Below are 57443 nucleotides of genomic sequence, written 5' to 3'. Positions count from 1 at the left end.
ATGCGGCCAGGCTTACTGCCATTAGCGCGGCGAACGCGACGGTGGCGGTTTGCTTCATTTTTCTGTTGACCATTCATTAAAGCCCCCTCTGTCGTGATAAGCTAATTATCATCAGGGGGAGCGTTTCGGGCAAGGTGGGAACTGCAGAAATGAGGTTTGTTTTTTCTAGGTAAGCGGTTTCTCTAACATCTGCTCATCGTCTTTCACATAGCCGCAATCTTCGTAGGTCCGAATAGCCGCAGCGTTCCTTCTGCCCGTCAATACCTTGACCCGTTTCACTCCGCGCATTCTAAGCTCGTCTTCCAGACAAGTGATGATGCCCCTAGCGACTCCCTTTCTCCTGGCGGTATCTTGCACATAGAGTTCTGTAATTTCTCCATAGGGCTCCTCATAGCAAAAGGAATACAGGCTTTGGGCGCAGCCAAAACCCACGATGGTACCGTTCAATTCAGCTACGGCAATACATTCGTTACAGTTAGTATGTAGATATTCAATAATTTGGGCCGGGGGTCTGCGGACGCCGCCGTTGAACTCTTGGTTGAGTCCCGACAGTGCCTCAGCATCTGCTATGGACGCCAGCCTTACCCTTATAAGTGAATTCATTTGGAGTCACCTCGTTTATTTATATATAGTCATTTATGTTTGCTCGACAAGAAGCTGTCCCAGAAGCCATGAATTGACTGCTTGGGACAGCTCTTAAATAGAAGTAAGATTTACGTAAGCACTTGGGTGGACGCTCCGCAAACGAAACGTTGTTTAAGCGGAATCCAAGATCAATCTTCTACACCGGCAGAAAGATTATTCCCTGCGAAGTCCGGCTTCGCGTACCTTTTATTCAGAATGACCGTCTGCACGATAATGAATATCCCGCCAACCACCCAATAAAGCGGCAAGGCTGCGGGCACCTGAAACGAGAACAGGCCCATCATGACCGGCGACAACCATCCCATCCAAGCCATTTGATTACCTGGGCTTTGCTGATTCTGTACAGCTGCGGATTGCGATACGCGGAACTGCACGTAATAGACCGCTGCGGCAATAAACGGCAGAATCATATCTGCCGTCCCCAGGTTGAACCACAGGAAGTCGTGTGCGGCAATCTCAGGGGTACGTCGGATGGCGTAATAAAATGCCAGGGTAATCGGCCACTGGAGCAGCATCGGCAAGCACCCCATACTGAACGGATTGAACTGATGCTTCTGGTAGAGCTGCATCATTTCGGCCTGCTGCTGCTTAGCGGCATCCGCACTGACATCGTTCTTGTACCTCTCCTTCAGCTCCGTTAACTCCGGCTGGAGGATGGCCATCTTGGCTTTCATGGCCATTTGCTTCTTCGTCTGGTTCATCATCAGCGGCAGGATCGCAAGCCTGATGATGAACGTCATCAGCACAATCGATAAGCCGTAGTTTCCTTGGAATGCATCCCCGAAGAATTGGATTAAGTACGAGAACGGATAAATAAAGAAGTGGTTGAATATCCCCGGTGAATCTGCAAGAATCGGGCTGGCTTGGGATGCTGCTGAGCAGCCGCTAAGCACTATGGCCGGGATAAGTCCCATCGCTAGGACGAGAATAGGCTTGGCCCATTGTGGATACAGGTTCATATTGTTCATTATTGTCCTCCCTAATTGAATGTATGGATCTCAATATGGGGAAGGACGATTGTCTTCGTCATCAGGTGCTTCTCTTCGCCTGGCGGTTCGTGCGATCCAGCGCTGAATACTGCTCGGCTGCATCAGTCTGACCGCTACAGACCAAGTTAAACCGGGTGCAGCCAGTTCATAACCCCAGTGGATCTCCTGCATGGAAATATAGGTGATGGGAATCGACACTACCGAATAGATAAGCGCGATGGAGAATGCCAATTGAATCAAGTCATAGAAATGCTCCAGTCCGGTTCACCTCCGCCTGTATGCGTCATAATGGAATAATATGAAAAATGGTTAATCGTCTATACGTCAGTGTAACGGTGTGGTTCCACGATTCAGCGTAATATCTCTAATTCTTGAAGAACTTCCTTTACGTCACAGCTGGAATTCAAGATATGGATCATCTCTTCCGTAATGGGGAGATTCTCGTAGATTTTTGCAACAACCTCTAAGGATAGGGATAATTCAAAATAATCTGTTGCAAATTCCACAAAATCCTCTGGTGTATGGAATATACAGCCCAATAAAAAATCAGAACCATCGCTTGTACCTTCTGGAATCTCAATGTTTCCTTTGTGCCAGCTGGTGTCACTGTTTTTACGCCAAATACAAAAAGTCACATCTTCTTTTTCAATTGCATCATCTTCAAGTAACGATAATAATTCCTTTGGGATGTCATCATAAATCCCTTGCCATACTTTATGTTCATCTTGTGCATATGGGCTTAATTCAGATTCGTGATCGAAGCCTTTTATTATGGAGCCTTCATTGGAAAACAAAATAAATAAATGATCCCCTGCTCCATTATCTATTTTCGCCATAGTCACACCCTCATTCCAATCTTGTACAAAGCTATGGTAACGAAGCCATTCCTCCTGACAAAGAATAATATTCAGTGAAGCTTGGATTTTCATTAGCTTTTGTAACATTCTTGGTTCCGGTAAACGCTCTAACGCTTTTGCTTCCATAGAATCCTCACCCACCCTATAATATTTTTCTAATTTTACCGTATTGATTTGTATAATTTCCGTGGGTGAACAAAAAGCAGCTGATCACGATAGGATCGACTGCTTCTTGTTGTATAAGCGAGATACATCTCCGCATATTGGCTATCGCTATATCAATTATGCCAGTGGCTGCTTCCACTGTTTGATCACACTGATCAGTCCAGGGACATCAAGGCCGTCGAGCGAAAAGGCTTTGCGCAGCAGGTCATGCGGGATGAACTCATCATATTTGCCGAGATAAGGGGCCTCATCCGGCTTCAGGAGCGTGAGTGCATCAGTAGCCGCAGCGGTCTCGGCGATGATCTCATCCTCCAGCTTCTCTGCATCCACTTTACCGGCGACTACCATATAATACGGTTCCATCGGCACGACTGAACGCAAGCCAAGCGGCTCCTTCAGATTGTTCTTGAGCAGGCGCTCCAGCGTACGGAACTGGCGGCTGCCAGCCCACGGAAGGATGAACATGGAGTCTCCCCCGGCTGGCAGAACCGAACGTGTCAGCAGTCCGCTCTCCTTGGCGAGCCTGCGCGCCCGTTCCAGTCTGGCGGCTGCGCTGGGTGCAAGGTAAGGGTACAAGGCGGTAGACCCCAACAGCTCGCGGATCTTCGTCATAATCCGGGTATGGACATCTCCGCCTGCGCCGAGCCATAGGGTGTCCACTTTCCCTCGCGAGCCTTTGACATAGACAGCCTTATGGCGGTTGTCCACCTCTTCGACCTTCCACAGCTTGCCTGCCAGTGTGAAGCAGTAGCCCGGAGGCGGCACGGTGGTAATGGACCCGATCTCCTCTGTCCCATTATAGACGACATGCTCTTCATCGTCTTTGAATACCGCATAGAACCGGAAGTTGTTGACGATCTTCTCCCCCGCCATTCCGATCAGCAGGCTGCCCTCATCCATCTTCTCAATATGGCCCATGCCCAGCATGTACTCCATGAAATCATCATAATCAGCGGGATCGATGCTGCGGAAGGACGGCAGGCTCAGTACAGCCTCCTTCAGCTCCTCCGGCTCTGCTTCGCCCATGCTCTTCAGAATGCTCATCGTCTGATGATACAGGAGGCCGACCGGCAGCTGGCGAACGCTCAGCGGCTCCACCCATTTCTCGCGCACGTACAGCTCGATCACGGCAATGGCCCGCAGCAGCGTCCACGGCATGCGCGCCGGGAGCTGCGCCTCCTCGTCCTCCTCCTCGGGCGTGACGAAGATCATCTCGGAGGCGGCGTCCCCGCGCCTGCCCGAGCGGCCCAGCCGCTGCACGAAGCTCGCGCAGCTATAAGGCGCGCCAAGCTGCAGCACCCGCTCCAGCTCGCCCAGGTCAATCCCCAGCTCCAGCGTCAGCGTCGCTGCAGCTACAGCCGGCCCCGCGCCGTCACGGAGCGTGGCCTCGGTCTCCTCGCGCAGCATAGCGGAGATGCTTCCATGATGCACATGGAAGACATCCCGCTCGCCGCGCTTAGCGGCAATGCGCCGCATCTCCAGGATGGCCTCTTCGGCATCGCTGCGGCTGTTCGTGAAGATCAACGCTTTCTTGATATGCGTGTGATCGTAGATGAACCCGTAATACGCCTGTCGCGCCCGCTCCAGGTGTTCGGCCTCCTCCTCATTCCGCGCATCCGGGAACGAGAAATGCTCCACGCTCAGCCGCAGCTTGCGCCCGCCCTGCGGTGCGCTGACCTCTACGCTCTCGCGCGTGCCCGCCGCCAGCCACTCCGTGACGGAGGCGTAGTCGCTCAGCGTCGCAGAGAGGCCGACCCTCCGCGGATGACAGCCCGCCATCCGGGAGATCCGCGCCAGCTGGCTCAGCACCTGAATGCCGCGGTCCGCGCCCATGAAGGCATGAACTTCATCGATGACGATGAAGCGCAGATCATGGAACAGGGCCGGAATCGCATTCGGGCGGTTCATCAGCAGGCCCTCCAGCGATTCAGGGGTAATCTGCAGCACCCCCGAAGGGTTCTGCATCAGCTTGGTCTTGTCTGCCTGCGGCACATCGCCATGCCAGTGCCAGACCGGAATATTTCCTTCACGCAGCAGATCATTCAGCCGCGTGAACTGGTCGTTGATCAGCGCCTTCAGCGGCGCGATATACAGGATGCCTACAGATGCAGACGGACGCTCGTACAGCTCCGTAAGCGCCGGGAAGAAGGCCGCTTCAGTCTTGCCTGAGGCCGTCCCTGAAGCGATCAGCAGATGATGCGGCGTGTCAAACAGCACCCGGCAGGCATCGACCTGCGCCTCGCGCAGCGTATCCCAGCGGTTCTTGTAAATGAATTCCTTGATGAACGGGGCCAGCCGGTAGAACGGGTTATCACTCATAGGTCGAACTCCGCCAGGAAGCCGTCCAGCTCATTCTGCTCCGTCTCGGCGGGCCGCGAAGTCCGCTCTCCGACCAGCGTCTCGAATGAAAGCTCGGTATGCTGGTGTAAGGTATGCAGCAGATCCATGAAGTCCCGCACCACCTCACGTGCAGTGAGCAGTTCATCAGCTCCCAGCCGGTTGACTGCTTCTTCCATGAAATGCACCAGTTGCTCCTGCGTTAGTCTTGCTTCATAGCCGTAGTGCAGCGCGTGGATATCCCGCAGCTTCTGGAGCAGGATCAGAATCTCTTCGTGGGAGAGCATCTCCAGCGCGATAATCGGTCCTGTGTAATTATTCAGCCCGCTGCCTGCATACCGTCCGGCTACCAGCCGGGAACGCAGCGCCTCATAGCTGAATAGTCCACGCCTGTGGTCCTCCACGAACTGCGGCGTCCCGCCAACGAAGATGCCAAGCCGCTCTGCCTTCCCCTGCATCGTATCATTGAACATGGTCAGCAGCTTCTCGTAATTGCTCTGCCGCGAGATGCTGTTGGTAATCTTGTAGAGGTTCACCCCTTCATCGATGAACAGCAGCAAGCCTTTATAGCCGATGGCTCCGGTGAATTCCGCCCACAGCTTCATATAGTCATACCAGTTGTCATCATCGATAATGACACCAACGCCTAGCGCCTTCCGCGCTTCCGTACGGGTCGGGAACTCTCCCCGCAGCCAGCGCAGGGAATCCTGCTTCAGCCCGTCATCGGCCAGCTTGTGCCCGTTCCAGTAGGAAGCGAGCACCTTGGCGAAGTCGAAGCCATGCACCAGCCCGCGCATCTCGGAGGCTACCGAATAGATGCGCTGCTCAACCTCATCGCCCAGCTCCGGCGCATCGGGGCCGTAGCCCTTCTCCTGCATCACGGCCTGCTGCAGCGTCATGATCCACTTCTGCAGCATAATCTCCAGCGCCCCTCCATCCGGGCGGGTCCGGGTCGAGAGATGGCTCATCAGCTCGCGGTAGGTGGCGAGCCCTTGGCCCTTCGTGCCGACCAGCCGCCGCTCCGGTGACAGGTCAGCATCAGCAACCACGAAGTCGCGGTCCATCGCGTAGTTGCGGATGATCTGGAGCAGGAAGCTTTTGCCGCTGCCGAACTTGCCTGTAATCAGCTTGAAGGCGGCTCCGCCATCAGCGATGTTCTCCATATCGCGGAGAATCGCCTCCACCTCAGGACGGCGGCCGACAGCGATATGTTCAAGCCCGATCCGCGGCACAACTCCCGCTGTCAGCGAATTGACGAGCGCGGTGGTCATCCGCTTCGGTATTTTGAGTGGGTTCATTTTACGAAGTTCACCTCTTTATATAGTCCAGCATGGATAGACATTCTTCGGTCAGCTCTTCCCCGTCAATGATGAGGTCCCCCAGACTGTCCATGGCCAGCTCATTAATCTCATCGTAGAGCAACTCTGCCATCGTTCCTGCTCCCGCAGCCAGCCGCTGCACCTTCGCAGAACCGTCCTCCTCTGCCAGAGCCAGCACGGCCTCCCGTTGCAGCGGAGTCAGCTCTGAAGCGAACAATATCCAGCGGTCCGCTTCGCTCTCAGAGGCTGGCGGCAGGGAAGCGGTTAGCTTCTGTACGGCAGACGGGGAATCACCCGAAAGCTCTTCCCGCGTGCCTCCTAACTGCTCACCCCTGGTCATACGGCCCGCCTGCTCTTCAGCTTTTGCAGAGCTATCGGAGACACTTTCCGCATTTGCTGATACAGTTGATGCAACTCTTGCATCCGCATTTGCAACTCTTGCATGTGCTTCCGCATTACTTTTCACATCTGCTGATTCAGCTCTTCCATGTACTTCTGCATCACTTTTCACATCTGCTGATCCGGTACTTTCATATGCACCTGCATCACTCTTTACATCTGCTGATCCGGCTCTTCCAGACACATCCGCATCACTTCCGATACCAGCCAATCCGGCTCCTCCAAGTGCTCCTTCAGACTCAATTATCCATTCTGCGTCATCTTCCTGACCCGGTTCCCCGGTGTCTTCCACCGTAAGCAAGGAACGCACCACCTCGGAGTCGCTTGCCAGCTGCTCCAGCTTCCGCTGGTCAATGACCACCGCCGGCCCCTTCTCTTCCTGCTCCGCCTTGCGGAATTCACGCTCCAGAAACCGGGTGACGAGATCATCCATATCGGCATCGACCCGGACATCCTTCAGTCTTCCCCGGTAGCCCATCAGCGCCCGCAGCTTGTTCTCGGTCAGCCGGAACAGGCGGGTAATCAGGCTGCGCAGCGGTGGGGACTTGCTGACCCGTATAACAGGCACAAGAACAGAATAGCCATACAGGGAGATATCGTATACCGCACTGCGGAACAAATAACGTTCACGGACAACAGGCGGGGCGGGCGGGAACATCGTGATCAGATTAGAGCCGTGCTTCCGCGCGACATAAGCATCAATTAGAGCTACAACCTGGGGAATATAACGATCCGCAGCGATTTTACCCTCGCCGGTGTAGAATTTCGACTTGCTGATATCATAGTCCGACATCACACTCAGCACCTCGATGCTAAGCTGCTCCGGGGCAGTAGACAGGCAACGGACCAGCTCAAGCTCAGCCAGATCCCCGGCCAGCCCTCGCGAACGGGCCACGATATCCGAGAGTGAGATATCCAGCTTATGGACAAAAGAGAAATCCGCAATCCACCCGCCAAGGTACTGATCCAGACGTTTGTAACTATCGCGGTAAGCCTCCCACAGCAGATTGAGCTGACGGTAGCCTTCCTGAGGCTCATCCCAGCCCACGCCGTTAATCAGCTCATAGATATGCAGGAAGATATAAGAGAGATCGGTCTTCGGGTATCTCCCTTGCCGGACTTCATCCCGCCAGAAAAAATACCATCTGCTCTGCGCGCCGGTCATATGCCCGTAGGTGGGCCAATAGCTTTTGAACGGGACGAACAGCGCCGCAGGCTCCTTATGCTCTACAAGCTCACGTGCACGCTGAACGAACTCACTCTCAGTAGTGGTTACCGGCTCCACACTCTCTTCCATATCCCAGAGCTGGAGCTGGACTGTATCGTAACCGGAACCGGACGTCTTCTTCTTAACCGGCTCTGACTTTGGCTTCCGGCTGCCTTCATCTACAGTACCGCGCGGCGGAATCGCCACATTCTGCTCCGTACTCTCCCAGACCAGCTCCGAGAAATGCAGGCCCTGCCTGTCTTTAGCCATGCTTCATCGCCCCACCCGTATGTCTTCGTAATTCCCACATTATATCATATACCCTATGCAGCAGATGCAGCCGTTCCAGTCATGTGCAGGTACGCTTAATGAAGCTACTCTTACTGCAACTCTGCTTCTTTCTCGATACTACTCACTTCTACTTACTTCTACTTACTTCTACTTACTTCTACTTACTTCTACTTACTCTTACTTACTCTTACTTACTCTTACTTACTCTTACTTACAGCCTCTCCCTACTACTTTACAGCAACCCACATCTACTTACTGTTATTCCCTACCACTTCCTGCTACTATTACTCCACGGCTTCTCTGCCGGACTGAGATTCCGCTATTCTGAACAGATCAGGCAAATATGACGGTCAAGCGGACTCAGAATCCCTTAATTAAACATTATCGTCTCATTTCAGGGCCGAATAATCCAAATAAGCGCTTCCCAGTCCGCTCGGGCCTCATAAAGTAGCTTTTTGAAGAAATAACGGCTTCTCAGTCCGCATCACCGCTAAAATATCCGAAGTGCCCGTCCGCATCTATGTAGTCGCACAGTCGCACAGTTGCACAGCAAAAATCCGCCTGCCCTCAGGTTTCCCGCCATAAATCAATAAAAAGACCTTGAGAGACTAACTCCTCAAGATCTTGGATGAGAGCGCCTGTCACCACACCGCAACTTGATGTAACCTGCCGGGCAATGAGAACGTTCGTTTGTGTCTCTATAAGAATATACTATACTCACCCTGCGGGCTGCAATAGCGGAGCATGGCTACAGGGGTTTACTATATAGATTGAACTAAAAACTTCAAGTTAAAGGAAAAGTGGCGGAGGGGAATTTTGGAACTGGAGGAGCGGTAGCGACCGCCTTTGTCTGCGGATTTCAACCGTTAACAACGCGATAAATAAAGAAATCTGCAGAAGGGCAGCGGCCGGAAGTCCAAAACTTCTCTGGAGTCACGGCTATTCCCAAAACATAAAAACCAGTAGTTCAATTTATATAGTACTTGCACCTGCCCTTGCACCCTCAACCCTTCAAATAATCACTCGGGCTGCGCCCGGTAATCATCTTGAACACCTGACTGAAATAGGCGGGGTTGTTGAAGCCGACCATCTCACTGATCTCATACACCATATGCTGGCCGGATTGCAGGAATTCAATGGCCCGGTCCACCCGGTACTGGTTCAGGTAGCTGACGAAATTCTCACCGCTGACCCGTTTGAACAGCTGGCTTAGATATTTCGGATGCACATGCAGCTCCTGCGCAAGGCCCATGAAGCTGATCTCCTGGGTATAGTGGGCTTCCACATAGCTTTTGACGCTCTCCACCAGCCGGTTCTTCTTGACGTTCATCTCGGTAAAAGCTGCGGTCAGGAAGGCCGGGATCATCTGGCCCATCCACTCCGTCAGGCTTCTCCAGGTATAGTAGCCCGTCACCGCCTGCAGGAATTCGGACATGCTCATAGGGGGAGTGCGGCCCGGGCAGCAGGCATTCCAGTAATACATCAGCGTAGTGAACAGCCCGACACACACCGTCTGAATATCCTGAATGTTATTCTGGCCCTCCTGCCGGAGCCTGCTGAAGATGATCTCCCAGGTCTCCCATACTTTTGAGGAATCCCTGCACAGCAGCACCTCATTCCACTCTTGGAGCAGCCTCGAATAGTCTTCCAGCGTCCACGGGTTGGTGCTTCCGCACGGCTCATAGGCATAGATGGGACTGGTCTCCTGAAACTCCGCAGAAGCAAGCGCCTCACGGCTCTCCAAGTACGAATCGATCAGTTCATGGATAGCAGGCTTGACCGAACCGATGCCGGCATAGGCCTGAAGCTGAATGTAATTCCGGATCTTATCCATCGTCTCCTGAACCACCTCCTTCAGGACGGGGATCGGTTCTCCCGCCTCACAGTCCAGCAGCAGTACCACTAGCAGATCGTCAGAGTAGTCCAGCACATGCCCCTGCACAGAGGGATGAGCGGCAAGCTTGTGCTGCAGCGTCTCCCGGCAGATATTACCTGCTCCGAAGCGCAGCAGCTGCCATTCGCGTTCCTTCAGCTTATGCAGCGGCGAAGGCCGGTTAAGCTGGATGCTGGCCGCCGCCAGCCGCTGCGGACGGGTAATCTGCAGATATCCGAGCCGTTCCTCAGAGCATTCCTCCGCACTGTAGCGGGTGGTTAGCAGCTCCATAAGCAGGCGTTCCCGCAGAAAAGGAAGCGTGCGGCCGATTTCCTGCTGATAACGCTCCTCCAGCCGCTTCTTCTGCTCTCCGGCATCCAGATCCAGCAGCACAGCGCGGAGCACAGCCTCGATCTCGTCTACCCGGGCCGGCTTCAGCAGGAAATGACTGACGCCCCAGCGCATTGCCTGCCGGGCATTCTCGAATTCCTCGTAGCCGCTCAGTATAATAACCGGCAGCTCCGGTGCCAGCTCCCTTAGCGCCTCTGTAAGCTCAAGCCCGCCCATGCCCGGCATATAGACATCGGTCATCACCAGATCGGGGGAGAGCCTGCGGAACAGCTCCAATGCTTCATGGCCGTTGACTGCTGTTCCAGCCAGGGTAAGGCCCAGCTTCTCCCAGCCCACATGTCTCGTAAGGGCTTTCAGAATATGCGGGTCGTCATCCACCAGCAGAATGGAGCGGCTCATAGCTGATCGCGCAGCAGCCGCTCCAGCTGCTCCTCCGTCTCAATGACTGGCAGCGTAATCATAGCCGCAACCCCTCTCTCCGGCCGGTTGGCCAAGTATAGTCCATACGGTTCCCCGCAATACAGCTGAATCCGGCTCATCACATTGCGGGTGCCGATGCCGCTCACCTGCTCCATCGACCAGCCTTCCGCCAAGCCCCGACCGTTATCCAGCAGCATGATTTGCAAGTAAGGCTGGCTTCCCGGTGTCTTCATCTCCCGCACCTCCAGGTGAATCTGCAAAGGGCCGGAGCCAGGCTCCCGGCTGCCATGAATAATTGAATTCTCAATCAGCGGCTGGAGAATAACCTTCGGAATGAAATAACTCCGGACCGCCGGGTCCGCAATCGACTCCGTATACTCGATGGCAATCGGTAGCCGTTCCTGCTGGATGCTCACATAACACCGCGCATGCTCCAGCTCGTCGCGCAGACGAATGAGCATTTTGCCGCCGCTCAGGCCGATGCGCAGCATTTTGCCCAGCTGGGTGATCATGTAGCTGATATCCTGGGCGTCGTAATCCATCGCCTTCCAGTGAATCATATCCAGTGTGTTGTACAGGAAATGCGGCTTGATCTGGGCCTCCAGCAGTCCGGCCTGAGCCTCCCGCTTCGCGGCGCTTGCTTCCCGCTCGCTCTGCACCAGCTCCTGCAGCCGGTTCACCATGTGGTTGAAGCCATAAGACATCTGCGTATATTCCTCCGTCAGCGACTCACTCATACTGGCCCGGAAATCTCCGCGCTCCAGCTTCCGCATCTCCTGAATCAGCCTGCGCACCGGACGGATCATATTGCGGATGAAGAAATACGCCAGCAGCGCCGACAGGAGCAGACAGAGCAGGCCGATCCCGATCACCTGCCTGTCCGCCTTACGAACCTCCTGCAGCAGCTCACGCGTCGGGATGACCTGGACCAGCCGCCAGGAGATCGTGCTCGGCCTTGAGAACAGGACGAGATAGGACTGCCCGTCCTTTTTCAGCAGCTCATAGCCTTCATTGCCCTCATACGTATGCTGGTAGAGCCAGTCTGCCTCCAGTACAGCCTTACCGGCAGAGCCGCTCTCCTTGTTCACCAGCAGCAGGAGATTGCCGCTCGTATCCACCAGATGGATCTGGCCGTCCAGCACAGCAGGAATATCCTTGAACTGCTTCAGGATATCGTCTGCGGACAGCCGGATATAAAGGTAGCCGATCGTTTTGCCTTCATTACCGAACAGATGCTGAATATGGCCGATCAGATAAGGCTCGTCTTCGCCGCCGCTGCCCTCCAGGGGAACCCAGAGCGAATCCGCCTGCTTCAGCTGGGGATACCAGCTCTCGTTCCTTATCGAAGAGACCGGAAAGACAAGATCCGTCGAGCTTTGCGGCACCCCGCTGAACAAATCACTGTAAATCTCAATCGAGCTTACCCCTTCGTTCAGCACCAGCGAATGCTGGAGAATCTCCGTAATCTCCCGCCTTCTGGAGATCATCTGATACTTGGAGGCAGGCGTGTTCTCCAGCCCCTCAATCACGCTCTTGTTCGCTGCAATGGAGTAGGCTGTGCCCGACACATTGGTCATGAAGTCGAAGCCGCGCTTCGTGCTCTCATTCAGCAGCGCAAGCCTGGTCGTGCTGATCTCCCTGAAGGTTACGTCCGAGAAGGTCCGGTACGCGAGCAGGACAATGAACCCGAGAAAAATCAGATTGAACGTAATAATACTGGCTGCCATCAGCGTGGAGAGCTTGCTCCGCCTGATCCGCAGCAGCCAGGTGCCGAGCATTCTTTTTTGCATCTGCCCCATCCCTATGCTTTTCCCACGATTCTATCCTTTCAGGCCGGATGTCGCAATTCCTTCCACGAAATACTTTTGCAGCGTAATGAAGAGAATGAAGCACGGCACCAGCGACAATACCGACATGGCGAACATCGGGCCCCAATCTGACTGTGAGCTGGAGTCCAGGAACAGGCGCAGTCCGAGCGGCACTGTGTAATTCCCGATATCACTAAGGAAGATGAGCTGGCTGAAGAAATCATCCCAGGTCCACATAAAGGTGAAAATCATCGTCGTGATCAGCGCAGGCAGCGCCAGCGGAATAATGATCCGGCTGAAGATTTGAACCGGCCCGCAGCCGTCAATCGTTGCCGCTTCGTCCAGCTCCTTCGGCAAGCCGCGGATGAACTGTACCGTCAGGAAGATGAAGAAGCCGTCCGTTGCCATCCACTTGGGCAGAACCAGCGGCGCGAAGGTGTTCACCCATCCCAGGCTGTTAAAGAGGATATAACGCGGGATAAGAGTCACATGCAGCGGCAGCATAATCGTCATCAGCATCAGTGCGAAGCCCAGTGCCTTGAACCGGAAATTCAGCCGCGCGAACGCATAAGCCGCCATGGAGCAGGTGATCACATTGCCGAGCACTGCCCCCAGAGAGACCAGCGCCGAGTTCTGCAGGAACCGGGCGAAGGAGCTGCCCTGGAATCCGAACCAGCCGCTGACATAATTATGGAAGTTCCACTGCCGGGGCCAGAACCAGATTTCCGAGAAAATCATATTCGCCGGCTTGAATGAGCTGCCCACCAGCCACAGCACCGGGTACAGCATAACAAAGGCGATCAGACAGATGATGAAGTGCTTGAGCCAAATGGCACTTTTCGATGCGCTGCCTGTATCCATAGCTTATTTCCCCCCATCTTCATAATGCACCCATAGCTTGCTGCTGCCGAATAGCAGGAGTGTGAATATCCCAATCAGCAGCACAAGGACCCAGGCCATCGCCGAGGCATAGCCCATCTGGAAGAAGGAGAAGCCCTTCTTGTACAGGTAGAGGGAATACATCAGGGTAGAATTCACCGGTCCCCCGCTGCCGTTACTGATAATGAAGGCTTGGGTGAACGACTGGAAGGCGGTGATCGTCTGCATAATGACGTTGAAAAAGATAACCGGAGACAGCACCGGCAGCGTAATATGCAGGAATTGCCCCACCTTGCCTGCACCGTCCACCGAAGAAGCGTCATAATATTCCGGCGGCACCTGCTTCAGGCCGGACAGGAAGATGATCATCGACGAGCCGAATTGCCATACCGACAGCAGGATCAGCGAATACAGCGAGTATTTGGGATTCGATACCCAGTCAGGCGCCTGTATCCCCACCATGGCCAATAGCTGATTCAGCAGCCCGTCGCCGCCCAGCATCTTGCGCCACAGCATGGCAATGGCAACACTTCCTCCGAGCAGTGTGGGGATGTAATAGACCGTCCGGTAGATGCCGAGGCCCCGTATTCCTTTGTTAAGGAGCAGAGCCACCGCCAGGGCGAACATCAGCTTCAGCGGCACCGACACGAATACGAAGATAAACGTCACCTTAAGCGACTGGATAAAGAGCGGATCTGCGGTGAGCATAGTCCTGAAATTATCCAATCCGATCCATCTGGAGCTCTCCAGAATACTGTAATCTGTAAAAGAAAAATAGAGTGAGGCCGCCATCGGCCCCAAGGTCAGGCACACCAGCCCCAGCAGCCAGGGCGACAGGAACAGGAGGGCAATCCCGTTCTGGTTGTAGCGCAGCTTTGTTTTACGCCGCTTCATGCCTGCTGGTCTATCTACTGTCATCAGATCTGCACTCAATGGCTCTCTCACTCCTCTGTATTTATTTGGCCTTGTCCAGTATGGCGTTAGAACCGGAGATGAACTGCTCGCTTACCTGCGGAATCCCGGCCTGACCGAAGGAGATCTGCTCGCTGGCGCTCTTGAAGTTCTTATCAATCTCCGAGAAGCCCTGCGGGTAAGGCGGGTCAATATCACTGGAATGCTTGGAGACCACATCGATAAAATCAAAGATTAACTGCTCCTCGGCGGTAAGCGACGGCTTCAACTGCTCCCGGACTGCCGAATTGACCGGTACTCCCCGTTCAGCCCCCAGAATAGCAGTGCCTTCCGGGTCATTGACCATGAAGTCGATGAGCTTCGCTACCTCCTTGGGATACTTGGTCTTGGCATTCCCGGAGATGAACTGGCCGGGCTTCAGATATTCGCCGATCTTCTGCTCCCCTTCCATATGCGGAATCACCTGCATCTTCAGCTTCTGGCTCTGATCCTTCAGCACATTCTGATAGGTAATCAGCTGGTTGGACCAGGCGAAATCAAGGGCGGACTGGCCAACGGACAACGGCCGGGTCTCCAGAGCATTCGTCATCGCGGCAGTCACCTCTGCCGTTGTAGCACCGCCGCTGTCCCGCAGCCCCTGCCAGTAATTGAACCATTCATCGATGACCTCCTTGGAGAACCCGAGCTTGTTCCCGGCGAACAGACCGCTCCCGTTCTGGCGGACGAATACCTCGAAGATGTTCGTGGTGCCCGAAATATCCGGCGTCCCATAGTAGCCGTCGCCCTTCTTCTTAGCAATCGCATTCGCCATCTCCGCAAAATCCTTCCACGTCCATGACTCCTGCGGCTCCGCAATTCCCAGCTCCTGAAGCACAGAAGCATTATAGATCACGCCGGGAGCGTTCACTCCAAGGGTAACGGCATAGAGTTTGCTATCGATGCTTCCGGCCGAGAGCATACTGCTGTCATGCCCCTCCGTCCGCAGCGTTCCATCCTGGGTATAGGGCGTCAGATCCAGCAGGGTGCCGCGCTTGGCGTAATCGGACAGGAACGCATAGTCCATCTGAATGATATCCGGAGCATTCGAGCCTGCCACCTGAGTAGACAGCTTATCGAAATAGCCGTCCCAGCCGGAATATTCCGGCTTAATCGTGATGCCCGGATTCTTCTCCTCGAAGCGCTTGATCATCTTGGTGGTCAGATCGTGGCGTGTCTGTGAGCCCCACCAGGTCATACGCAGCTCGATTGCAGGTGCCGAACCCTCTGTCTTGGATGAAGCCTTGGCTCCGTCCGGTGCATTCGCACCGCCGGATGAGCATGCAGCCGTAGTCATCAGCAATATAGAGCTTAGAAGCAGTCCAAGTCCTTTAGTCCCCTTGATTGTCATCTGTTGCCTCCTCAAATTTGTGAAGTAAGCGGTTACATAAATGATTATACGGAACGCTCTGCATAGGGTAAATCCAGAAAAGTAAGGGGTTATATCAAATAAGTAAGACAAAAGCCAGCCGGAATCTTCCGGCTGGCCTGTTAGTCCTGGTTAGTTCTGTTAAGTATGAATCTGTTCCGTAAGCAGTTTACTCAAGCTCCAGTCCCTTCGTTTCCTTCCCCAGGAACAGCACCGCCAGGGCTCCGATTACAATCGTAACGAAGAAGATCATGAAGATGGAGCCGATCCCGACCGTCTTGCCGACCATCAGCCCGACCAGCGTTGGGGCAATAATGCCGCCAATCCGCCCAAAGGAGGTGGCGAGTCCGGCACCAGTGGAACGGATCTTAGTCGGATACAGCTCAGGCGTGTACGCGTACATCCCGCCCCAGGCTCCCAGGTTGAAGAACGACAGACAGATCCCGGCAGCCATCAGCATACCCTCGGTTGTTGAATTCCCGAACCAGGCCGCGCTGACGGCTGTCAGCAAGAGATAGATGACCAGTACGAATTTGCGGCCGTATTTCTCGATGAAATAGGCGGCGGTGAAGTACCCCGGCAACTGGGCGAGTGTCATGATCAGCACATACTCGAAGCTTTTGACCAGACTGAAGCCCTTCAGCACCATTACCGTCGGCAGCCACAGGAACATTCCATAATAAGAGAAGACCACGGTGAACCACAGAATCCACAGCATGATGGTCGAGCGGCGGTACTCTGCCGACCAGACTGCCGCTACACGCTTCTTCAAGGGCACTGGAGGAGCTTTCTTGATCTCCGCGAACTTCGGTGAGTCATCGATTGCCCTGCGCAGATAGAGCGCATATAGCGCCGGTACCGCCCCAATGGCGAAGGCGACCCGCCAGCCGTAATCCGGAATGACGAAGTACGCAATCAGCGCCGACAGAATCCAGCCGAGCGCCCAGAAGCTCTCGAGCAGCACCACAGCCCGGCCTCTCTCCTTGACCGGCATGCTCTCGGATACCAGTGTAGAAGCCACCGGCAGCTCTCCGCCCAGCCCGAAGCCGGCAATGAAGCGCAGTACGCACAGTACTGCATAGCCTGCGGCGAAGGCCGACAGTCCGCTTGCAATTGAGAAGATCAGCAGCGTCCAGAGCAGCACCGATTTGCGGCCGAAGCGGTCCGCCATAATCCCGGCTGCAGCTGCACCGACGGCCATTCCCACTGAGTTAATGCTGGTTAAATAGCCGATTTTCTCCGGTCCCAGCGACCATTCCTTGGCAAGTGCAGCCACGACGAACGAGATCATCCCTACATCCATCGCGTCGAACATCCAGCTTAGACCTGCACTGAAGAGCAGCTTCCGCTGCTTCGGATTCTGCAGCAGCGACATTTGATTCCACATGACTTAAGGCCCCTCTCCCCTGATTCCCGCTAATCCAATCATTCCTGACTAGTATCACTTACACATTCTAGAAGCGGATGGTTCAAAAATCAAGGAATAACACCGCATTGAAATATTGCCGGGCCATCGCCTGAAAATAACAGGTTTGCACCGAGATCGCAGCGATCAGCAGCATATTCTGCACCGCATCCCGCTGCCCTCTGCTCAAGTGGCTGAGCCGCTTCATCATTTTGTCCATGGCCGATTTGATTCCGCTGTCCGATTTCCACTGATATTCCTTGGGATTCCCGGTCAAAGCCTGTCCCTCAGCCGGCACCGGGGAACGGCTCTTAATCTCCTCGAACAGCTCCGCATACCCGTGATACAGCTGTGCCGGTTCCACCAGATCATCGTCATCACGTTCAGGCGCCAGGAACAGCATACGGAAGAGCTGCCTTATGCTCTCGAAATCAAGCGCCGCCTTCAGATCATCTATTATAAATAGAAGGGCCGCCTGATTAATGGAGTACTTCTTCCCTTCACGCGGGGACCCGAGATATTCCTTGAAATCGCGCTTTACCCAATTCTGCATAGCAGAGACGGATAATGTGGAATACTCAATCAGACCGCCAAGCGAAGCAATTTCACCCAGGGACAGCCCTTTGACGCCGGTACCTTTAATCAGTTTTTGCAGAATCGGGGGGATATCCGTAGACAGAAAAGCGGGCAGACTTGTCCCCTCCCGCACCTCGTCGCGGTGGAACTTCGTCCAGGCTTCCTGCAGAATATGGAGCGGCTTCCGCTCCGAGTTTGGCCCTAGAGACAGTAATAGTCCGGACATCTCTATCCGGCTAAGTGTAAAAGCTTCCATAGCTGGCAACCCTCCACCATTTGATATTCTACTGAAAAGTTCGTACAATAGGTTCATAAGAACTCATAATATGAGTATAACCTATTTTAGGGACGAAAGGGATGGTAAAGATTATATGGGTATAGGACTTAGTTTGACGCTCGTGGCAATTTTGATTATTTTAACCGCATTTTTTGTAGCGACGGAGTTTGCAGTAGTGAGATTACGGGGAAGCCAGGTCAGCCAAATGGTGCTGGACGGCAAGAAGAACGCACTGGCAGTACAGCGGGTAGCCGCTAACCTGGACGGATATTTGTCCGCCTGCCAGCTCGGTATCACGATTACTGCACTCGGGATCGGGGCATTGGCAGAGCCTGCTTTTGAGCAGCTGCTCATTCCATTGTTTGATCTGGCTGGTGTGAGCCACAACGTTAGTAAGCCCATTGCTTTTGCTTTGGCCTTCATTATCGCCACCTTCCTCCACGTCGTGGTCGGAGAGCTTGCACCGAAGACCGCCGCTATTAATATTCCGGAGAAAATTGGTCAGATTACCGCACCGCTGATTATTTGGTTCTACAGAATATTGTACCCTTTGATTTGGATTATGAACGGTTCCGCCAACCTGCTCGTCCGTATGTTCGGCATGAAGCCTGCCAGTGAACACGGCGACGCGCACAGCGAAGACGAGATCCGCCTGATCCTGTCCGAGAGCTATGAGAGCGGCAAAATCAACAAAGCGGAATACGGTTATGTTAACCGGATTTTCACCTTTGATGAGATGCTCGCCAAGGAAATTATGGTTCCCCGGACAGATATGGTATGCCTGTTCACCGATCATTCGCTGCAGGAGAACATTGATATTATCCGCAAGGAGCAGTACACCCGCTTCCCTGTAGCTGACGGCAGCAAAGACAATATCATTGGTATGATCAATACCAAGCAGCTCTACCTGCAATACGACAACAATCCTGATTTCGATTTCAAAAGCCTGATCCTGCCGCTGGTAACTGTATCGGAAGTTACGCCAGTGAAGACCCTGCTGACCCGTATGCAGAAGGAGCGCGTCCATATCGCCCTGCTGCTGGATGAATACGGCGGCACCTCCGGCCTGATTACGATTGAGGACATTCTGGAGGAGATCGTCGGTGAGATCCGCGATGAGTTCGACGAGGATGAGCGCCGCAATGTGGAGAAGCTGAGCGACACTCATTATCTGTTCGACGGCAATGTCTCTCTGCTGGAGGTCAAGGATCTTACCGGACTTGATTTCCATGATGAGGAAGTCACCACAATCGGCGGATGGCTGTACAGTCACCTGGAAGAGCCTGTGGTCGGCAAAAGCCATCAATACGAGCATGTCACCCTGACCGTCCGTGAGATGAACCGCCACCGTATCCGCAAGGTGGAGATCCTGATCGATCTTCCGGTCTCTGAAGATTCGGATGCTCACAACGAGTAAATCGTATAGATAAGCTGAAATAAATAAGGCGCTCCCCTTGAGTTACTGGGGAGCGCCTTACTTATTGTACATGATGGGGCGTGAAATGGGACTTAGTTGGATTTATTCCACTTGCTGGTGAACGAATCCAGGCCACTAAACCAGCAGTTGGATAAACAACACTTAAATCTGCTCATTTCACCCGCAGTGGTTAAATCAACTATATTTGATGTTGTTTTTCCACTTATTTAAGTTTATTGACCCATATTAGCAAAACCAAGATACACTTTTCCACTTATATATTGCTGGTAGCGTTTTTCGTCCCAATCCGTTCGACATGTCTGCTTTTCATCCTATAATTAATGTCATTAACAAATATAATTAACCCGATTAACTAAGTGACAGAGCGGCAGATCATCAGCACATTTCCGTCCGGGTCCTTGAAGTTAAACCAATGGTCATTCTCAATATCCGTAAGGATCTCCGCTCCGCTGGCTTTGACATAATCATAGGCGGCGTCTATATCCTCTGTAAGCAGATGGAAGGTCGGTACCTTCAGTACGGCTTCGGCTGTGAATATAATGCTGTCCAGCACGATCCCCGGTCCCTGCATCGGCACATCGTACAGATGCCCGAATAATACCTCGCCGTCCAGCGGCAGCCCCAGCAGGCTGCAATACCAGTTCTTGGACCTTTCGATATCACTAACCGGAATGAAGACAGCGCCAACCTGATTGCGTATCGGACTTGTCACAGCAGTATAGCCTCCTCATATAAGTGCAAGTTGTTGAATCCTATAGCCTATAATGATTTCGATAAAATATGTCAATATCCTGCCTGCTTAGTGAAGGGAATAGAAGTTATGCTATAATCTTGTCAGATCCTATCCCTATTGTCAGGAGAATGAACTTGGCTAACCTTTTCTTTGGGCATCTGAAGCTGACACCGCCCAAAATCCTATCCCTCGGCTTCGTGGTGCTGATCGCTGCCGGAACCCTGCTGTTATCGCTGCCCGCTGCTTCTACGGGCGGAAGAATCTCTTTCATTGATGCGCTGTTCATGGCAACCTCGGCGACCTGCGTAACCGGTCTTGCCGTTATCGACACGGGAACACAGCTTTCGACCTTCGGACAGATCGTGCTCCTTGTACTGTTCCAGTTCGGCGGTCTCGGCTTCGTGACGATGGCGACACTAATCACCCTGGTGCTGAACAAACGAATCTCATTGAAGGAACGCCTCTTGCTGCAGGAATCCATGAACCAGAACTCCATGCAGGGGATCGTAAAGCTAATCCGCCGGGTTCTAATCTATTCCCTGGTGATTCAGCTGACCGGGGCCATTCTGCTGGCTGCCCGATTTGTAGTGGATATGCCGGTAGGCAAAGCAGCTTATTATGGACTATTCCATAGCATCTCCATCTTCAACAACGCAGGCTTCGATTTGTTCGGCGATATTCACGGGCCGTTCAGCGGATTAACCCGGTATGTAGAAGATCCTGTTGTGAATATTACCTCTATGCTGCTGATCTTTCTGGGCGGAATTGGCTTCATCGTCTTATCCGATGTGATCGATTATCCCAAGCGTAAGCGGCTGATGCTGCATTCGAAGGTTGTGCTGGCGACCTCAGCCGTGCTGATTCTGGTCGGAGCTATAATCTTCTTCTGGCTGGAGCTGAACGCTACACTGAAGCCGCTGCATGCCGGAGGCAAGATTATGGCCTCCTTCCTGCAAGCTATTACGCCCCGTTCCGGCGGTGTGACAACCATCGAGATTCCGCTGCTGCGTGAATCTACCCAGTTCCTGATGATTCTGCTGATGTTCATCGGGGCGGCTCCCGGCTCTACCGGCGGCGGAATCAAGATTACCACCTTTGCCATTCTGGCCAGCACCGCCTACGCCAAACTGCGCGGCAAAGAGGATATTGTAATGTTCCGCCACCGGATCTCGAAGAAGAATGTATACAGGGCTATTACCATGACCTTACTCTCCCTGATGCTGGTGGTTATCTCCACGATGCTGCTGTCCGTAACAGAGCGCGCAGATTTCCTGAGCGTATTGTTCGAGGCGGTGTCTGCTTTCGGCACCTCAGGCATCACCATGGGACTGACCACAGAGCTGACCACGATAGGCAAGGTGCTGGTGATCATTCTTATGTTCGTAGGCCGGACCGGACCGCTTACCCTGGCCTATGCGCTCAAGCCGAAGAACAGCAAGGAGCTGTACCGTTACCCGGAAGGCAATATCACCATCGGCTAAAGGCCGGCGACTATTCATTAAAAATGCGACCCTGCCCGTCCAAGGCAATCTGCCGGGACGAGGGGTCGCATTGTTATATCCGCAAGTAAGCCTAAGCTTCCTCTTCCGGGATCTCTTGGGTATCCAGCGCTGCATCCAGCAGCTGATTGTACAGATCATCGTCATTCTCCAGCAGCGCATCCACTTCCAGGAACTGCTCCTCACTCCCCGGCTCACCGGCGAAGCTCAGGCTGTAATCCCATTCGGTTCCACGGGAACTGTAGAAAGTAATCTCATAAGGGGAACGGTGATTCTCTAATGTAAAGACCGTTCTCCCCACAAAACTTCTATCCTCTACGCGTTTCATTTCTGCTTTGGTGATTTCCAGGTTCATCCTCTTTCCTTCCTTTCATCTGATCATGCCCACAATATCCAGTATAACATTGATATGTCAGCATTTCTCTTTCCTTTTGCGCTGTAATTGACTTTTTTCATCCGGCGGTTAATAATTTAGTACAATGCTTATACAGAGCTAAAAATTATGGTAATGGAGGAAATGTCAATGACTGAAACAGAGCTTCAGGAGAAGCTAAGTAAATACGCTGATTTAGCAGTACAAATCGGTGTGAATGTTCAGCCGGGACAAATCCTGGTCGTGAACGCCCCGATCACTGCGGCCGAGTTCGTCCGCCTGATTACGGCCAAGGCCTATGCCCTCGGCGCAAGCCAGGTTAAGGTGAACTGGAGTGACGAGTTCATCACCCGCCAGCAGTTCGAGCATGCGTCGCCCGAAGTATTTACCAAGGCCCCAACCTGGTTTGCCGGTGAAATGACCGAGTTTGCCGAGAACGGTGCCGCCTTCCTGTCGGTCATTGCTGAGAACCCGGATGCCCTCAAAGGCATTGATCCTGAGCGGATTGCGAACTTCCAGAAGACTCGTGGGGCAGCGCTTACGAAATACCGCGAATTGCAGATGTCCGACAAGGTTAGCTGGAGTATTGTAGCGATCCCGTCCCAGCCGTGGGCAGACAAGGTGTTCCCTGACGTTCCTGCTGACCAGCGTGTAGACAAGCTGTGGGAAGCTATCTTCCATACCGTCCGTCTGGACCGTGAGGACCCTGTTGCCGCCTGGCAGGAGCATCTCGACACACTGGAGTCGAAGGCTAATGTTCTTAACGCGAAAAAGTACGCCAGCCTGCATTACATAGCCCCTGGAACTGACCTTAGCATCGAGCTGCCTGAAGGCCATTTATGGGCACAAGGGGACAGCATCAATGCCAAAGGTCATTCTTTTGTCGCCAACATGCCGACCGAGGAAGTGTTCACCGCTCCCAAGAAAACCGGTGTTAACGGTACGGTCCGCAGCACGAAGCCGCTCAGCTACGGCGGAAATGTGATTGACGGCTTCTCGATTACTTTTGAACAGGGCCGGATTACCAGTGTGAGCGCTGAGCAGGGCCAGGAAGCCCTCGAATATCTGATCAGTCTGGATGAAGGCGCCAAATATCTGGGGGAAGTCGCGCTGGTGCCGCATAAGTCGCCGATCTCGGAATCAGGAATTCTCTACTTCAATACCTTGTTCGACGAGAATGCCTCCAACCATCTGGCTATTGGTACCGCCTATGCCTTCTGTCTGGAAGGCGGCAAAGAAATGAACCAGGATGAACTGACCGCCCGCGGCCTCAACAACAGTGTGACCCACGTTGACTTCATGATCGGTTCAGCCGAGATGGATATCTACGGAATTACCGCTGACGGTACGCGCGAACCGGTCTTCCAGAAGGGCAACTGGGCCTTCTAAAACCCTTATATGCCATTGCATTTCATCAGATAACGAATGGAGCTGAAGCTATTGCTGGATTTCAACCAAAAGCTGGAGAATTACGCACTGCTCGCTGTAAAGATCGGCGTTAATATTCAACCCGGCCAGACCCTTGTCGTAAACGCGGATATCGTATCGGCTGAGCTGGTCCGCCTGATTGTACGCCAGGCCTATGAAGCAGGTGCGAAGCTCGTCAAGGTTAATTATTCCGATGAATTCGTCACCCGTACCCGTTATGATCTCGCGCCGTCCGAGAGCTTCCTTGAGCCGCCGAAGTGGCAGGCTGATGAGCTGGAGGATCTGGCACGGGGCGGAGCAGCGTTCCTGACAATCATCTCAGCGAATCCGGACTTGCTAAGCGGTGTAGATGCAAGCCGCATTGCGGACCATCAGAAGACCGCCGGTCAAGCTATGGCTCCTTACCGTGAGATGCTGATGGCTAATCAGGTCAGCTGGACCGGCCTCGCCTTCCCATCCGCTTCCTGGGCTGCGAAGGTATTCCCTGACGCCGCGCCTGAGCAGCAGATTGACCTGCTCTGGGACGCCATCTTCAAGGCTGTGCGTGCAGACCAGGAGAATCCGGTGCAGGCCTGGAGTGTCCATCTGGCCGGCCTGAAACAGCGCTGTGAACTGCTGAACGCCAAGAAATACCGCAAGCTACACTACACGGCTCCGGGCACTGATCTGACAATCGAATTGCCTGAAGGCCATATCTGGTGTCAGGCCGGTGCGGTGAACAGCCGCGGCATGTCCTTCCTGGCGAACATTCCGACCGAGGAAGTGTTCACCGCTCCGTTGAAGAATGGAGCGAACGGCACGGTCCGCAGCACGAAGCCGCTCAGCTATGGCGGCAACATCATCGACCGCTTCAGCCTGACTCTTGAGAATGGTAAAGTTACAGACTTCACCGCTGAAGTGGGCCAGGAAGCCTTGGCTTCTCTACTGGCTATGGATGAAGGTGCCGCCTACTTCGGTGAAGTGGCGCTTGTCCCTTTCCACTCCCCCATCTCGGAAAGCGGCATTCTCTACTACACCACCCTGTATGACGAGAATGCTTCCTGCCATCTGGCACTTGGCGCTTCCTACGCCTTTACCTTGCAGGACGGCATTAACATGACCAAGGAACAACTGGTGGACTTGGGCATGAACCAAAGCCTCACCCATGTCGACTTCATGATGGGCTCCCCGGAGATGAACATCGACGGAATTGCCGATGACGGCTCCACCGACCCGATCTTCCGTAATGGAGACTGGGCATAAGCTTATTCTTTGTACTATGAATGAGACCCTGCTATTTCCTCTTGGGGAATATGGCGGGGTCTTTGTGTTTTCTAGCGGGACTTTTTCCCTGTGAGTGCTATGCGGTGAGAGTGCTATGAGATTTAATGAGTGAGTGGCTGATTGCACTTTCTGCAATAGAATTCACGGAAACTACGGTTAAAACACCTTCTGCTGTATTTTGTACAACAGATTTCCGGATTTCAGCTCCAACCCCGATGGCGTAAAGTAAGTTGTGTACCACAATTTGGAGCCTAGCCAGGCACCAAAAAAGTAGGGTATCCTCGGGTTTACCACAACACCAAGAAGGAGCCCTACTCGATGACTATTGTACCCGAACATATGCTAAATAATCTATTTGAAAAACTTGTTAAAGACTTCATGAAAGAGAATATGGAATCGCTCCTGCGTGCCGAAATCCAAGGGTTTATGTCGAGTGAAGAAGCCGGTGCCAGCAATAGCCGTAACGGATACTATACACGGGATCTGCATACGAGATACGGCCATATCGAGGATCTTCAGGTTCCCCGGGACCGCCAGGGTCTCTTTCAAACTCAGATGTTTGAACCCTACCAACGGCGGGAGGGCTGGCTGGAAGAAGCGGTGATCCAGATGTATAAATCCGGCATGGGAACCCGGGACGTGGCCCGATTTATTGAAAGCATGTTCGGCAGCCATTACTCGCCCACCACCATCAGTAACATCACCGCTACGGTGCTGGAGGATATCCACCAGTGGCAGAAACGTCCGCTGAGCAAACGCTACTCTGTGATCTACCTGGATGGGCTTACGTGAAGCTTAAACGGGGCACGGTCCGGGGCGAAGTCGTCTATTTTGCCATGGGAATCGACGAAGAAGGTCAGCGTCAAATCCTGGGGTTCTACGTAGGGGGTCAAGAGAGCTCGAATGGCTGGCGGGAGGTGCTCAAAGATCTGTACGCACGCGGGGCCCAGGAAGTGCTGCTCGGTGTATTTGACGGACTGCCGGGGCTCGATGCGGCCTTTAAAGAAACCTACCCGCAGGCGGATGTGCAGCATTGTGTGGTGCACAAAGTACGAGCCACGTTACCCAAAATCCGTGTGGAGCACAAAACCGATGTGATTAAGGCCCTGAAGACCGTGTATGATGCACCAGATGAGGTCGTGGCCCGGGCGAACTTTGACACGGTGAAAGCGAAGTGGAATGCGTTATACCCGAAGGAAATGCGGTCTTGGGAGGAGCAGCTTTCGACGTTACTGACGTTCTACAAGTACCCGGAACCGATGCGTAAAGCGATTTACACGTCCAATCCCATTGAGCGAATGAACAAGGAAATCCGCAAACGTCTGAAGCCGATGAACAGCCTGACCAACATGGATGCGGCAGAAAAAATCGTGTATCTGGAGATGTTAGGCTACAACGAAAGGTTTGGGCAGCGAGTCACCCCTGGCTTTGGGGTGGACACGGTGAAAAAGAAGCTCAGCCAGCTCTATGAAGCCCGCTACCCTTCGTTGCCCACAGTCGTAGAAGAGTAGCCAATGAATCCAATTTCTGGGGGTCGGGGTTCCCCCTCCCCCCAGAAACACTACACCCCCAACCCGTAACCCCGGGGAGGTACTTCTACTCATTTACACAAACTTCTTGACGCTACCCCAACCCCCTGTTTTCTCAAAATTCTAGTGTATAAAGTGCAATAGATTCATTTTTTCGGCGAAATTAGCACTCATCTAATGTATAAAGTGCAACCGGAGGTGAAGTTAAGTGGTCAATGCAACCAAACAGCCCAAATGTGAACATTTAGTCAAAGAATTTTCACAATATTGTTGAAATTAGTTCACAAATATGTCACAATACAATTATAGATAGTGTTTACAGTGCCAAATGAGGAATGTTTTAGTCCTCAAGTAATCTCATGAATAATCTAAGGAGGGAATTCTGATGAAAGAATCTTTCAATCATGACAACACGGATTCTACGGAAACAGAACGTCTGGAAGTCCAGGCTCCCAAAGACTTAAGTATCGTTGCCTCCGACGCCATCAAGTACACCGCCTACATCATGCTGCTGTTCGGATTCCTGTACTTCCTGGTTGCCTACCTTGGCCCTATGCTGTAATGCTGCTTCACAATACACAAGAGATGCAGGACAATCATATATTCGTAAGCGCTTACGGCCGGTCTGCTCCTGCGGGAATGAGATTAGCCGTTTTTATTTGTTCCCCATGTCAAAATACCAAAAACGGCAGCCCTCTTCCTGCTGAGGACTACCGTTCTTAATTTATTTCCAGGTTTATTTCCAGCCCAGCGCCTTGTTGATCCAGGCCACCGCCTCCGGTGCCCATGCCGCTTCCATACGTGAACGCAGCCAGGCTATCGCCTCTTCTCTCGATCCCTCAAAGGGCGGAATGCCAGCTTCCTGCATCCAGTGCCCCGTGGTTTCATAAGAGGTGCTGTTCCAGCCATTCGGCTCTCCGTCCGCATTCACCCGCTGCTTCACACCGGAGATTACAATATCCAGAGACCCTTGCAGCTCCGTTACCGCATTGTCAAAAGCCGTCTTCTTCTCCTTGGCTTTCATGTCGGCCATAGAACGAAGTTGCCGGGTCTCTATCCCCTCGTTCGCCCGGATAATCTCCAATAGGGTCAGCGCTTCCCTGGTAGCCAGACCGCTCTCATACCTATCTACCAGAGACTGGTGAGGCCCGGCCGCAGCCAGATACGCCGGAAGCCATTCGCGGGATACGAGTATGGCTTTTTTCTTGATGAACTTCCCGTAGCCGGCTAAGCCTTCTCCAGGGAATCTGACCCGCCAGCCCCAGGGGTCCAGTTCGGTATCGGTATGCCAATTCTCCGCAAGCGTCAGCCCGTTCACGGACGGATGCTCCGGGATCAGGGAGGCCAGCGGTACAATCCCCAGCCTGGCGACTACCTCAGCCATCTCTTCAAAGGTGGTTACACCTTCATGCTTCTCAGTTCTTCCCACGTAATTCCGCCTCCTGCATCAATCTGGCTTGTACACCTAGTTAAGCTTATCACTATAAGCGGGCAAATTCACTTCAAAGTAATTTGTTTTAAAAATATACCATTCTCATCACAGCCAATCTGGAAATGTTCATCCTGTAAAATCCAGGCATCTGTTTTTTCAACAAAGAAATGAAAGCCTCCGATAGATTGAACCAATGCCGGATCGATCGGTGTAGCACTTGCATTTATGCCAATCGCAAAAGCATCTGAGCCGCCACCAGCATATTTTGCATAAATCCTTACATATTGAGCCTCTTCCAGACCCCATTCATCCTTAAAAGAATCAATAGCTTGTTCCGTTACTTCAAATGATATCATCCCTGTGCTCTCCTTCCCGCAGGTTAATCACATTTTTTAACTTCCCCCCGATAGTTAGCCATCCGAAAACTGGCCCCGCATCCGCAGGAGGCTTTTGCATTAGGGTTATTCATGGTGAATCCGCCTATCATTCCGCTTTGTTCATAGTCAATTTCAAGACCGTCAATATATGGAATACTCTTCGTGTGAACTAATATACGGAATTTATCTTTATTGAACACCACATCCTCCTCTGTTTGCTGCTCATCCAAAACAAGGGTATAAGATAATCCGCTGCATCCCCCTTCTTCAACACCTACTCTAAGAAAAGAGTGCCTTGTATCAGCGGTTAATAAGATTTCGGCGATTTTCTCTGCAGCGATCTCACTGACCTCAATGTTCATGTTCATTCCTCCTATACAAGCTTAATTTAGTTTTGGGTCCCCCAGTCCATTAGACAAGGTATGAACGTAGCGAGAGCTGCTCCTTTTGGTGTAAGTTCATACATGGCTCGTGCAGGACGCTGCGGACTGGTTCTCTTGACCAGATTATGATGTTGAAGCTCCTTTAAACGCTGGGAAAGGATTCTTTGCGTAATGGAAGGAATACTCCGGGTCATTTCGCTAAACTTCTTCGGACCGTAAGAAAGAGTGAATAAGATATGGATAGTCCATTTAGACCCGATGATGTCATAGGCTATAAGAAGTTTCTCCGTATCCTCAGTGGACAATGATATTTACACCCTCTTTCTTAGGAGCAGCTTTCCTGATGGATTGCGGTGAGATCCGGGTACTGGCAGTCAGACTTATGACGATCAACAAGAGATGGAAGCCCATGGCTACAATTAAGCCGGATTGCAGTGACATTCCAGCAGCCTGACATACGACAAGGATCGAACCCCCAATCCCGATCACTACACCGGGTGTAAAAGAATCCGCAAATTGCAGATTTGCCGAGGTTTGGCCCGCACCGCCTTCCCCTGCTTGGGAAAAGGCTACAACACCGCTAACCGGATGCGCCAATCCAATACCGACCCCGGCGATAATCTGACCCATAACGGCAAAGGGAACAGAAACAACCGGTATCCAAAAGACGATGGCAATCCCTACGGCAAGCAGAAATACCCCCAGAATGATTCTCATATGACGTCCCCGGCCCTGATCTGCCGCATCCCAACGCCCTTGCAGATACGAAATGATACACCAGCTTAATGCTGCACTCGCTACGATTAAACCCGCCTGAGAAGGGGTTATTCCTTTCACCTCAATGAGGGCCAATACCAGGAAATTCTGTGTGCTGGCGTAGGCAGCGAAGAACAATCCGCGTATTGCCAGAATCGCTGGCATCCCTCTCCGCAGCGTAAGCGTTCCCTTCGGCAGCAATTGACGGAGCGGTAATATCATAACTACGAGGCCAATCAGGGCGAAGACAAATCCCATCATACCCGGAAGCATACTTAGACCAACCAGGAAAAGACCAGTACCCATCGTTAAGAGTAACGCCATCCAAGTAGATGAAGAGCCGCTTGCCCCTCCCGTCTGCTGCACTTTCAATTTCCTGAAAGCCGGTAAACTAAGCACTGCTGAAACAACCAGCACAGGTAAGATCCCCCAGAAAACAAACCGCCAGGACCACTGATCTGCTATAAGACCTGCCACATATGGACCGAGCATGGACGGAAGAACATAGGCTGTTCCAAAGGCTCCAAGTATTTTGGCACGTAATTCATCCGGGTAACTTAAGGAAATAGCTGTATACACACAAGTCATCATTGCTCCGGCACCCAAACCTTGCAGGGCCCGTGATCCAATCATAATATACATATCGCCTGCGGTAGCGGCAGCGACCAGTCCTACGATAAACAGCAGAAGCGCATATGTGAAAGGTGCAGCAGGGCCTCTTTTATCTATGATCCGACCGACGACCAGCGTTCCGATAATCTGCGCAAGCAGATATGTACTGAATATCCACCCGAACAGGCTAAGACCGTTCAAGTCTCCAGCAATCGAGGGAGCAATGGTGGTTACGGACAGACCTTCGAATCCCACGGCCATCACTGACAAGATAATTCCTATGGATAATGCAAAGTAACGCGGGCTGAAAATACTTTGATGATTAGACGGCATGAATGGTGACCTCCAAGAAAATGTGATATGTATACATCGTATCCGGATACTTAGTAAACATTTTTGTTTATAATGTCTAAGCTACAGTCTGCCTTTGACTTTGTCAACATTTTTGTTTAAAATGTAGGGAGTGATGTAGCTTCAATAGCTGCAAAAAGGAGGCGCACCATGAGCCCGAATCAAATTAAAAAGGATGTCTCCACCAGTACCCGAAGGGCGATCATTAACTTGTTAAAAGAGCGTGGGGGCTTGGATGTTATGACCCTCTCCTCTCATTTCTCACTGTCTGGAATGGCTATTCGCCAACATTTGAATGCGCTGAAGGAAGAAGGATTGGTTACGAATGTGGAAGAAGCACGTCCCATGGGACGGCCCACCAAGCTATGGATATTAACACCCGCGGCTAATCGTTTTTTTCCAACCGGATATTCGGATTTATCCATCAGCCTCATTCAGTCGATGAAAGAAGCTTTCGGTAACGAAGGGTTGGACAAGCTGCTGGATGTTCGAAATAAAAAGATGCAGGCACAATATCTCCAGCATCTTGGCACAGCATCGGATGTTAGAGAGAAATTAGAGAAACTGGCCGAGATTCGAACGAATGAAGGTTACATGGCCGAGGTGAAGGAGCAGGAGGATGGCAGTCTCTTATTCATTGAGAAACATTGCCCGATCTGTGAAGCGGCGGCTGTGTGTACCGGGTTATGCAAGAATGAATTGCATTTATTTAAAACCGTTCTAGGCGAGGACGTTCATATTGAACGGGGGGAGTACATTTTAAAAGGAGGAAGAAACTGCATTTACACCGTTAGGCCCAATCAGCCGTGACAACAAAGAGCAACCTCACTCGGAGATTGCTCTTTGTTGTTATTTCAGGCTTGCTTCGTCCGATCCCATACAGCGGATTCCCGCAATATAGGTATTAATCAGCCGGGTGAGCGTGACATTCAGGTCCAGCGGCATTCCAAATCCGCCCTGATGCTCCAGGGTAGACAATCCATGCAGGATACTCCGTAATCCACGGACAGCATGCAGATTGCCTTCCTCATCCAAACCGAACGCGGATATCAATTGGATGATGAGCGACAGAATCTTTGCACTCGCCGCCTCCAGAGCAGTATCCCCCTGTTCGGGTGCTTGGAGTGTCGTCTGGTACAGCCCCGGGTGTGCTCTGGTGAATCCGAGGTAAGCTTGACTCATGGCATGTACCGCTGCTTCTCCGCAGAGCCCCTCCGTTGCCTCCGATATAATCTCATACAGCTGCTCCAGGCCATATACGGCCATCAGTGTACGCAGCCCCGCCAGCCCGTTGATGTGATTATAGAGTGACGGGGAACGGACCCCCAGCTTCGCGGCTAATGCAGCCAGCGTCACTTCTTCGATCCCATGTTCATCCGCCAACTCTGCTGCTGCCAACACCAGCGTCTGTGTATCCAGACCTGCTCTAGCCATGTACCCTCTCTCCTCTCTTAGCTGCCCCTTCAGCCTCAGCAGCCGCCCGCTTCATCGCTTCTACCGGATCTCTGAGCAGATCCCCGTGTCCTACCGCCAGTAAGGTCGGGTTAAGCTCAATCAGCTTATACGCGCTGGCCAGCGCCTGCTCCAGACTCCAGGTGGCCATAGCCGGAAAAGGAAACCAAGGCACCTTCTTGCCGGACACCGCCGTGGCCCGGAAGGTCTGGAAGGCGTCCCCGGCAATCAGCGCTCCACTGCGCCGGTCCTGAAAAGACATCGAACCCGGCGTATGTCCGGGAGTACTGAACGCCATCAGCGAGCCGATGCTATCGCCGTCATGCAGCAGAATGTCGGGCCGGGTTACTATTTTGGCGGGTACACTGCCCTTAATAGGAGTCTGCAGCTCACCTGCTCTTAACGAGCGGTCACCAGCCAACAATGCAGCATCCCGCTCCGAGATATAGACCTTAGCCTCCGGCACCTGCTTCTTCAAGGCATCAAGTGCCCCGACATGATCCATATGACCATGAGTCAGCACGATCCGGGTTAGCGGCTTCTGAAGCTTCGCAGACTGTAGCAGAATCCCCTTCATACTATAGGACATGCCCGCATCAATAAGTGTAAGCTCCTCTTCTTCTTCGATCAAATAACAATTCACTGGAAAAATACTCGGCAGCCACGTTAACTGAAACAAATTGCCTTCTTGTGTTACTCTCATTGGTTCTCCCCCTCAAAACTAACCTTATTAGTTTAAATATAAACTAATAAGGTTAGTTTTGCAATAGCCATTTACTCATACAAAGTTGAAGTGATTTCATTTGATCCACTCGCCTTCGCAGTGCCCAATGTGATCGGTTTTTCGATTACATTCCGCCCACTCGCCTCCGCAGTGCCCAATGTAATCGGTTTTTCGATTACATTCTGCACACACGCCTCCGCCACGCCCAATGTAATCGGTTTTTCGATTACATTCGGTGCGACCCCCTTATCCCGGAGTCCTCCGTATCAAATCGGTACTTGTCGTAGAAATGCTCTTTATTTCGCTTTTTCTCTCGGCCAGAAGAAGCGGGAGCGGTCTTCTTGGGTCAGGACCCACTCCGCAAACGTAGCTGGCGGCATGTTCCGAAGGCTCGTATGCATTCTGCGGTTGTTGTAAAAGTCCATGTACCGGTCCACCGCTTCATAGGCCTCTTCGAACGTGTCGAATGCCTCTTTGCGGAACAAATCCCGGTCAATATTACTGTGGAACGATTCAATAAAAGCGTTTAAATCCGGCGTTCGAGGCGGAATGCGTTCATGGGTCATTTCCCAGCTTTCACACATGTCGCCAAACAGGTGGCTGACGAACTGTGGGCCGTTGTCGGTGCGGATCACCGGGCGTACGCTGCCAGGGGCGCAGTGTTGCTCCATGGCGCGTCCCAGCGTCTGGCAGGCGTGCTTGGCCTCACACGACGATCCGCGGTGGTAGCCGACGATGACACGGGTAAACACATCGATAATGCTCAGGACAAAGAAATGCCGGTCCCGGCCCGCCACGTACCCGTACTTAATGTCCATCTGCCAGAGCTGGCCTGCTCCGGTAATGACCCGGTTCTCCGGCAGCTTCCGGGGATGCTTAAAACGCTTGTGACGCTGCGGCTGCAGGATATCCAGCGCCTGACACAGCCGGTAACTTTTCTTGTGATTGAGCTTTAAACGGTGCTGGTTCCACAAGCACTTGGCCAGCAGTTTGTATCCGTACACGTGCTCTTCTCCAGCAATTAATTCCAGCAGCCATTCCTGGATTTCCTCGTCGCTAATCTTCGCTCCAGACTCGGTCAGAGAGTAGCCGGGTACGGGTCTTCCGCGCCCCTGGAGTACGGCCTGTGCATCCTGTGACTTGCGTTTCTTACGGTCGTAGTACGTGGACTCTGCGAGCCCGATGAGACGTAGTACCAACGCTGCGGAATATCCCTGCTTAATGAACATCTCGGCTACCTCGATTTTTTCGGATAAGCAGGGGTTGGCTTTTTTAGCAGTTCACGCAGAATCTCAATCTCTAACTCCTTTTCACCAAGCATCTTGACCGCCTTCTCATATTTCTGCTCGACCTCTACCAGGCGCTTCAGTTCCTCTACCTGCTCCTGGGGGTACGGATGATCTTGTTCTCCATGGGCTTCCCGGTAATCCCTCACCCACTGATTCACCGTGGACGGAGTCACCCCATACTTTCGGGCAACCACCGCCGCCTTAATGCCAGATAACACCTCTTGCGCTGCCTTCTCTCTTGTTCCTGTTAAGTGTCCCATACCGTTCATCCTCCTCCTATCTCTAGTCTACATTTTTGTGGGGGAGGACTCCAACTTCATTAGGGGGCTGTGGAGCATTCCGCACACACGCCTCCGCAGCGCTCAATGTAATCGGTTTTTCGATTACATTCCGCCTAATCGCCTCCGCCTAGCCCAATGTGATCGGTTTTTCGATTATATTTCCCCCACGCATCCCTTTCCGGCCCATTATCCTTCAAATAGCAAAAACACCACCCGCAATGGATGGTGCCTCTCATCTAATATATATGTGTCAGCCAAACCGGCCCATAATATATTCCTGCGTCATCTGGTTCTCGGGGTTCGTGAAGACCTTCTCGGTCTTGTCGTATTCCACCAGGGAGCCGAGATAGAAGTAGGCGGTATAATCCGAGATCCGCGCGGCCTGCTGCATGTTGTGGGTGACGATCACGATGCGCAGCTCCTCCTTCAGCTCCTTGATCAGCTCCTCTACCTTACCGGTTGATACCGGGTCAAGAGCCGAAGCCGGCTCATCGAGCAGCAGGATCTGCGGGTTGACTGACAACGCCCGGGCGATACAGAGACGCTGCTGCTGTCCGCCGGACAATGCCAGAGCGGAATCCTTCAAGCGGTCTTTGACCTCGTCCCACAGGGCGGCGCGGCGCAGGCTGCTCTCTACGATTTCATCCAGTGCCTGCTTGCCCTTGATGCCATGATATTTCGGGCCGAAGGCGATATTGTCGTAGATCGATTTATAGAACGGATTAGGCTTCTGCCAGACCATGCCGATCTTTTGCCGCAGCTTGATTACATCCGTGCCTGTAGCATTGATATCCACACCGTCAATCCAGATGCTGCCTTTGGTGGTAGAGCCGGAGATATCGTCATTCATCCGGTTCAGTGAACGGAGAAAGGTTGATTTCCCGCAGCCCGACGGGCCGATCAAGGCGGTAACCGTATTCTGGGCAAAAGGAAGGCTAATCCCCTTCACCGCCTCATACGTACCATAATAAATACTCAGATCCTCCGTTTGAAATGATTCGCGCACCACTGGTTCCGCTATTCCCATCTCTTACTCCTCCTAAAAGTTCTGATAACATACACGTTCTGACTCTTCTGCGCAAAAATTCGCTTCGGAAGCCTGTGTCCTCTTCTGTCTAACAAGCCTAGCTCATTCTCTTGGATGCAGTAAGCTTGCGGTAGATGAATCTGCCGAAATAACGGGCAGCCAGATTGAAGATTAATACGGTCAGCACCAGAACGGCTGAAGCGCCCGCTGCAATCTGAAGTGCATCCGGTGCCAGGCCTTCACTGTTGACCTTCCAGATATGCACCGCCAGCGTCTCCGCCGGACGGAACGGATTGAGCGGTGAGGAAGGACTCAGCGGATTCCAGTTGCTGAAGTCCAGACGCGGACTGCTCATCCCTGCGGTGAACATCAGCGCAGCCGCTTCGCCGAACACACGGCCGGCCGACAGGATCGTGCCGGTGATGATGGTCGGCAACGCTACCGGGAGCAAGACTGATGTAACGATCTTCCACTTGGATAATCCAAGTGCGAAGCCTGCCTCCTTCTGCTGCTTAGGCAACGTGCGGAAGGCTTGCTCCGTAATACGCACCATCAGCGGAAGGTTGAAGAAGGTTAACGCGAGCGCACCCGAGATCAGGGAGAATCCGAGATTGAAGGTGTTGACGATCAGCAGGAGACCGAACAGACCCACGATGATCGACGGGAAGGAGGACAATACCTCCACGACCAGACGGATGAAGTTGGTCAGCTTGCCGGGGCGGGCATATTCCGCCATGAAGATTCCGGCACCCAGCCCCAGCGGGACCGTGATGATCAAGGTCAGCACGAGCAGGAACAGGGAGTTGAACAGCTGCGGCCCGACGCCTCCGCCTGCGCGGATCTTTTGCGGCGCCGAGGTCAGGAAGTCCCAGCTAATATGATTGAAACCGCGGATCAGGATATATCCGAGTAAGCTAACCAGGATGGCTACAATCAGCAATGCAAAGGTCACGATAACAACAGTGGCTATTTTATTCGCAGTTCTCGGCTTCAAATTTTATTTCTCCTTTCGAGCATTCTCACCAGCAGGACGAATACAAAGGTCATCAGCATCAGTACCAGCGCCATACTCCACAGCGCATTGTTCTGCGGTGAACCCATCGTTGTATTCCCCATGCCCAGCGTGATGACACTGGTAAGTGTGGACGCGGATTCGAACAGGGAGTGAGGCACGAACGGCGCGTTACCGATAACCATCTGCACGGCAAGAGCCTCGCCGAAGGCGCGGGCCATGCCAAGCACTACCCCCGTCATAATTGCCGGGAAGGTCGTCGGGAGAATAACCCGGGAGATCGTCTGCCAGCGTGTGGCACCGAGCGCAAAGGATGATTCTTTCAAGTTTTGCGGCAATGAAGCAAGCGCGTCTGCAGCCACGCTGGTAATCGTCGGCAGAATCATGACCGACAGCACTAGCGCGCCTGCAGCCACCCCGATGCCCTGTCCGGGCAGCGTATCCCGCAGAAATGGAACAATGACGCTTAAGCCTACGAAGCCGTAGACGACAGATGGAATGCCTGACAGCAGCTCAATGACCGGCTGCAGCAGCTTTTTACCCCAGCCCGGCACGATCTCTGTCATGAAGAGCGCCGCGCAGATGCTGAGCGGACTCGCGATCAGCGCAGCCAGCAGGGTAACCAGGAAGGAACCCGAGATGAACGGGAAGGCTCCATAGGAAGGTGTGTCTGCTTCAGGCGACCACTTCGTGCCGAACAGGAACTCTGAGACCTTGACCTCGCCATTCACGAAGTTGGCTACGCCTTTGGAGGCTACGAAATAAACCATGGATACAATGATGACAATGAGCAGCAGCACGCAAAAGGACATATAAATACGTCCGATTAAATTTTCTATATGATGTTTTTCCAGCCGCTTGTTAGTTGGTTGTCCCCTCAAGATGCTCCCTCTTTCTAAAGTGAAAAGAGAGGCAGAAGAACTCCGCCTCTAATCACATTAAAGTTTAAATCCAATCCTCACTTTGAACCGGTGAAGCTTATTTAGGTGTTACAGTACCTGCCACATCACGCGATACCTGCATTTTGGAAGCCGGGATGTAGCCAAGCTCTACAACGTCGCCAGTCTGTACTTCGTCCGTCAGGAAGTAATCCAGGAACGCTTTTACAGTCTCATTAGGTTCACCGTTAGTGTACATGTGCTCGTAAGCCCACACCGGATATTTACCGGCCACTACGTTGTCTACAGAAGGCTCAACGCCGTCATAGTTCAAGGTTTTAACAGAATCATCGAGATAGGACAGGGCCAGATAACCGATCGCTCCCGGTGTTTCGCCGATCATTTTCTTAACCGTACCGGAGGAATCCTCTTGAATCGAGCCCTTCAGGTCCTCTGTCTTGGTGCCAAGAGCAAAGCTCTCGAAGGTAGCACGGGTACCTGAGCTTGCCGGACGGTTGATGATCTGGATGGCCTGGTCTGCGCCGCCGACCTCTTTCCAGTTCGTGATTTTACCTGTGAAAATATCCACCAGCTGTTGCTTGGTCAAGCTGTCTACGCCTGCCTTCGGGTTGCTTACTGCCGCAATCGCTACAACCGCCACCTGGTGATCCACCAGTTCAGCCGCCTTCGCTGCATCCTTCAGCTTCTCTTCGGCGAATACGTCTGAGTTCCCGATATCGACTTGCTTCTCAGAGACCTGAGTCAAGCCCGTTCCGCTGCCGCCGCCTTGAACCTGAATGTCCACGCCAGCATTAGCATCCATGAATTTCTCAGCTACCTGCTCTACGAGCGGCTGAAGTGCTGTGGAGCCTGACGCCAGGACCGAACCGCTTAGCTTCGCACCGCTGCTGGATTCTGTGTTTGTAGCAGCCGGTGTATTCCCTCCGTTATTGGTTGTTGCATTATTTCCCCCGTTGTTTCCGTTGCCGCATGCTGAAATTGCCAGTACGCTTGTAAGAGCCAAAGCCATGATCCACGATTTTTTGAATTGCATTTGTTTTTTTCCTCCTAAAGGTTTTGTGAGTGTCTGCTGCGTTCCATCTGCTTCGTACAAAACTCACTTGGGAAGCATTATTGTGTCTATCAGCGTCTCTTCTGACTCTTCTTATTCTAGGACCCGTTCGTTAGATAAAAGTACTGAGTTTGTAAACCCAAGGATAAAAGTTATAATATAAATTGAGTAGTTGAATAGATAAAATCTATATCGAAACAACAATAGGGTTTTTTTTGCCCCATCCCCGGAGGAATCTTCATGAACCTTGTAAAGCTGCAAATCTTAGTTCTCATCGAAAAATATAAAAAGGTTACGGATGTAGCCGCCGAGATGAACCTTAAACAGCCTACCGTCTCCTTCCATATGAAAAGTCTGGAGAGTGAGCTTGGCGCTTCCCTCTTCCAGTACCGGAGCGGCCGGGTCCTGCTGACGGATGCCGGACGCGCCTTGTATCAATATGCGGTCCGCATTGTCTCGCTAAGCGCGGAGGCCGAGCGGACAGTCAAACAGTTCACCTCGCTTGCCTCGGGGAATCTGGAGCTTACCGCCAGCGATATCCCTGCCAGTTATCTTGTGCCCAAACTGCTGTCGCAATTCACACAGCATTATGACGGGATCGATGTCTATCTATCCGTACTTCCGGATGACGCCATCCGGGAACAGCTGCGCAGCCGGGAGATCCAGCTCGCCTTGCTGCACAGTGCAGAGGGCCAGGATGATACCTTCCATACGCAGGTGATTGCTGAAGAGGAGACGGTGCTGGTCTTTGCGCCGGAGCATCCGTTTGCCGGGGAGCAGGAGCTGACCGCCCAAGCCGTAGCCCGCGAACCCTGGGTGCAGCATGAGGCCGCCTCCTTCCTGCGCGGAATCTCTGACCAGTGGGCACAGCTTAATAATGTAAGGGTCTGGAACCATGCGGTGCTGGGCTCACCGGAGGCAGTCAAGGGGATGCTGTACACAGGCCGTATGGTAGGCGTGTTCTCCCGCTCAGGAATTGAGGCTGAAGTAGCGGCGGGCCGTCTGGCTTACGCCAAGCTGCCGGGAATACTTCCCGCTGACGGGTCTTTTGTGCTGGCTTGGCGCAAGGATTATACATTGTCTCCGCTCCAGCAGGCTTTCGCCGGGATGGCGGCGGGTTATGTACAAGTAGAAACGGCTTCGCCGTCCTTTTAAAGGACGGTACCGTTTCAGCGAGAAATAGAAGGATAAGTTATCGTGTGAAACCTATAAGTTCTTATATTTTGAAAAAACGGTATCCCCGGAGCGCCTGTGTAACTGCGCTAACGGGGATACCGTGTGGTGGTGAACCTTATTATCTTTTGACAGCGACCAGGGTGAAGGTCTTGGGAATTCCTTTATCGTACACATCCGACGACAGATTAGGCTCCTCCACCAGCTCTCTTATCACCAGTCCGCTGGCTGCGGCAGCCGTAACCAGCTCGCCCAGCGTCCAGCGCCGCCAGTAGACAACATTCGGCTTGTCCGCCTCTAAGGCTGCTCCTGAGGAAGGCATGTATTTGGAATAGGACACCTGCTTCTCTTCAAGCGCGGTATCAAAATAATCCCCGCTCACCTTATGCTTGCGGACCTTAGCCGTCGACCCCTTGGAGGAGATCAGCTTGGTCGTTACCGGATGGAAATCCCGCAGAACGAACGTCCCGCCCGGGGCCAGCAAGCGGTATGCTGTAGCCATGAACGGAGCCAAATCCGTAAAATAGTGAACAATCCCCATTTCGGCAAAAACCGTATCATAAGAGCCGTTAAGATACGCTTCCGGCAGCTCCAGGACATCCGACACGATATAGTCAAGCTGCACTCCGGCTGCCTGCGCGAGTTCACCGGCATAACGGGCATTGGCCTCCGAGAAATCTGCTACAGTCACCTCAGCGCCCAGCAGACCAAGCGCCACCGCTTTCATGCCGTTAGAGCCCATCAGGTTCATGATCCTCCGGCCCTTCACTTCACCGAGATAGGTATTCAGCGGATACAGCTTCCCCGCAGGGTCCCTGAGCAGCTTCTCCGCAGCCTCCGCAGGGGTTCCGAACCGGCTGGTCCAGGCCGCATAGGTATCCTCATTCCACAGCTCCTCGCTGGTAGGTGCCGCCTCCTTACTCAGGCCATCCGGTTCATTCTGATTCGGTTCATTCATTGCTTTCGTTACCCCTTTGTCTATGTTCTAAGAAATGTAATCAAAATCGCCTAGGAAGCGTTCGGCAGAGACTCCCGGAGCTTCAGCGCTTTCCTGCGCCCGGCATACAGATAGACGCCCAGTCCGGCCATGACCAGCACGCCGCCCGCCCATTGCAGGCCGCTAAGCTGCTCACCCAGCAGCAGGAACGCCAGAATACTCGCGCCGACAGGCTCTCCCAGGATATTCATCGACACAGTAGTCGCCGACGTAAATTGCAGCAGCCAGTTGAACAGGATATGTCCGAAGACGGTCGGCACCACCGCCAGCAGGACGAAGATCCCCCATTCCCGGGCCGGATAATCGAAGAACGGTGTGCCAGTCACGAGATTGTAGACGGCAAATACAGCGGCCGCAGCGATAAATACAATCAGGCTGTACAGATAGGACGGCATACGTGCCACCAGCTTTTGTCCAAGCAGCATATGAGCCGCCACTGCGACCGTTCCGCCAACCGACAGCAGGTCGCCCTTCAGATTCTCAGCAGACAAGCCAATGTCTCCCCAGCCGATAAAAGTAACGCCGAAGATGGCAATTGCCATCCCCATTATGGCAGAGATCGAGTTACGCTCTTTATACAGTATGTACGCACCGAGCATAATGAATAACGGCTCCAGCGCCATAATCATCGTCGAGCTGGCCACCGAGGTATAATTCAGCGAACCCATCCACAGCAGAAAATGCAGGGCAAGCATGACACCCGACACTCCCAGCAGCAGCCAGTCCTTCCGCCGCAGCTGAAAGAGTGCCCCGCTATAGGGACGGGCGAACGGCAGCATCAGCAGCGAGGTGAACAGCAGGCGGTACATCCCTTGGACCGATACGGGCGCGGAGGACCATTTAATGAAGATAGAAGAAAAAGAAATGGCCACAATTCCGATTACCATCAAGAGAGGCACGGGAACGAGCGGTTTATTGGTACGCATAACAGAACGCCCCTTCATAGGATGTAAGACTCATTATGTTAATTTAACGTAAATTGGTGAAAAATGCAGCTTTTTTTTGATATTCAGCACGTGAACAAAGGCACAGAATCCGCCTCTGACGGGTTCCATGCCTTATACTTGTTCAAATATAAGAAATTACATGTTTCACACCATAACTTATCCTTCTATTTCTCGCTGAAACGATACCGTCCTATAAAAGGACGGCAAAGCCGTTTCCACTTGTCCTTATCCATGCAGCAGCGGAGAATACATCATCAGCGCGTGGTTCTCGGCCACCGCTTCGTCACCGGCCAGCTCTCCGCTATGCGTCAGCACTCTGCGCCGGATCGCGTTGCGCCGGATATACCCGCCCCACGGCTCCAGGCTGATGCGGTGCCCGTCTTCATACACTTCATAATGGTAGAGCTGCTGTCCTGCACAGCGCCATTCCCCGCGCAGATGAGTCTCATCCAGATGCAGCTTAAGCTGATAGGCATGCTCTGTATCATTGCGCAGCTGGAGATCCAGATAATTATAGGCACAGGTAGCCCCGCTGCCAAAGGGCTGGGTCCGCTGCTCATCGGGGAAGACATCATAGCTGTGCCGGTGCCGCTCGGTCACCGTCAGCGGGGTATGCAGCGTCATCCAGTAGATCAGATTGGACAGTTGGCAGAGCCCGCCGCCTGTGCCGGAACGAAACCCGCCGTAATGAAGCACCATTCCGTCCAGGTAGCCTTTTCTTCGTGTCGGTTTGCCGATCCTGCGCCAATACGAGAAGCTCTCGCCCGGTTGAATGACAAGCCCGTCCAGCTTCGCCACCGCGAGCCTCAGGTTCACGATTTTGTTGTGCTGAAGCTGCATATCCACATTACGCAATTTACGCAGCAGCGGAGTAGCATGACTGGCCGCTTCGTACGGCAGAGCTTCACTGCGCTGTTCTGTAGCCAGGCGGCCGCTGGCTGTGATCCATTTCCAGTATCTTTTCCAGGTGAAATACCGCTTGCCTGCAAATAACCGCAGCTTGGAACGCCGGATGGGCTTCATAGCCTGCATCGTCATTGCTTATACCTCCCCCGTGTAGCTATTGTCCGATTCTATAATTATATTCCCCTTCTACTCTGGAAGCTTCTCAGAGATTACCAGAATAAATGTAGCAAGCGGTCCGAGCAGCAACGACAACAGAAACCAGTTCATTCCGCTCCGGTTCTTTCCTTGCGCCAGTCCGGCATTAATCAGAGCCAGTGTACCCCAGCCTGCGTAATAACCATTCTCCATTATAATTCCTCCCCTGTTTCCTGCAAATAGTAAAAGACCGGGCCTCAGGAAGCCCAGTCTTAAGTATAGCTAATCTTTATGAGAAAATCTTACTTTCCACGCTTATTATGCCAGATCAGGGCATGCAGCTGTGGCAGCACCCGTGCACGGTTCATCTGCGGATCTGCAATGACTAGCTGGAACAGCCATTCCAGCCGCCCCAGCAGACGGCCTGAGATGTCGCCTTCCTCGGTGACGTTATCGTTGCCCGGCTGCAGGAACAGCGGAACCTCAGGGTACCTGAAATGTACCTTACGGGCATATTCATAATCCTCCTGGTTAAAAACAACCACCTTTAAACTATGTGAAGACTTGCCGTTGTCAGCGACTCTATGCATAATCTCATCCAGTCTGTCCCAGTCCGTGGCCATCCCGGAGCTGGGCGGCTTGGGGCTGATCGTCAGCACATCAACGTCGCTGAACCAGTCCTGCCACCTGCTGCCCTGCGTCTCAATCGCTGCCTGGATGCCGCGTTCGTGGAGCAGGGAGATGAACTCTCCCATGGCCTCCCCGATCAGCGCCGGGTTCCCGCCGGAGATGGTGACACAGCCGAAGTTCTCCCCGGCCAGCTCCAGCAGCCCGGAGAGAATCTCCTGCGGCGTAAGCATCGTCACTTTATCCTTGGCCGAGCCGTCCCAGGTGAAGGCGGAATCGCACCAGCCGCAGCGGTAGTCGCAGCCGTAGGTGCGGACGAACATCGTTTTGACACCAATGACCGCGCCTTCCCCCTGAATCGTCGGGCCGAACATTTCAATCACAGGGATTCTACTCATGATCGCAGCCTCCATACAGACGGTAAGCCGGTCCCTCCTCAGGTATATCTGCTGCCAGCACTTCAGCCCAGGAGGTAGGAGTCTCCCATAGCTTCACCGAATACACCGGCAATGCCGCCCGTTTCAGCTCATAGGCAATGTAGGCTGACAGATTCTCCGCCGTGGTACGGAAGGAGAGCAGCGCGACTTTGGAGCCTGTCGAGAGTAGTGTCTCCAGCACAGGTTCATTGCCCATCGCCAGAAAAGCATGATCCAGCCGCCCAACTACCGCCTCCTGCACAGCCGCCTTAATATCGCTGAAATCGATCACGAAACCTTCATCCGACTGCCCTTCCTCAACGGACGGCACACCCTTCAGCACTACCTCAAGCTTGTAGGTATGCCCATGCAGATTGCTGCATTTCCCCTTGTGTCCGATGAGCTGATGGGCAGCATCGAAGGTAAAAATTTTGCAGACGGCTACTTCGCCCCGCATTATAGTCCCGCCTCCTGACGCTCTGCCTCATATTGCTCCAGACCGCGCTGACGCAGGAGACATGCCGGACAGGTGCCGCATCCGCTGCCAATGATCCCGTTATAGCAGGTCAAGGTCTGCTCCCGGACATAATCGAACTGGCCCAGCTCGTCTGCCAGCTTCCAGGTTTGCTTTTTGTCCAGCCACATCAGCGGGGTATGAATGACGAACTCCACATCCATCGACAGATTAAGCGTGACATTCAGCGACTTCACGAATACATCACGGCAGTCCGGGTACCCGCTGAAGTCCGTCTGGCAGACCCCGGTGATAATGTTGGAGTAGCCAAGCTGCTTGGCCAGAATGGCCGCAAAGGACAGGAACAGCAGATTACGTCCATCCACGAACGTACTGGGCAGCTCTTCTCCCTCACCTGCGGTAATGTCAATATCATCCCGGGTCAAGGCGTTGGGAGCAAGCTGGTTCAGCAGCCCCAGGTCCAGAATATGCTGCTTCACGCCGAACCTCGCGGCAATTGCCTTGGCGACTTCAATCTCGGCCGCATGGCGCTGATTATAATTGAACGTGACCACCTGAACCTCCTGGAACTCCTGCAATGCCCACGCCAGGCAGGTCGTGCTGTCTTGGCCGCCGCTGAAGACGACTAATGCCTTTTTATTTACCATAATGATCTCTCCTCCTGATGGCTCTGTGAAGCTGGTTCCTGCGATTAACGGTTGTCCACTTTCTCGGGATACAGATCATGATTCATCAGCCGGTGCCCGGCCATCGCCTCATATTTAGTTCCCGGACGCCCCCAGTTGCAGTAAGGATCGATGGAAATGCCGCCGCGCGGTGTGAATTTGCCCCACACTTCGATATAACGCGGCTCCATCAGCGAGATCAGATCATTCATAATAATGTTGACACAGTCCTCATGGAAATCCCCATGATTGCGGAAGCTGAACAGATAGAGCTTCAGTGACTTCGATTCTACCATTCGGATATCAGGAATGTACGAGATATACATCACCCCGAAATCCGGCTGACCGGTCACGGGACACAAGCTGGTGAACTCGGGACAGTTGAATTTGACAAAATAATCGCGGCCGGGATGCTTGTTATCGAACGCCTCCAGAATCCCCGGATCATAGCCGAACTTGTACTGCGTGCCTTGGTTGCCCAGCAGGGTAACCTCCTGCATTTCCTCTTGCGTTCTACCTTCTGACATGACAAAAAACCCCTCTCTTTTCCCTAGGCTCATAGCCTGAACTGGAAAGAAGAACGAGATTTCGAAAACCTGGCTCTACTAAGATAGCTTAGTTTTTTATAGAGGGAGTTCGCGAACCTCTCCTGCGCGCGGCGCAGATTCCTTCTTTATCTTGGTGCGTCTTGAACTATACCATGATTGCAGCGGGCTTGACAACCCTCACAGCTGATCCAGAATCAGCGAGCACAGCAGTCCCATTGCAGCGATGAACCCCGTGAGCGGTCCCCCTTCTTCATAGGCTTCGGGCATCATGCTGGAGGACACCATGGCAATAATTCCTCCTCCGGCAAAAGAGGCAATCACCGCTTCCGTATAACTGCTTGCGTGATCCATGAACGCATACCCCGCCCCTGAGGCCAGTGTGGAGATAGCGAGTACGCCGAGCCACAGCAGCACTATCTTGCCTTTGCCATAGCCGTCCTGTTTCAGTCCAGCCGTGCTGGATAAGCCCTCGGGAATATTGCTAATGAAGATGGCAATGACCAGCAGTACGCTAACGCCCTGACCCGCAATGAGACTTGCGCCGATCATGATCGATTCAGGAATTGCATCCAGTACCGTTCCGGCGAAAATAGCCAGCCCTCCGCCCTTCGCGTCGCTCTTCCCTGATGTGGCTCTGGCTGAGCGCTTACGTCCGGCTCCGCCCTTGCGCGAGATCAGCCAGTCGAACACCGTGAACACCATTGCTCCGGCGGTGAACCCGATAATCGTCGGGGCCAGGCCGCCGTCACTGGCAGAATCCTCTAACAATTCATACGCCGCCGCGCCGATCAGCACCCCGGTACCGAATGCCATAATGAAGCCGATCAGCTTGCTTCGAATCTGCAGGAATAAGGCCAAGAGAGCCCCAATCAGAACTGCCGAGCCGGAGACTGCGCCCCATAACAATGCGTTTCCCATTTGATTCACCTTCTTGATAGGATATTGGCATCCATACAATGCATAAGAATAGTTTACACACGAATGAAGGAAGGCAAACACCCTGCATAGTACCACTGATATATATATGGGCAGCAAATTTTACGGATTCATTTGCACTCAAAGGGGTAACTTAGAATTAACAATCTCTTATTAACCGAAGGATGGGATCTTACTATGGAAGCAAACGTACAGAAGCTTATAGACTGGCTGGAAGCCCGCAAGGATACAACACTGGTCATCGAAAAACGGGAGCTGGACGATCTCGACACTGTCCATTTCAAGCTGGAGACCGTTGACTACCGGAACGCTGACGATGTCATTGATGATTATCTGGACAGTGCGGTCATTCTGCGCGGGACAGGCAATACCCTGAATGCAGATGGAGAGCTGGTGCCCCTGCCGCAGCCGGGCTATGAGCTGGCCGTAAGCGGGCTGCAGCTTCATGAAGTGTCCGAAGCCAAGGTGGATCTGCAGACGAGCCGGGCGAAATATTCACTGGCCGTAAGCTGATTATATGGCGGCTAACGCCGTAAGAATCGAAAGAGGGTGCAGTGATAAGCCAACTTTCCGGCTTAGAACTGCACCCTCTTTTCAAGAAAACTATCGCCTATAATTCTTCCCCGATAATCTCCACTTCCGTCTCCAGCTCCACATCGAACTTGTGCTTCACCGCTGAGCGTACATGCTGGATTAATCCAATATAATCACTGGCCGTAGCATTGTCGGCGTTGATAATGAAGCCTGCATGCTTGCGTGACACCTCAGCACCTCCGATGCGCGTACCCTGGAGTCCGCTCTCCTGAATCAGCTGCCCCGCGAACCGGCCCGGCGGCCGCTTGAATACACTGCCGCAGGACGGATATTCCAGCGGCTGCTTCGATTCCCGCAGATAGGTTAACTCATCCATAGACGCCTTAATCGCAGCAGGATCGCCTGGAAGCAGCCTGAATCTCGCCTCCAGTACAATATACTGTCCGCTGGCGAAGATGCTGCTGCGGTATCCCCACTGCAGCTGATCGCCGTGCAGGGTGAGGAGCTGGCCGTTCTGATCAATCACGAGCGCACTGTGCAGCACATCCTTCACTTCCCCGCCGTAGGCTCCCGCATTCATATACAGAGCCCCGCCTACCGTGCCGGGGATGCCGCAGGCGAATTCCAGACCGGTCAGATTCTGCTCCAGCGCATAGCGCGAGACATCGATAATCTTCGCCCCGCACTGCGCATAGAGCAGCCCGTCACGGATGCCCATCTCTGACAGATCCGAGGTCTGGAGCACGATGCCGCGGATGCCTCCGTCCCGGATAATGACATTGGAGCCATTGCCGAGAATCGTAAGCGGGATCTGATGATTATGGGCATAGGCGTAGATGCTCTGGATCTCTTCATATGTAACTGGAACAGCCAAGATATCTGCTTCGCCGCCCATGCGGGTATAGACCAGATTCTTAAGGCTCTCCCGGCGTTTCAGTGAGCCTGCGGTAACCAGCGGCTGCAAATCCTCATATATGTTGTCAATATTCATTCTTCATGCTCCTACTCTATGAACAAGATAATGGTGGGGCTCATCGCCGGGCAATCACGCTTCAGCAACCACAACTTTATCAACGAACAGGCTCCCTTGTCAATGACAGGAGCCTGTTAAGAAGCTGCATACAGCATTATTATGTTTCGAAATTCCCAATTATACCCTATTCACCTGCTGCGCGCCCGGAACGGAATTCCTCCCGCCGTGCGGACCGCTCCTCCTCCTTCATCCGGGGACAGGTATAACACAGCCGCCCTCCCTCAGTCCGGTAATACATACAGCAGCGGTTACGCATCTGAACCGTCTGCTCCGGGTCCGTGAGCGATTCGATTCTCCGCACCTTCACCTGGAAAGGATTCCGCGGCATCCCGAATACGGCAGCGGGCAGATCATCCTTCAGATAGGCGTAATCCTCCTCCAGCCGGCGGAGAAGGAGCGGATCAGTAAGCTCAGCGGCGAAGGCTTCCGCATAATAATTGAATTTGGTCGGCATCTGTCCCCAGATCTCCCCAAGCGATAGGCCACTCACCTGTGAAGCCATACGGATCAGCGGTCCGGCTGTGCTCTGGTAGAAGCTGGCGAGCACCTCATTGCGCCAAGCCTTCCGGCCCGGCTCATCTGCCGGAGCTTGTACCATCCCCCATTCACGAAGCGAAAAGGCAACACGGCAGTAGCCGTCTGCCGGAACCAGATGCAGATGCAGATTCCGTAGACTGAAATCCGGTACGCACAAGAAGCCGGTCACGGAATACTGGACAGCGAGTGCAATTATGCTCAGATAACCGCCGAAATACGCACCGGCCGCTTTATCGTCGAGCGCCTTCATCAGCGGCCGGTAAGCCTCCATGAAGGCCCTCATCCCAGCCTCTTCTGCCAGTTCAGCAGCTGCGCAGGAATACACGGCTCCCTCTGGCACCTCAGAATGGAGATCAAACTTGGAGCTATATTCTTGCCTCAGGAATTCATTCATGCAGCCGTCCTACAGTCCTACTGCTTTGTATGCAGCCAGCTCATAAGGCAGACACAGCGGCACACCTGTACGCGGATCAGGTACAATATCCGCCTCAATACCGAATACCTCCCGCAGCACCGCCGGTGTCATTACCTCGTTCGGAGCGCCTTCGCTGATCACATTGCCGGATTTGATCGCTACCATATGCTGCGCATATCTGGAGGCATGATTCAAATCATGGACAACCATAATGATCGTCCGGCCTTCCTGCTCATTCAGCTTCTGCAGCAGCTGAAGCACCTCCAGCTGATGGGCCATATCCAGGAAGGTCGTCGGCTCATCAAGGAATAGAATATCTGTCTGCTGTGCCAGTGCCATGGCGATCCAGGCCCGTTGCCGCTGTCCGCCGGAGAGCCGGTCAATCGGCCGGTCACGGAATTCATTCATGCCGGTCAGCGCAATCGCACCGGCAATAATGCTGCGGTCTTCAGGCGTCAGGCTGCCGAAGCCCTTCTGATGCGGATACCGGCCATATCCTACCAGCTCAGACACCGTTAAGCCATCCGGGGCCGTAGGATTCTGCGGCAGAATCGCCAGCTGCCGGGCCACCTCCTTGGTAGACAGATTATGAATGGACTTCCCGTCCAGCATGACATTCCCGCTCTTCGGCTTCATGATCCGGGCCATCGTCTTCAGAATCGTGGACTTCCCCGAGCCGTTCGCCCCGACGAGCGCCGTAATCTTTCCTGTCGGAAGCGACAGATTCAGCCCCTTCACAATCATTGTCTCCGCATATCCGATGCTCAGCTGTTCTGTATTTAAACGTTCCGACATGATACACACTCCTTAGATTTTTATAATATACATCTCTGTATTACGCTTTCGACGTGGCCAAAAGATATAAAAAGTACGGTGCTCCAATAATCGCTACTACGATACCAGCAGGTACCTCCGCAGGCTGCATTACCCAGCGCCCGATCGTATCTGCCGTAAGCAGCAGCAGGGCTCCGATCAGGGCAGCCGCAGGCAGCAGGATCTGATGGCGCGGGCCGACCAGCCTGCGGGCCAGGTGCGGCGCGATCAGCCCGACAAAACCAATGCTGCCGCTTACCGATACACAGGCTCCTGCAAGTGCAACAGCCGCCGCCAGCAGCCACCGCCGTTCCCGTTCGAGCGGCAGGCCGAGTCCCTTGGAGAGCTCATCGCCCAGATTCAGTACGTTGAGCACCCGGGCTTTGTAGAATGCGAAGGGCAGCAGGATCAATATCCAGGGCAGCAAAGCCAGCACAAACCGCCAGTCTCCGCCCCAGATTTTGCCGGCCAGCCAGATGGCTACGAACTGATAATTCTGCGGATCGAGTCTTAATGACAAAATAAGCTGGAAAGCATATATCCCGGCACCCACAGCAATCCCGATCAGGATCAGCCGTGTCGGCGAGAGTCCATCCTCCCTCCTGTAAGACAGGAAGTAGATCAGTGTTGCAGTAAGCGAGGCCCCTGCCAGCGCCAGTAGCGGAAGCACAAGGATCGGAGCTGCTGTAGTAGCCGGTACAAAGGAGATAAAGATCAGTACGGCGAATCCGGCTCCGGCATTGATCCCCAGGGTGGAAGGCTCAGCGAGAGCATTACGCGACAAGCCTTGCAGAATTGCTCCGGCTACCGCGAAGCCTGCACCAATCAGCAAGGAAATCACGATCCGCGGCAGCCGGAAATCAAACAAAATCAGCTGCTGCTGCTTGGTGCCGTTGCCGGATAGGGTATGTAGAACTTCAAGCGGTGACAGACGCATGAAGCCGGTATTCATACTGACCAGAAACAGAATGACAATAAGCACTCCAAGCAGTGTCAGAATACCAGCCTCTCTGGAACGCCGCGGCTTGGCTGGAGGGAATGAGGTCGAGCGGTTCATTTCAGCTCCCCCTTGCGTTTGCCGGCCAGATAGATGAAGAACGGTACGCCGAATACTGCAATCAAGGCACCTAACGGTGTTTCGTATGGCGCATTAATCATCCTGGCCGCAATATCGGCCACCAGGACCAGAATGCTTCCAAGGACTGCGGAACAGGGAATAATCCAGCGGTAGTCCACCCCAACGAGATAACGCGTGATATGCGGAACCATTAATCCGACAAAAGCGATCGGGCCCACAGTGGAGACCGCCGCTCCGGCGAGGATGACGACAATAATCATCCCTGCAGTCTGTACCAGACCGGTGCGCTGTCCGAGACCCGCTGCAACATCTCTGCCCAGGCTCAGTAGCGTAATCGAACGCGACAGCATCAGCGCACCGATCAGGGCCGCCGCGACCCAAGGAGAGATTACCTGCAGCTGCTTCCAGCTCGCTCCGCCAACCCCCCCGGCCATCCAGAAGGCAATATCCTGGGAGAGGCTGAACAGGATCGCAATGCCCTGACTGACCGCCAGCAGCATGGCGCTTACTGCCGCACCGGCGAGGGTCAGCCGAAGCGGGGTCAATCCGCTATGGGAGAGCGAACCGATCCCGAATACCAGCAGTGAGGCCACAGCCGCTCCAAGGAAGCAGTACAGCATGATGTACGCGAAGGATAAGGTTGGCGCGAAGGCAAAAGCCAGGGCCAGTCCAACACCCGCTCCTGCATTAAGCCCGAGCAGCCCTGAATCCGCCAGCGGGTTGCGGGTCATCCCCTGCATAATCGCACCGGCAACGGCAAAACATGCGCCGACCAGCGCCCCTGCGGCAGCCCGGGGAATCCGCAGCTCCCGGATGACCTGATGCTGGGGCAGCTCCGGATTGAACCGGAATACCGCCTCCCATACAGTAGCCAGCCGGATATCCGCCGCACCGACCGATACGGATACCATCAGGCCGAAGACAATTGCTGCTATTCCCAGCACCAGAATAACAGCAGCAGCAAGCGGCCGCGACCTGACAGATGTTTTCCCTTCATCAGAAGGAGCTTGTAAAGCAGAATCTGTGGATGAAGCCATATGCCGTCTCCTTATCAGGATTATTAGGGAAATATAAATGATTATGATTCTCATTATCGCAAATATATGAATATTGTTCAACTTAAAAAAGAGGCAGGCTTCTATATCCTGAGGACATAAAAGCCTGCACATTTCTCCGGCCGGTAAAGAACCTATTTGACAAAACTGCTCAGAATATCATCGATGGTCTTAGAATTGGCTATAGGACCGCTGTAAAGCCAGCTGGTATCTTTGCCGAATTCATGAACATTCCCTGCCTTAACGGCTGGAATTCCCTTCCAGACCGCCCCATCTGTAATTTCTGCTCCGTCCGCCTTATCACTGTTCACCAGAATGATATGCTCTGCAGTCAGCTCTGACAATTTCTCAAGTGAAATCGGGTTCCACGGTGCTCTGGACTCCGCAGGAATATCGGTCACGAGATTCGGGAGCTTCACTCCAAGATCGCCATATAATACTGCACCGCTGCTGCGGGTCTCGTCCACGATGAAGAAATTCTTGGACACCAGCCACAGAACAGCTACCGAATCATCACCAATTGCCGCTGACACAGCCGCTTTGGCCGAAGCCGCTTTCTGGTCATAGTCTGCAATAGCCTTCTCAGCTTCTGGTGTTTTATTAAGCAGCTCACCGATTTTGAGCGTAGCCGCGCGCCAGTCACTGCTGACTTCGTCGCCCAGTACATAGGTTGGTGCGATTTTGTTCAGCTGGTCATAAAGACCGTTCTGAACCGAGCCTTCCGACTGGACGATGTGGAAATCAGGAGTGAAGCTGGTGACGGCTTCCAGCGGCAGGTCATAGCTGATCGGCGGAACATCCTTAAGCTCAGCATCGAGGTATTTCTGAGTACCATTCTTCGTAGACCATTGGGCAACCGGAGTCACGCCGAGTGCTACCAGATAATCTTCCAGATAAGAAGCAATGACACGCTGTGGGTTAGCGGGAACAGTCACCTTATGCCCCATCGCATCCGTTACGGTCTTCTCCACCGCAGGTGCGGCAGTTGCTGCAGGCACCGCAGTGGCATCCGCAGTGGCATCCGCAGTGGCTTCCACGGTTGCTGCAGGTGCAGTGCTTGCTCCACCGTTACTGCCTGCATTGCTATTATTATTTCCGCAAGCGGATAGCAGCAGTGTTGTAGTCATAAGTCCGGCCACCGCCAGCTTCCCGCTTCTTGATCCTTGCAGGTTGAACGAAAACATTGAATACCCCTCCTGTATGTTACCCTCATGATTGGCAAAAGCTCTGTTACTTTCTTCTTGTCTATACTGATGATATTGATTCTCATTCTCTATGTCAACCAATAACTTATAGTAACGGCAAAACGGCCGCCTCCGCAATAAGCAGAAACAGCCGTCTTCCTATAATCCTCTATATTATTTATGCAAATGGAAAGGAACCGTGGCGATGACAATGTCCTTCTGATTCATTAAATAAGAGCGGATGAACAAGCTGGTCTGATTATGCAGCACTGCCTGCCACCAATGCTTGGTCACGAATTGCGGAATCAGGACAGTAATATGATCCGTTGAAGAGGTCTTCCACTCTACTGTATCGATGAACTTCACCAGCGGGCGGATAATACTGCGGTAACGGGAGCGCAGGACGATCAGGCGAACTCCGGGGTTCCACTCCTCCCACTTTTGCTCCATCTTGTGAATCTCTTCTTCATCGAAGCCTACATATACAGCGACCACATTATCGGTCAAAGACTTCGCATAGCTGATCGAATGCAGTACAGCGCGGGTCACACCGGCGACAGGAACGACTACGGTGCTTCCTTTGATACAAGGCTTATCTGTTGCCGGACAGATTCGCAGCTGATCGGCAATATTCATATAATGGCGGTGAATCCGGTGGAACACGATAATGACGACCGGCAGGAAGATGAAAGCCATCCACACGCTGGAGAATTTGGTGATGATGAAGATCATGGTGATCGTTAATGTAGTTAGCATCCCGACCGTATTCACGGCGAACTTGCTCTGCCAGCCTTGCGGCTTCGTTCTGTACCATTGGACCATCATGCCAAGCTGCGATAGCGTGAACGGAATGAATACCCCTACTGCATATAATGGAATAAGTCCTTCTGTATTCCCGTGAAACGCCGCTACCAGCACTGCCGACATGACGCCGAGGAAAATAATACCGTTGGAGAAGCCGAGCCGGTCGCCGCGCACCATGAAGGCATGGGGCAGATATTTGTCTTTGGCGAACATGAACGCCAGCAGCGGGAAGGCTGAGTATGCCGTATTGGCTGCCAGGAACAGGATAACCGCCGTAATCCCCTGAATGAAGAAGTACAGCCCGCCCCGGCCGAAGGTAGACTCGGTAATCTGTGAGACCACGGTAGCCTTCTCATCAGGCATGATGCCGTACCAGTAAGCGAGCAGCGTAATGCCTGTGAACATCACCCCGAGAATGAGGCCCATGAGCATCAGCGTTTTGGCTGCATTTTTCTCCGCCGGCGCTTTGAAGTTTGGAATGGCATTGGAGACAGCCTCAACCCCGGTCAGAGCCGAACAGCCGGAGCTGAATGCCTTCAGCAGCAGAAACATACTCACGTTCGACACCGCCGAGCCAATCTCAGGAACCTGGGCATGAGCCCCGCCGGTTACATATTTGAAAATCCCTGTGATAATCAGCACGAAGATGGAGACGACGAACAGATAGACCGGGATAGCGATGAACGAAGCCGATTCGGTCACCCCGCGCAGGTTAACAATCGTTAAGAGCAAGATAACAGATACCGCTATGAGGACACTATGATTATGCAGATTTGGAAAAGCTGAAGTGATCGCATCCGTCCCCGCCGAGGCGCTTACCGCCACCGTCAGAATGTAATCCACCAGCAGAGAGCCGCCGGCCAATAAGCCGGTATGCACCCCCAGATTGCTTTTGGCGACAATGTACGCGCCCCCGCCCTGGGGATAAGCGAAGATCGTCTGCCGGTAGGATAAAATCAAAATAGCCAGCAGGCCCAATACGGCTAATGCAATTGGCAATGAGTACCAGATGGCGGTGAACCCGGCGGCCACCAGTACGATTAGAATTTGTTCTGTTCCGTAGGCTACAGACGAGAGCGCATCAGAAGACAGGACAGCCAGTGCTTTCACCTTGGATAACTTTTCATGATCGAGTTCGTTCGACTTCATCGGACGCCCGATCAATAGTCGTTTTACCTTGCTTACCATTGTAGTAACAGTTCCTCTCTTGGTTAAGTTGAAACGGGTTTCCCTGCGCTGTTTTCATAAGTGGATTTCATTAATGCAGGCACCAAAATAAGCATACGGAAATGATCCGCATGCCTTAGAGTGCATGGTCATTATCCCACTGCTGGCTTACGAGGTTAGCTGGCGGATTCGGACTGTGGTAGCCCTACGGTTACAGGCCCTGGCGGCCCGCTCCGATTCACCCCTTTTGGCCTTGGCCAAAGTGTGGTTCCCCCGTTTTTCCATCCGGAAAATTCAGCGCATATTCAACTTCTCACAAGGACTAATATTAAGCTACAACGCATCTTCCGTAAAGCGTGGAAACAAATGAAAAAAGAATGAAAAGCACTCAAAACAACCAAATTCATCATCCGGTATGTCTTGATCTTTCATTCTCTTTCATTATCCCTTTAACACGTGATTTTACAGGGTTTTTGTATAATATTTTTTGCTAAAATTAAGGGCATTCTCTTCTCTTCCTTCTGCCGTCAGCTACTTACTCTGCAGGCTCCTCTTTGCGTCCTGTCCAGAGCAGAATGGAGATTAAGGCAAAGGCTATAAGTGCAAGCAGAGGGACCGTTACAAATCCGAACCAATTCAGATAATCCTTGTTGCACGGTACGCCAATGGTGCAGGGAAGCACCTTGCTGAGCGCCGGAATTTTCTGCTCTGCATAGTGATAAATAGAGATGCAGCCGCCGATCAGACTAAGAGGAAGCACATAAGGAATGATCCGCTTGTCCGCCCGGTAGGTGGCGATCCCCAGCAGGAACAGCTGCGGGTACATGAAGATCCGCTGGAACCAGCACAGCTTGCACGGCTCGTAATGCAGGACCTCACTGAGATACAGGCTGCCCGCTACAGCTACCACACAGACGAACCAGGCCAAGTAGAGACAATTACGCCGGCAGAAGGCAGAGAAGGCGGTCATTGGGCGGCCCCTGCTCCCGCTGCTGCTGTTGCTGCCTGAATCTGGGCGTCAATCGCCTCCATATTGAAGGGCTCGTTCACCTTGATGCCGTTCACGTACAAGGATGGCGTATTCGTTACGCCCGTATCGGAGCCAAGCTGAATATCCCGGTCCAGTTCCTTCGCATAGGTGCGGTCATCAATATCCTTGCGCAGCAGGTCATAATCCACCGGCAGCTCCAGCTGCTTGGCGAGACTCACCATGAAGTCGGGCGTAGCCCACTCCTTGTCTTCATTCCCCTGGTTGGCATAGATCGCATCGAAGTATTTCCAGAACGCTTCCTGGTTCTGATGATACACCGATAGCGCTGCCAGGGAGGCCGTTCTGGAATCCTTGCCGATGAAGGCCAGATTCACGAAATAGAAGGCTGCTTTATTCTGATCTACATAACCTTGAACGATCTGCGGTTTGATCACACCGGTGAACTGGGCGCAAGCCGGACATTTGAAATCACCGAATTCCACAATTTTGACCGGAGCATCCTCCTTGCCGAGCCGCATCATTTCACTGTAATTGAAGGCAACCGGCTTACTGTCTGTGCCTGCAGGCGAAGAGTCCTTCGAAGCAAGCATGAATAAGCCTACAAAAATAATAACGACGATGGCCACCGTACTCACGATCAGAATTCTCGTTTTCTGCTTCTGCTGTTCCTGCTCTGCCCTGCGCTTCTCCTGCTTACTCATCTGGGGAGCCATGACATTGTTCTTTTTTGTTTTGCTCAAAGAGAGTTCCTTTCCGTCCTCAGGACTGTCGTGATAAAAGAATAGTTACTTTCAAATTATATAATGTTAACTCTCTTGTTGGCAATCGCTGTCTTATACGGCTTCATTCTCCTCTGCTGACTCCCCGCCTCCTGTATCCTTGCCGAAAAATACCTCCGGGGAATGCTCCTGTGACTGCAGCTTAATTCTGAAGAAGAACTGTGTGCCGCCCCCTTCTGCCGGTTCTGCCCAGATCTCTCCTTGCATCAGGTCTACGAGCTTCTTGCAGATCGCAAGGCCCAGACCCGTCCCGGGGTATTTGCGGGTATGCGACCCGTCCACCTGTGAGAAGGACTGGAAGAGCAGCTGCAGCTTATCCGGTGAGATGCCAATGCCCGTGTCGCGCACCATGAATTGCAGCGCCTGAGCAGCCTCCCTGACGCCATAGGACTCCACCTTAACCGTTACCGTGCCGGATGGCGTGAATTTCACCGCATTGCCGATCAGGTTGATCAGAATCTGACGGACACGCGCAGCATCTCCGGTGAACTTGTCGGGCAGCCCCTCTTCGATCTCAAGCTTCAGGGTTAGTGGTTTGTCTTGTGTGCTCACCGTGAACAGGTCCATACAGCCCTGGAGAAGCGCCTTCAGCCCGAAAGTATCCTTGTTCAGCGTGAGGCCATCCGCTTCCAGCCGGGAGATATCGAGAATATCGCTCATCACATTCAGCAGAGCATGGCTGCTTGTACTCTGAAGCCGCAGGAGCTCCAGATGCTCAGGGTTGCTGATCTCCTCAGCCAGCAGCTGGTTGACGCCGATAATGCCGTTCAGCGGCGTGCGGATCTCATGGCTCATGGTGGCGAGGAACTCGCTTTTCATCGTCACAGCACTCTCCGCAGCATCCCTCGCCTCCAGCAGCTCATACTGATACTTCATCAGGGCGGTCACATCCTCGGCCACGATATAGACCCACTGCTCCGTATGATGCAGCAAAGGAAAGACGGTGACACTGCAGATCAGCTGCTCCCCGCCTTTGCTCCGGACCTTCAGCTCCAGCTTGGAGGACTGCCCCCGTGAAGCGCGTGTTACGGCATCCCGCACGGCCGTTTCATCCCGTTCGCTGTACAGTATCGCCTTATAATTCCCCAGTTCTTCTCTGCTATATCCGGTAATGTCCCGCAGAGCAGGATTAGCACTGATAATCTTCTTGCGTGCAGGATCAATACAGATCACCATATCAGGGTTATGCTCGAACAGTGCGGTA

At 53.1% G+C, this 57443-nt stretch carries 57 protein-coding genes, 1 pseudogene and 2 riboswitches (2 of these 60 cut by a window edge); of the genes and pseudogenes, 9 read left to right on the top strand and 49 right to left on the bottom strand.

Annotated features, from left to right (window positions below):
- The 15 genes from NST04_RS19060 to NST04_RS18990 form a co-directional block, all read right to left on the bottom strand.
- A protein-coding gene (locus NST04_RS19060) for an extracellular solute-binding protein (protein ID WP_341185630.1) crosses the window boundary here: on the bottom strand, nt 1-73 show its beginning. 1304 nt of this gene lie to the left of the window's left edge; 73 of the gene's 1377 nt are visible here — the first part of the coding sequence; it begins with the start codon at nt 71-73; its stop codon lies beyond the left edge, outside the window.
- Nucleotides 74-165: 92 nt separating this feature from the next.
- A complete protein-coding gene (locus NST04_RS19055; protein ID WP_341185629.1) occupies nt 166-603 on the bottom strand; it encodes a GNAT family N-acetyltransferase in 438 nt (145 codons plus the stop codon).
- 170 nt (nt 604-773) lie between these two features.
- On the bottom strand, nt 774-1613 hold the full coding sequence (gene yidC / locus NST04_RS19050) for a membrane protein insertase YidC (protein WP_341185628.1): 840 nt from the start codon (nt 1611-1613) through the stop codon (nt 774-776).
- 30 nt (nt 1614-1643) lie between these two features.
- The gene (locus tag NST04_RS19045) at nt 1644-1874 is read right to left on the bottom strand and encodes a hypothetical protein (protein ID WP_341185627.1); all 231 of its coding nucleotides are present in this window, start codon (nt 1872-1874) and stop codon (nt 1644-1646) included.
- Between the two features lie 110 nt (nt 1875-1984).
- Entirely contained in the window at nt 1985-2617 is a 633-nt protein-coding gene (locus NST04_RS19040) for a hypothetical protein (RefSeq protein WP_341185626.1), read from the bottom strand.
- Nucleotides 2618-2773: 156 nt separating this feature from the next.
- A complete protein-coding gene (locus tag NST04_RS19035; protein ID WP_341185625.1) occupies nt 2774-4975 on the bottom strand; it encodes a DEAD/DEAH box helicase in 2202 nt (733 codons plus the stop codon).
- Nucleotides 4972-6291: an ATP-binding protein gene (locus tag NST04_RS19030; protein WP_341185624.1), complete on the bottom strand. Its 1320-nt coding sequence runs from the start codon at nt 6289-6291 to the stop codon at nt 4972-4974. The genes NST04_RS19035 and NST04_RS19030 overlap by 4 nt, the downstream gene beginning before the upstream one ends.
- Nucleotides 6292-6301: 10 nt before the next feature.
- A complete protein-coding gene (locus tag NST04_RS19025) occupies nt 6302-8188 on the bottom strand; it encodes a TerB N-terminal domain-containing protein (protein ID WP_341185623.1) in 1887 nt (628 codons plus the stop codon).
- A 1024-nt stretch (nt 8189-9212) separates the two neighbouring features.
- Entirely contained in the window at nt 9213-10832 is a 1620-nt protein-coding gene (locus NST04_RS19020) for a response regulator (RefSeq protein ID WP_341185622.1), read from the bottom strand.
- Entirely contained in the window at nt 10829-12643 is a 1815-nt protein-coding gene (locus tag NST04_RS19015) for a sensor histidine kinase (protein WP_341185621.1), read from the bottom strand. Before NST04_RS19015 ends, NST04_RS19020 begins: the two co-directional genes overlap by 4 nt.
- A gap of 30 nt (nt 12644-12673) precedes the next feature.
- Nucleotides 12674-13522, bottom strand: coding sequence for a carbohydrate ABC transporter permease (locus tag NST04_RS19010; RefSeq protein WP_341185620.1), 849 nt, complete (start codon nt 13520-13522; stop codon nt 12674-12676).
- Between the two features lie 3 nt (nt 13523-13525).
- On the bottom strand, nt 13526-14434 hold the full coding sequence (locus NST04_RS19005) for a carbohydrate ABC transporter permease (protein ID WP_341186797.1): 909 nt from the start codon (nt 14432-14434) through the stop codon (nt 13526-13528).
- 61 nt (nt 14435-14495) lie between these two features.
- Complete coding sequence (locus tag NST04_RS19000; protein ID WP_341185619.1) at nt 14496-15839, bottom strand: ABC transporter substrate-binding protein; 1344 nt, start codon at nt 15837-15839, stop codon at nt 14496-14498.
- Nucleotides 15840-16026: 187 nt separating this feature from the next.
- Entirely contained in the window at nt 16027-17244 is a 1218-nt protein-coding gene (locus tag NST04_RS18995) for an MFS transporter (protein ID WP_341185618.1), read from the bottom strand.
- Nucleotides 17245-17326: 82 nt separating this feature from the next.
- Nucleotides 17327-18094, bottom strand: coding sequence for a DUF1836 domain-containing protein (locus tag NST04_RS18990; protein ID WP_341185617.1), 768 nt, complete (start codon nt 18092-18094; stop codon nt 17327-17329).
- Nucleotides 18095-18209: 115 nt separating this feature from the next.
- Between NST04_RS18990 and NST04_RS18985 the strand changes: the two genes are divergently transcribed.
- Nucleotides 18210-19532, top strand: coding sequence for a hemolysin family protein (locus tag NST04_RS18985; RefSeq protein ID WP_341185616.1), 1323 nt, complete (start codon nt 18210-18212; stop codon nt 19530-19532).
- 373 nt (nt 19533-19905) lie between these two features.
- Here the strand turns inward: NST04_RS18985 and NST04_RS18980 are convergent, their stop codons facing one another.
- Complete coding sequence (locus NST04_RS18980; RefSeq protein ID WP_076158048.1) at nt 19906-20265, bottom strand: VOC family protein; 360 nt, start codon at nt 20263-20265, stop codon at nt 19906-19908.
- A 149-nt stretch (nt 20266-20414) separates the two neighbouring features.
- On the opposite strand from NST04_RS18980, the gene NST04_RS18975 reads away from it, so the two are divergent.
- Entirely contained in the window at nt 20415-21767 is a 1353-nt protein-coding gene (locus NST04_RS18975) for a TrkH family potassium uptake protein (protein WP_445667929.1), read from the top strand.
- A 91-nt stretch (nt 21768-21858) separates the two neighbouring features.
- Here NST04_RS18975 and NST04_RS18970 read toward each other — a convergent pair whose 3' ends face one another.
- Nucleotides 21859-22140 (bottom strand): hypothetical protein, encoded by a 282-nt coding sequence (locus NST04_RS18970; protein ID WP_036695355.1) that lies wholly within the window; start codon nt 22138-22140, stop codon nt 21859-21861.
- A 162-nt stretch (nt 22141-22302) separates the two neighbouring features.
- On the opposite strand from NST04_RS18970, the gene NST04_RS18965 reads away from it, so the two are divergent.
- The 4 genes and pseudogenes from NST04_RS18965 (at nt 22303) to NST04_RS18950 (ending at nt 26940) form a co-directional block, all read left to right on the top strand.
- On the top strand, nt 22303-23547 hold the full coding sequence (locus NST04_RS18965; RefSeq protein ID WP_341185614.1) for an aminopeptidase: 1245 nt from the start codon (nt 22303-22305) through the stop codon (nt 23545-23547).
- Nucleotides 23548-23598: 51 nt separating this feature from the next.
- Nucleotides 23599-24828 (top strand): aminopeptidase, encoded by a 1230-nt coding sequence (locus NST04_RS18960; protein ID WP_341186796.1) that lies wholly within the window; start codon nt 23599-23601, stop codon nt 24826-24828.
- A 339-nt stretch (nt 24829-25167) separates the two neighbouring features.
- A pseudogene (locus NST04_RS18955) lies at nt 25168-26360 on the top strand (IS256 family transposase).
- Nucleotides 26361-26763: 403 nt separating this feature from the next.
- Nucleotides 26764-26940, top strand: coding sequence for a hypothetical protein (locus NST04_RS18950; RefSeq protein WP_340753439.1), 177 nt, complete (start codon nt 26764-26766; stop codon nt 26938-26940).
- A 174-nt stretch (nt 26941-27114) separates the two neighbouring features.
- Here NST04_RS18950 and NST04_RS18945 read toward each other — a convergent pair whose 3' ends face one another.
- The 5 genes from NST04_RS18945 to NST04_RS18930 form a co-directional block, all read right to left on the bottom strand.
- Complete coding sequence (locus NST04_RS18945) at nt 27115-27807, bottom strand: AlkZ-related protein (RefSeq protein ID WP_341185613.1); 693 nt, start codon at nt 27805-27807, stop codon at nt 27115-27117.
- Nucleotides 27808-27875: 68 nt separating this feature from the next.
- Nucleotides 27876-28166 carry a HesB/YadR/YfhF family protein gene (locus NST04_RS18940; RefSeq protein WP_341185612.1) on the bottom strand — a complete coding sequence of 97 codons (291 nt, stop codon included), beginning with the start codon at nt 28164-28166 and terminating at the stop codon, nt 27876-27878.
- Nucleotides 28167-28189: 23 nt separating this feature from the next.
- Complete coding sequence (locus tag NST04_RS18935) at nt 28190-28549, bottom strand: HesB/IscA family protein (RefSeq protein ID WP_341185611.1); 360 nt, start codon at nt 28547-28549, stop codon at nt 28190-28192.
- A 26-nt stretch (nt 28550-28575) separates the two neighbouring features.
- Nucleotides 28576-28875, bottom strand: coding sequence for a winged helix-turn-helix transcriptional regulator (locus NST04_RS34040; RefSeq protein ID WP_445667928.1), 300 nt, complete (start codon nt 28873-28875; stop codon nt 28576-28578).
- Nucleotides 28865-30271, bottom strand: a complete 1407-nt coding sequence (locus tag NST04_RS18930; RefSeq protein WP_341185610.1) for an MFS transporter — start codon at nt 30269-30271, stop codon at nt 28865-28867. The genes NST04_RS34040 and NST04_RS18930 overlap by 11 nt, the downstream gene beginning before the upstream one ends.
- A gap of 168 nt (nt 30272-30439) precedes the next feature.
- Between NST04_RS18930 and NST04_RS18925 the strand changes: the two genes are divergently transcribed.
- Nucleotides 30440-31099, top strand: a complete 660-nt coding sequence (locus tag NST04_RS18925) for a helix-turn-helix transcriptional regulator (protein WP_341185609.1) — start codon at nt 30440-30442, stop codon at nt 31097-31099.
- A gap of 39 nt (nt 31100-31138) precedes the next feature.
- On the opposite strand, the gene NST04_RS18920 is transcribed toward NST04_RS18925, so the two are convergent.
- The 8 genes from NST04_RS18920 to NST04_RS18885 form a co-directional block, all read right to left on the bottom strand.
- Entirely contained in the window at nt 31139-31723 is a 585-nt protein-coding gene (locus NST04_RS18920) for a TetR/AcrR family transcriptional regulator (protein ID WP_341185608.1), read from the bottom strand.
- Nucleotides 31716-32444, bottom strand: coding sequence for an MBL fold metallo-hydrolase (locus NST04_RS18915; RefSeq protein WP_341185607.1), 729 nt, complete (start codon nt 32442-32444; stop codon nt 31716-31718). The genes NST04_RS18920 and NST04_RS18915 overlap by 8 nt, the downstream gene beginning before the upstream one ends.
- A gap of 317 nt (nt 32445-32761) precedes the next feature.
- Entirely contained in the window at nt 32762-33694 is a 933-nt protein-coding gene (locus NST04_RS18910; protein WP_341182892.1) for an IS3 family transposase, read from the bottom strand.
- Nucleotides 33695-33699: 5 nt separating this feature from the next.
- Nucleotides 33700-34014: a helix-turn-helix domain-containing protein gene (locus tag NST04_RS18905; RefSeq protein ID WP_340750738.1), complete on the bottom strand. Its 315-nt coding sequence runs from the start codon at nt 34012-34014 to the stop codon at nt 33700-33702.
- Between the two features lie 271 nt (nt 34015-34285).
- The gene (gene pstB / locus NST04_RS18900; protein WP_036695365.1) at nt 34286-35062 is read right to left on the bottom strand and encodes a phosphate ABC transporter ATP-binding protein PstB; all 777 of its coding nucleotides are present in this window, start codon (nt 35060-35062) and stop codon (nt 34286-34288) included.
- 97 nt (nt 35063-35159) lie between these two features.
- Nucleotides 35160-36056 carry a phosphate ABC transporter permease PstA gene (gene pstA, locus NST04_RS18895; protein ID WP_341185606.1) on the bottom strand — a complete coding sequence of 299 codons (897 nt, stop codon included), beginning with the start codon at nt 36054-36056 and terminating at the stop codon, nt 35160-35162.
- Nucleotides 36053-36886 (bottom strand): phosphate ABC transporter permease subunit PstC, encoded by an 834-nt coding sequence (gene pstC, locus NST04_RS18890; protein WP_445667927.1) that lies wholly within the window; start codon nt 36884-36886, stop codon nt 36053-36055. The genes pstA and pstC overlap by 4 nt, the downstream gene beginning before the upstream one ends.
- 166 nt (nt 36887-37052) lie before the next feature.
- Nucleotides 37053-38006: a phosphate ABC transporter substrate-binding protein PstS family protein gene (locus NST04_RS18885; protein ID WP_341185604.1), complete on the bottom strand. Its 954-nt coding sequence runs from the start codon at nt 38004-38006 to the stop codon at nt 37053-37055.
- Nucleotides 38007-38264: 258 nt separating this feature from the next.
- Here NST04_RS18885 and NST04_RS18880 point away from each other — a divergent pair, with 258 nt between their 5' ends.
- On the top strand, nt 38265-39179 hold the full coding sequence (locus tag NST04_RS18880) for a LysR family transcriptional regulator (RefSeq protein WP_341185603.1): 915 nt from the start codon (nt 38265-38267) through the stop codon (nt 39177-39179).
- Between the two features lie 139 nt (nt 39180-39318).
- Here the strand turns inward: NST04_RS18880 and NST04_RS18875 are convergent, their stop codons facing one another.
- The 9 genes from NST04_RS18875 to NST04_RS18835 form a co-directional block, all read right to left on the bottom strand.
- Nucleotides 39319-40155, bottom strand: coding sequence for a class I SAM-dependent methyltransferase (locus NST04_RS18875; RefSeq protein ID WP_341185602.1), 837 nt, complete (start codon nt 40153-40155; stop codon nt 39319-39321).
- Between the two features lie 50 nt (nt 40156-40205).
- Nucleotides 40206-41120: a DMT family transporter gene (locus tag NST04_RS18870; RefSeq protein WP_341185601.1), complete on the bottom strand. Its 915-nt coding sequence runs from the start codon at nt 41118-41120 to the stop codon at nt 40206-40208.
- A gap of 246 nt (nt 41121-41366) precedes the next feature.
- Nucleotides 41367-42179 (bottom strand): VanW family protein, encoded by an 813-nt coding sequence (locus tag NST04_RS18865; RefSeq protein WP_341185600.1) that lies wholly within the window; start codon nt 42177-42179, stop codon nt 41367-41369.
- 54 nt (nt 42180-42233) lie between these two features.
- Complete coding sequence (locus NST04_RS18860) at nt 42234-42395, bottom strand: hypothetical protein (RefSeq protein ID WP_179090458.1); 162 nt, start codon at nt 42393-42395, stop codon at nt 42234-42236.
- An 89-nt stretch (nt 42396-42484) separates the two neighbouring features.
- Entirely contained in the window at nt 42485-43207 is a 723-nt protein-coding gene (gene queE / locus NST04_RS18855) for a 7-carboxy-7-deazaguanine synthase QueE (RefSeq protein WP_341185599.1), read from the bottom strand.
- The gene (locus NST04_RS18850; protein ID WP_341185598.1) at nt 43200-43682 is read right to left on the bottom strand and encodes a 6-pyruvoyl trahydropterin synthase family protein; all 483 of its coding nucleotides are present in this window, start codon (nt 43680-43682) and stop codon (nt 43200-43202) included. Before NST04_RS18850 ends, queE begins: the two co-directional genes overlap by 8 nt.
- Entirely contained in the window at nt 43682-44347 is a 666-nt protein-coding gene (gene queC, locus NST04_RS18845; RefSeq protein ID WP_341185597.1) for a 7-cyano-7-deazaguanine synthase QueC, read from the bottom strand. The genes NST04_RS18850 and queC overlap by 1 nt, the downstream gene beginning before the upstream one ends.
- A 44-nt stretch (nt 44348-44391) precedes the next feature.
- Entirely contained in the window at nt 44392-44892 is a 501-nt protein-coding gene (gene queF / locus NST04_RS18840) for a preQ(1) synthase (protein WP_341185596.1), read from the bottom strand.
- Nucleotides 44893-44974: 82 nt separating this feature from the next.
- Nucleotides 44975-45018: riboswitch (PreQ1 riboswitch) on the bottom strand.
- 72 nt (nt 45019-45090) lie between these two features.
- Nucleotides 45091-45831, bottom strand: coding sequence for a ZIP family metal transporter (locus NST04_RS18835; RefSeq protein ID WP_341185595.1), 741 nt, complete (start codon nt 45829-45831; stop codon nt 45091-45093).
- A 195-nt stretch (nt 45832-46026) separates the two neighbouring features.
- Between NST04_RS18835 and NST04_RS18830 the strand changes: the two genes are divergently transcribed.
- Complete coding sequence (locus NST04_RS18830; protein WP_341185594.1) at nt 46027-46362, top strand: hypothetical protein; 336 nt, start codon at nt 46027-46029, stop codon at nt 46360-46362.
- A 97-nt stretch (nt 46363-46459) separates the two neighbouring features.
- Here NST04_RS18830 and murB read toward each other — a convergent pair whose 3' ends face one another.
- The 10 genes from murB to NST04_RS18780 all read right to left on the bottom strand — a co-directional run.
- The gene (gene murB, locus NST04_RS18825; protein WP_341185593.1) at nt 46460-47374 is read right to left on the bottom strand and encodes a UDP-N-acetylmuramate dehydrogenase; all 915 of its coding nucleotides are present in this window, start codon (nt 47372-47374) and stop codon (nt 46460-46462) included.
- A gap of 166 nt (nt 47375-47540) precedes the next feature.
- Entirely contained in the window at nt 47541-48347 is an 807-nt protein-coding gene (locus tag NST04_RS18820) for a (2Fe-2S)-binding protein (RefSeq protein ID WP_341185592.1), read from the bottom strand.
- A gap of 9 nt (nt 48348-48356) precedes the next feature.
- Nucleotides 48357-49163 carry an ABC transporter ATP-binding protein gene (locus tag NST04_RS18815; protein ID WP_341185591.1) on the bottom strand — a complete coding sequence of 269 codons (807 nt, stop codon included), beginning with the start codon at nt 49161-49163 and terminating at the stop codon, nt 48357-48359.
- A 40-nt stretch (nt 49164-49203) separates the two neighbouring features.
- Complete coding sequence (locus tag NST04_RS18810; protein WP_341185590.1) at nt 49204-50238, bottom strand: FecCD family ABC transporter permease; 1035 nt, start codon at nt 50236-50238, stop codon at nt 49204-49206.
- Nucleotides 50235-51296 carry a FecCD family ABC transporter permease gene (locus NST04_RS18805; protein ID WP_341185589.1) on the bottom strand — a complete coding sequence of 354 codons (1062 nt, stop codon included), beginning with the start codon at nt 51294-51296 and terminating at the stop codon, nt 50235-50237. The genes NST04_RS18810 and NST04_RS18805 overlap by 4 nt, the downstream gene beginning before the upstream one ends.
- Before the next feature lie 152 nt (nt 51297-51448).
- Nucleotides 51449-52498, bottom strand: coding sequence for an ABC transporter substrate-binding protein (locus NST04_RS18800; RefSeq protein ID WP_341185588.1), 1050 nt, complete (start codon nt 52496-52498; stop codon nt 51449-51451).
- 174 nt (nt 52499-52672) lie between these two features.
- Nucleotides 52673-54490, bottom strand: a complete 1818-nt coding sequence (locus NST04_RS18795) for an APC family permease (protein ID WP_341185587.1) — start codon at nt 54488-54490, stop codon at nt 52673-52675.
- A 128-nt stretch (nt 54491-54618) separates the two neighbouring features.
- Nucleotides 54619-54779: riboswitch (cyclic di-AMP (ydaO/yuaA leader) on the bottom strand.
- Between the two features lie 225 nt (nt 54780-55004).
- On the bottom strand, nt 55005-55439 hold the full coding sequence (locus NST04_RS18790; protein ID WP_340753415.1) for a disulfide oxidoreductase: 435 nt from the start codon (nt 55437-55439) through the stop codon (nt 55005-55007).
- Nucleotides 55436-56200 (bottom strand): DsbA family protein, encoded by a 765-nt coding sequence (locus NST04_RS18785; RefSeq protein ID WP_341185586.1) that lies wholly within the window; start codon nt 56198-56200, stop codon nt 55436-55438. Before NST04_RS18785 ends, NST04_RS18790 begins: the two co-directional genes overlap by 4 nt.
- Nucleotides 56201-56293: 93 nt before the next feature.
- Nucleotides 56294-57443 carry the 3' portion of an ATP-binding protein gene (locus NST04_RS18780; protein WP_341185585.1) on the bottom strand. 770 nt of this gene lie beyond the right edge of the window, so only the last 1150 of its 1920 coding nucleotides appear in the window; its start codon lies off the right edge, out of view; the stop codon is at nt 56294-56296.

The organism is Paenibacillus sp. FSL H7-0756, assembly GCF_038006765.1.
GTDB lineage: Bacteria > Bacillota > Bacilli > Paenibacillales > Paenibacillaceae > Paenibacillus_AQ.
The sequence above is the reverse complement of the archived record's forward strand: the minus strand, read 5'-3'. Positions and strand labels throughout refer to the sequence as shown.

Excerpts from the sequence above, each read along its gene's own strand:
- NST04_RS19055 (WP_341185629.1), bottom strand. The coding sequence starts at position 603 with ATGAATTCACTTATAAGGGTAAGGCTGGCGTCCATAGCAGATGCTGAG.
- yidC (WP_341185628.1), bottom strand. The coding sequence starts at position 1,613 with ATGAACAATATGAACCTGTATCCACAATGGGCCAAGCCTATTCTCGTC.
- NST04_RS19040 (WP_341185626.1), bottom strand. The coding sequence starts at position 2,617 with ATGGAAGCAAAAGCGTTAGAGCGTTTACCGGAACCAAGAATGTTACAA.
- NST04_RS19035 (WP_341185625.1), bottom strand. The coding sequence starts at position 4,975 with ATGAGTGATAACCCGTTCTACCGGCTGGCCCCGTTCATCAAGGAATTC.
- NST04_RS19030 (WP_341185624.1), bottom strand. The coding sequence starts at position 6,291 with ATGAACCCACTCAAAATACCGAAGCGGATGACCACCGCGCTCGTCAAT.
- NST04_RS19025 (WP_341185623.1), bottom strand. The coding sequence starts at position 8,188 with ATGGCTAAAGACAGGCAGGGCCTGCATTTCTCGGAGCTGGTCTGGGAG.
- NST04_RS19020 (WP_341185622.1), bottom strand. The coding sequence starts at position 10,832 with ATGAGCCGCTCCATTCTGCTGGTGGATGACGACCCGCATATTCTGAAA.
- NST04_RS19015 (WP_341185621.1), bottom strand. The coding sequence starts at position 12,643 with ATGCAAAAAAGAATGCTCGGCACCTGGCTGCTGCGGATCAGGCGGAGC.
- NST04_RS19010 (WP_341185620.1), bottom strand. The coding sequence starts at position 13,522 with ATGGATACAGGCAGCGCATCGAAAAGTGCCATTTGGCTCAAGCACTTC.
- NST04_RS19005 (WP_341186797.1), bottom strand. The coding sequence starts at position 14,434 with ATGAAGCGGCGTAAAACAAAGCTGCGCTACAACCAGAACGGGATTGCC.
- NST04_RS19000 (WP_341185619.1), bottom strand. The coding sequence starts at position 15,839 with ATGACAATCAAGGGGACTAAAGGACTTGGACTGCTTCTAAGCTCTATA.
- NST04_RS18995 (WP_341185618.1), bottom strand. The coding sequence starts at position 17,244 with ATGTGGAATCAAATGTCGCTGCTGCAGAATCCGAAGCAGCGGAAGCTG.
- NST04_RS18990 (WP_341185617.1), bottom strand. The coding sequence starts at position 18,094 with ATGGAAGCTTTTACACTTAGCCGGATAGAGATGTCCGGACTATTACTG.
- NST04_RS18985 (WP_341185616.1), top strand. The coding sequence starts at position 18,210 with ATGGGTATAGGACTTAGTTTGACGCTCGTGGCAATTTTGATTATTTTA.
- NST04_RS18975 (WP_445667929.1), top strand. The coding sequence starts at position 20,415 with ATGAACTTGGCTAACCTTTTCTTTGGGCATCTGAAGCTGACACCGCCC.
- NST04_RS18970 (WP_036695355.1), bottom strand. The coding sequence starts at position 22,140 with ATGAACCTGGAAATCACCAAAGCAGAAATGAAACGCGTAGAGGATAGA.
- NST04_RS18965 (WP_341185614.1), top strand. The coding sequence starts at position 22,303 with ATGTCAATGACTGAAACAGAGCTTCAGGAGAAGCTAAGTAAATACGCT.
- NST04_RS18950 (WP_340753439.1), top strand. The coding sequence starts at position 26,764 with ATGAAAGAATCTTTCAATCATGACAACACGGATTCTACGGAAACAGAA.
- NST04_RS18940 (WP_341185612.1), bottom strand. The coding sequence starts at position 28,166 with ATGATATCATTTGAAGTAACGGAACAAGCTATTGATTCTTTTAAGGAT.
- NST04_RS18935 (WP_341185611.1), bottom strand. The coding sequence starts at position 28,549 with ATGAACATTGAGGTCAGTGAGATCGCTGCAGAGAAAATCGCCGAAATC.
- NST04_RS18930 (WP_341185610.1), bottom strand. The coding sequence starts at position 30,271 with ATGCCGTCTAATCATCAAAGTATTTTCAGCCCGCGTTACTTTGCATTA.
- NST04_RS18925 (WP_341185609.1), top strand. The coding sequence starts at position 30,440 with ATGAGCCCGAATCAAATTAAAAAGGATGTCTCCACCAGTACCCGAAGG.
- NST04_RS18920 (WP_341185608.1), bottom strand. The coding sequence starts at position 31,723 with ATGGCTAGAGCAGGTCTGGATACACAGACGCTGGTGTTGGCAGCAGCA.
- NST04_RS18915 (WP_341185607.1), bottom strand. The coding sequence starts at position 32,444 with ATGAGAGTAACACAAGAAGGCAATTTGTTTCAGTTAACGTGGCTGCCG.
- NST04_RS18910 (WP_341182892.1), bottom strand. The coding sequence starts at position 33,694 with ATGTTCATTAAGCAGGGATATTCCGCAGCGTTGGTACTACGTCTCATC.
- NST04_RS18905 (WP_340750738.1), bottom strand. The coding sequence starts at position 34,014 with ATGGGACACTTAACAGGAACAAGAGAGAAGGCAGCGCAAGAGGTGTTA.
- pstB (WP_036695365.1), bottom strand. The coding sequence starts at position 35,062 with ATGGGAATAGCGGAACCAGTGGTGCGCGAATCATTTCAAACGGAGGAT.
- pstC (WP_445667927.1), bottom strand. The coding sequence starts at position 36,886 with ATGTCCTTTTGCGTGCTGCTGCTCATTGTCATCATTGTATCCATGGTT.
- NST04_RS18885 (WP_341185604.1), bottom strand. The coding sequence starts at position 38,006 with ATGCAATTCAAAAAATCGTGGATCATGGCTTTGGCTCTTACAAGCGTA.
- NST04_RS18880 (WP_341185603.1), top strand. The coding sequence starts at position 38,265 with ATGAACCTTGTAAAGCTGCAAATCTTAGTTCTCATCGAAAAATATAAA.
- NST04_RS18875 (WP_341185602.1), bottom strand. The coding sequence starts at position 40,155 with ATGAATGAACCGAATCAGAATGAACCGGATGGCCTGAGTAAGGAGGCG.
- NST04_RS18870 (WP_341185601.1), bottom strand. The coding sequence starts at position 41,120 with ATGCGTACCAATAAACCGCTCGTTCCCGTGCCTCTCTTGATGGTAATC.
- NST04_RS18865 (WP_341185600.1), bottom strand. The coding sequence starts at position 42,179 with ATGACGATGCAGGCTATGAAGCCCATCCGGCGTTCCAAGCTGCGGTTA.
- NST04_RS18860 (WP_179090458.1), bottom strand. The coding sequence starts at position 42,395 with ATGGAGAATGGTTATTACGCAGGCTGGGGTACACTGGCTCTGATTAAT.
- queE (WP_341185599.1), bottom strand. The coding sequence starts at position 43,207 with ATGAGTAGAATCCCTGTGATTGAAATGTTCGGCCCGACGATTCAGGGG.
- NST04_RS18850 (WP_341185598.1), bottom strand. The coding sequence starts at position 43,682 with ATGCGGGGCGAAGTAGCCGTCTGCAAAATTTTTACCTTCGATGCTGCC.
- queC (WP_341185597.1), bottom strand. The coding sequence starts at position 44,347 with ATGGTAAATAAAAAGGCATTAGTCGTCTTCAGCGGCGGCCAAGACAGC.
- queF (WP_341185596.1), bottom strand. The coding sequence starts at position 44,892 with ATGTCAGAAGGTAGAACGCAAGAGGAAATGCAGGAGGTTACCCTGCTG.
- NST04_RS18835 (WP_341185595.1), bottom strand. The coding sequence starts at position 45,831 with ATGGGAAACGCATTGTTATGGGGCGCAGTCTCCGGCTCGGCAGTTCTG.
- NST04_RS18830 (WP_341185594.1), top strand. The coding sequence starts at position 46,027 with ATGGAAGCAAACGTACAGAAGCTTATAGACTGGCTGGAAGCCCGCAAG.
- murB (WP_341185593.1), bottom strand. The coding sequence starts at position 47,374 with ATGAATATTGACAACATATATGAGGATTTGCAGCCGCTGGTTACCGCA.
- NST04_RS18820 (WP_341185592.1), bottom strand. The coding sequence starts at position 48,347 with ATGAATGAATTCCTGAGGCAAGAATATAGCTCCAAGTTTGATCTCCAT.
- NST04_RS18815 (WP_341185591.1), bottom strand. The coding sequence starts at position 49,163 with ATGTCGGAACGTTTAAATACAGAACAGCTGAGCATCGGATATGCGGAG.
- NST04_RS18810 (WP_341185590.1), bottom strand. The coding sequence starts at position 50,238 with ATGAACCGCTCGACCTCATTCCCTCCAGCCAAGCCGCGGCGTTCCAGA.
- NST04_RS18805 (WP_341185589.1), bottom strand. The coding sequence starts at position 51,296 with ATGGCTTCATCCACAGATTCTGCTTTACAAGCTCCTTCTGATGAAGGG.
- NST04_RS18800 (WP_341185588.1), bottom strand. The coding sequence starts at position 52,498 with ATGTTTTCGTTCAACCTGCAAGGATCAAGAAGCGGGAAGCTGGCGGTG.
- NST04_RS18795 (WP_341185587.1), bottom strand. The coding sequence starts at position 54,490 with ATGGTAAGCAAGGTAAAACGACTATTGATCGGGCGTCCGATGAAGTCG.
- NST04_RS18790 (WP_340753415.1), bottom strand. The coding sequence starts at position 55,439 with ATGACCGCCTTCTCTGCCTTCTGCCGGCGTAATTGTCTCTACTTGGCC.